Raw genomic sequence first — 57,671 nt, forward strand, 5'->3', positions numbered from 1 at the left:
GCATTCCGCAGCTGCGCCGACTCGCACGCACGCTGCGCGGAACCCCCGAAGCGGCCGCATTCCTGACGCAACTGCCCCACCGCTACTACGACGAAAACAACCTGCACGGCATCCTGCTGGGACACATCCGCCCGACCGGCGAGGCACTCGACGCCCTCGAACGCTTCCTGCCCCACATCGACAACTGGGCGACCTGCGACATCACGGCCTGCGGCATGAAGACGCTCGGCCGCGCCCCTGCGGCGGCCCTGCCCCGCATCTACGAATGGCTCGCGAGCCGGCGCACCTATACCGTCCGGTTCGGGGTCGTCGCCCTGCTGGCACATTACCTCGACGAAAAATTCGACACGCACCACCTCGACCGGCTGACCGCCCTGCCGGGCGGAGAGTATTACGTCGACATGGCCGTGGCATGGGCTTTCAGCGTGGCGCTCGTCAAGCATTTCGAGCAAACGCTGCCCTACTTCACCCAACGGCGGCTCGACCGCCGGGTGCACAACAAGGCGTTGCAGAAGGGCCGCGAAAGTCTCCGCATCGACGACGCCCGCAAAACGATCCTGCAACGTCTCAAATACTGACCTTCCCTGCCCTATGGAAACCAACCGACCCGACTACACGGAGACGCTGACGCGCCACGGCATCCGCCCCACGGCCGTCCGTCTGCTCATCTACAAAACGGCTCTCCGTTTTCACGACACATTCAGTATGAGCGAACTGGAAGACGCATTGGAGAGCGTGGACAAATCCACCGTCTTCCGCACGCTGTCGCTCTTCGCCGCACGGCACCTGCTGCACGAGATCGAAGACGGCAGCGGCTCGACGAAATACTGCATCTGCCGCAACGACCGCCCCTGCGGCATCGACGAACTGCACTGCCATTTCCACTGCGAGGCCTGCCGCAAAACCTTCTGTCTGGACTACACGCATATCCCCGCCGTACGCTATCCCGCCGGCTTCGAGGTACGGCAGATCGACTACCTGCTCAAAGGTCTGTGCCCCGACTGCCGCGCGAAACGGCATGTATGACCCCGTCCGTCGGCAGCCGCCCGCTTTGCAACCCGGTTGCAAGAATTTCCCGCTATATTTGCCTCCGGAAACCGACATCGTCTCCCCGCCCCTTCCGCACCGACGGACTCGACAAAAAGGAGCGGTATTCGGAAAAATCGATGACGGCTGGAAAATTTTTCGTACCTTTGCTGCGTTAAGAGAGAATCGAACGATGAAAATTCGCGAAGAATACAAGGTTCGGGAGATGGCCGGCGAGCACGTCGTCATCATGCAGGGCCGTCTGGGAGTCGACATGACCAAGATCATTTCGCTCAACGAGAGCGCGCTCTACCTGTGGAACGCCCTCGCGGGCAAGGAATTCTCCGTCGACGATGCGGCACGCCTGCTCACCGAACGGTACGAGGTCGACGACGCGACCGCCGCACGCGACGCCGCGGCGTGGGTCGAAAAACTCCGCGACTGCAAACTGATTTAACGTAAAGCGCACGATATGAAACTCCGCCGGATGTTCTTTCTCCTCGTCCTGCTGCTGGGCCAGATCGGCTCGGTGAGTACGGACGCATGGATGATCTGGAATCATCTGCGCGATTTCCACGGTGTGGAACACGTCTGTCGCCACGAATGCGACGTCTGCCTGGCCCACCACAGCGCCTCGGTGCGCTGCAACTGCCTGCGCGACCACAACGAAGCCGACCGGCAGCTCTATGTCTGCTCGAACGGCGACGCCTCGCACCGCCAACACCATGCGCCCGTGGCCGTTCTGCCGCCGTTCCGGTCGCAGAGCGTACCCGACGCGGCTTCGCTGCCGGCGCATCCGGCCTATCGCACACGGCGGAAAATTCCGCTCGACGTGGCCCCGTTCATCCTGCACAAAGGATTGCGGGCACCTCCTGTTATGGCATAAAACCCCTCGCTGCCGACCCTGTACGGACGGTCGGGAGCATGTTTTATGTCTAACAACAGGAATCACAGATGAAAAAATCACTCTTATTTCTCCCCCTGCTGGGCCTCGCGTCGAACGTCGCGGCCCAGGAATTGCGCGGCGTCGTCACCGACGCCGACAACAACCCGCTCGTCGGCGCATCGGTCTACTGGGCCGAGACCACGATCGGCGCCAGCACCTCGGCTACGGGCGCCTACACCGTCCACCGCGTCAAGAACTACGACCGGCTCGTGGCCTCCTATCTGGGCTACGTCAACGACACGATCCGCATCGCCGACGGAGTGGCCGAACAGAACTTCCGGCTCCGCTCCGAAGGCGTCGACATCGAGGGCGTCGTGGTCGAGAGCACGCTGGGCGGCAACTACGTCAAGCGCGACGGCATCCTCAAAGGCGAAACCATTTCGTTCGCAGGCCTCTGCAAAATGGCCTGCTGCAATCTGGCCGAGTCGTTCGAAAACTCGGCCTCGGTAACGGTCGGTTACAGCGACGCCATCTCGGGCGCACGGCAGATCAAGATGCTCGGATTGGCCGGCACCTATACGCAGATTCTCGACGAGAACCGCCCCATCATGCGCGGGCTGTCGGCCCCCTACGGACTGAGCTACACGCCGGGCATGTGGCTCAATTCGATTCAGGTGTCGAAGGGCGTCTCGTCGGTCACGGCGGGCCACGAAGCGATCACCGGCCAGATCAATCTCGAACACCGCAAGCCCACCGACGACGAACGGCTCTTCGTGAACCTCTATTTCGACGACGAGCTCAAACCCGAGCTGAACCTCTCGACGGCACTGCCCGTGACGCGCGACAAGAAGCTCACGACGATCGTGCTGGCACACGGTTCGATGGACACCAAATCCTACGACCACAACCACGACGGCTTCCGCGACCTGCCCGAGGCGCGTGCGATGCACGTGGCCAACCGCTGGCTCTACGCCGCCGACAACGGACTGCAACTGCGCTGGGGCTTCAAGGTCACGGCCGAGAACCGTCTCGGCGGCCGCATGGGCTACGAAAATTCGATGCGCGACCAGATGCGCCAGAGCGCGCTGGACGGCGGCTCGTTCTACGGTTCGCAGATCCGCAACCGAGGTTTCAACGGCTACATCAAACTGGGCATGCCCGTCGGTGCCTCCGTCTACGACAAGGACGAGCAGGACGAGATGCGTTCCAACATCGCCTTCGTGGCCGATTTCGACCACTTCAACGAGAGCTCCTACTTCGGATTGAACGACTACACCGGCAACGAAAACTCGGTGTCGCTCAATGCGATGTACAGCCATTACTTCACCTACCGCTCGTCGCTCATCATGGGCGTCTCGGCCCACCTGCAATCGTTCAACGAACGGCTCGTCAACGATTTCGTCGACAACGGCCGGATCGAAGGGCGCAGCTACGATATGGACCACAGCGAGAACGAAGCGGGCCTCTACGCCGAATACACCTACTCGATCCGCGACAAGTTCTCGCTCGTAGCAGGCGCACGCGGCGACTACAACTCGTTCTACGACAAATACTACTTCACGCCGCGCGGCCACATCAAATGGAACATCACGCGTCTGTTGACGCTGCGCGCCTCGGCGGGTCTGGGCTACCGCTCGACCAATCTGGTGACGGACAACATCGGCGTCCTGGCCACCGGCCGCCGTTTCGCCTTCGACGGCTACGCATGGAACGGCGATTACGATTTCCACACGCTCTACCGCGATTTCAACCGCATGGAGAAGGCGCTGACCGTGGGCGGAAGCCTCACGCAGACGTTCGGACTGGTCAAGCCCGAGGACGCCACGCTGAGTTTCGACTACTTCCGCACGCAGTTCTACAACCAGGTCGTGGCCGATCAGGAGTACAGCGCCACCGAGGTGATGTTCTACAACACCGATGGCCGCTCCTACACCGATACCTATCAGGTCGACTTCAACTGGACGCCCGTCGAGCGGCTCGACATCTTCGCGACCTACCGCTACACCGACTCGTCGATGACGCTCGACCGTCCCGACGGCGGGCGCGTGCAGGTCGAACGGCCGCTGGTGAGCCGTTACAAGGCGCTGCTGAATATCCAGTACGCCACGCGGTTCCGCCGCTGGACGTTCGACGCCACGGCTCAGCTCAACGGCCCCATGCGCCTGCCTTCGCAGACGGGCGACCCGACCGTGACGGAGCTCTCGCCCAAGTACCCGGTCTTCTTCGCGCAGGTGAGCCGCAAGATCAAGAAACTCGACCTCTACCTCGGCTGCGAGAACATCGGCAACTACAAGCAGGAGCACCCGATCCTCGCTGCCGATCATCCCTTCTCCACCGCCTTCAACTCATCGGTGGTGTGGGGCCCGCTGATGGGACGCAAGTTCTATATCGGCCTGCGGTGGAACTTGTATTGAGAGTGTTTTACAGTGCCGATATAGAACCGTGCAGACAATCCCTCCAAACCTCCCTTTGAAAAGGGAGGCTTCAAAAAGGTCTGAAACGACGTTCTATACCGGCCTGCGGTGGAACCTAATTTAATATTAACAGTTAAAACCAACACGAAACGAGTATGAAAAAGATTTTGTTCGTCTGCCTCATGGCAGCATTGGGGCTGGGCACCGGCTCGGCCGCAGCGAAGGATGCGAAAAAGGCATCGACCGTAACGACGGTATTCAAGACCGACATCGATTGCGAACACTGCGCCAAGCGCATCATGGACAACATTCCCTTCGAGAAGGGAGTGAAGGATGTCAAGGTCGACGTTCCCAGCAAGGAGGTGACCGTCGTCTACGACGCATCGAAGAACGACGCCGAAGGTCTCGTCAAGGGCTTCGCCAAAATCCGCGTGAAGGCCGAGGCCTGCGACGCGAAGTGCTGCCAAGGGACCGCCTGCAAGGAAAATTGCTGCCAAAAAGCCGCCTGCAAGGAGAACTGCTGCAAGAAGGGCGACTGCGACAAGAAATGCTGCGCCGCCGCTTGCGACAAAAAAGCCGCTTGCGACAAGAAGTGCGCGGACTGCCCCGCGGCGAAGAAGTAGTCCGGCGACGAATCCGAACGGGAGGAACGTTCGACCGTTCCTCCCGACGGCAAAGAAAAAACCGACAGCAAAATGCTGTCGGTTTTTTTCTTTCTTGCGGCCGAATCATTCGCCCGGAATGGATTCGAGCGGTTCGGCGGCGCTCTTCTCCGCCTTGAAGGCGACGCGCTGCACGGGACCGCGGGCACCGGCGGCGTCGACCGCGACGCTGACAATCACGTAGTCGCCGCCCCACTCTACTCCGTAGGAGAGATTGTAGGATGTCTTGTCCATGTAGTATTTGCTGTTGATGAGCGACGAAGCCAAGAGCTGATCGTCCGTCGAGGCGATGTCCGACGCCTTATAAATGTTCGAGTACCAGTGTACGGCCCCTTCGGCAGGTGCAATGCGTGCGCCCAGAATCGCATATCCTTTGAAGTGCCCATAGCCAAGCGGGTTCAGTTCGGCCCAATCGTCGCCGTCGGTCAACCATAGCGACGGTTTAGCCACGGCAGCCGAAATCACCTGTTTTTCGGTCTTGAAGGGTGATTCGCTGAATGCCGTAACCGAAGCCGGCTCGCCGGTCTGCTCGTCCACCCAGAAAGCATACACGTAATAGGTCGTCTCCGGCGTCAGCGTACCGAAGGTATAACTGTCCGGACCATCGAAACCCGAAGAACATTGCGAGGCGATGAACTCCGGAAGCGGATACCAGTCGGCATAGTCTCCCATCTGGGCCTTGCGCTGTTCGATCATCTTCTGCTCGAAATAGGCTGCGATTTTCGACTCATCGCCCTTCATTTCACCGTACTCCTCCTCAGTCATTACGTTCCAATAATAGAATGCCCTCACGTCACGCGGCGAGACCGTCACCCGAGCGCCGGTCGCAGTCACCTCGCCGAAATCGAAATCGAACCCGTAATCAATCGGAGAGTCCGGCGGCGTGACGATCTTCTGCACCGCCACCTCCGTGTTGATCATGGCAGTCGAGTTGACGCCCACGGCGCAGGCATAATAGGTCGTTTCCGGTTGCAGCGTCTTGCTCTGCACCTCCTGCTGGCCGACCGAACAGGAGAGCATCACGATCGTCGACAACGGAAGACCGTCGTCGGTCAGCTGCGAAACCATATACTCGTAGATGTAACCCGGCCAGTCTTTGCTGATATCCTCGTATCCGGCCTGATCGAGCATCGTATAGAAATACTGCACCGTCGGATCGGACGGATTGAAAACGACCTTGACCGACGTCGAGGTAAGATTCTCGGCAACGATGTCGATCTTGCAATCGACCATGGGCCCCGGCTCGACGGGCAGCGACTTGAACGGTTCCACGATCACGTCGGTCGTGGCCTCTCCTTCGGAATCGATTCCATAGACATAGACCACGTAATCAGTATTCGGCGAAAGGCGCGAAGGATGGAACGTTTGTTCGCCCTTATAGGCATACCCCGCGATGAACTCGGCGAGCGTCTTCTGTTCGGCGGCGGCATGTTCGGCGAAGATCGCCTTGTTCTCCGCTGCGATCTTCTGCGCATCGAACCCTTCGGCGAAATCCACCGCGGCGATATACATCCCCTCCTCTTCGGGATAGACCGTCATCCGCGCATCGCTCATCGTAATATCGGCGACTTGAATCAGGAAGGGAAGATAACCCTCCTGCACGACCGAGACCTTCACGGCTTCGGCGCCGTCATAACGAAGCGTCACCGTGGCCGTGCGGGGATCGGCAAGGAGATTCTTTTCGAGGCGTGCCGTCACGGCTTCGTCGCCGACGGTCAACTCCTTCACCCATGCGTCGTCGCTCTGAGCCGAGAGGCGTTTTCCCTCGACGGGGTTCTTCACTTCGTAATCGATCGAGATCGCGCCGCCTTCCGCCGGTACGGCAGCCGGCGTCGCCGCCTCGATCACCGGAGCGTCAGAGGGGGGGGGAAATTAACGGATCGTCCGTGTTGTCGTCGCCGCAACCCGTCAGGGGCAGCAGTGCAAGGCAGAAGGCCGTCGCAGCCAAGCGTTTCATCAGATTTTTCATAAGAGCATAGAGATTAAGGGTTATTTTAAAGAATCGGAACTCCGATGTTCAAAAATAACATTTATTTATTAAAAATACGATTTTTCGTCTAAATGGACCCGATTATTTTCATCCGAATTATCGGAGAGAATCCTTTTTCCGCTTACATTCCGTCGCCCGACGGTGGCATTTTCCTATCCGACCGTATCCTCCGATCGCTCCGATCCTTCGTGATTGACAGTTATGAAAAATTATCGACAACCCCTCCCTTCCGGACAAGTGCATCCACCCTCTCCCTTCCGACGCCACCCGCCCGCATCGCCGACAACAACGAAAAGAGCGGCAGTGTCGCACTGCCGCCCCTGCGTTCCGACCGCAATCGCATCACTCCATCGGGCGAACCCGCATCTCGGTCAGCCCCGCCACCTCGCGCGCCAGCCGGTCGAGATCGGTGATCTGCTCGACCTCCCCGTAGTGATAGGGATAGAAGATCGCGGGACGTAGCGCCCGCACCGCCTCGGCCGCCTGATCGACGGTCATCGTATAGGGCTGGTTGACGGGCAGGAACGCGATGTCTATCCCTTCGAGCGAACGCATTTCGGGCGTCGGCTCGCTGTCGCCGGCGATGTAGACGCGCGTACCGCCCAGCGTCAGCACGTAGCCGCAATCCTCCCGCTCCCTGGGATGGAATTGCAGGTGCCCTTCGGTGGTATTATAAGCCGCCACCGCCTCGACGCGGATTCCGTCGAGAGGTTCGGCCATAGCGCCCGGCACCATCGTGTAGCAGTCGAAATCGAACGCTTCGGCCGAGGTCTTGTCGCAGACAACCGCCGTCGCGGGCGTCATCAACAGCTCGACGGCCGCACGGTCGAGATGGTCGTAATGCGAATGGGTGACGAGCACTGCATCGGCTTTCGGCAGATGCGCGTAATCGGCATACTCGCCGACCGGATCGACATAGATGCGCCGCCCGTCGAAATCGACGGCCAGCGAAGCATGTTTGAAAAATGTGAAGACGATCGGCCGCCCGTCGCGGGACGTCGCCGTATCGGCCGGATAGACCGGCGCCTCCTTCTTCTTGAACAACGAGATCATAATCTTGCAATTTTAGGCGATTCCGGTCGAAGATACGAAAAGTCGCGCGCAGAAGCAAATTTATTCGCACTTTGCCGAGACGAAATTTCCGAGGTGCGACCGAAGGCGTCTGAATTCCGCGAAACCGACCCGCCGCACCCGCGATTTTCACCGGCAGGCCCTTTGCGACGCAAGGCGCGGAGCCGCAATTCCGCGCCTTGCGCTCCCGCACTTCGCTCAGCATGGGGACGACGGCTACTTCCGGTAACTTACAACCAGCACCTTCGACGAACTCCAAAACCGTTCGGGATCGGTGATGACCAACTTATACACCACCTTGTCGGCATTCGTAATCAGTTCGTACGAATCGGCGGGATGCGGCGTGACGACGGTCGCCTTCTTCTGCTCGACGAGGATCTCCGTCAGCGTGCGGGCGTCGGCCCGGATGAACAGATCGTGGTCGCCGGTATCGCCCACCGTGAGCGTGCGCCCGATGAACCCCTGCTTCGAGACGATCCCCGAATCACGCAGCGCCTTCTCCGCTCCCACGATATAATAGACCGTGTTGAGCCGGTCCTCCAGCTGCGCCTTTTCGCCGGAGAGGTGTTTGACCTCGGTGCTGCGGGCGGCGGCCTCTTCGGCGAGCGTCTCCATCCGGGCTTCCATCTGCGACAGTTCGCCGCGCAAACGACCGATTTCGCCCTCTTTGGCGGTCAGTTGGGCATCGAGATCGCGAATCATCTTTTCGAGTCCCTCGATGCGCAGGTCGGCTTTGCGCAACTGCGCCGAGGAGCGTTGCAGCGCAGCGATCTTCTGCCGGTTCTCCTGCAACAACCGGTCGATCGCGGCGATGTCGGCATCGATCTCCTCGATCGGACGGCGCACCCCTTCGTCATTGCGCGCGAGCGCGACGAGGTTTTCGCGCGTACGGATCCGCGCCAGATTCTCGGTGACGGCATTGATGTCGGCGAAGACGACCTCGATGAGCGAATCCTTCGCACGAACCACCGCTTCGAGCGAATCGCGCTGCACCACGGTTTGTTCGGCCACCCGGCGGCTCACGCACGATACGAATGCACATGCGGCACAGAGTATCGGCAGGCAAATGTGTTTCATCATTTCAGATGGTTTGATTGTCATAACGGCGTCAAAGATAAGCAGAAAAGCGGCAGGCTGTACGAAAAAAACGCACCGGCGGCGGCCTCCGGCATAAAAATCGTGCGCCGCATGGCGGATAGCCGCCGTCCGGCGTGCGGAATCCGGCTAAAATCCGCAATCTTCGGCCGACGCCTCAGATACTCTCGTTCGGCAATGTTCGAATAAATTTGACATTGCACTCACTTATGCGTATCTTTGCGAAAGAGGAATTTCGCCCGACAGGCGGCGTTCCGGCAAATCGGACCGCAACGGTTTCGCCGACGCTCCGTACATCATCCGCCCGACATGCAACCGCTGGACGACATACACGCCGAACTGCTCGGCACGCTCAAACGCTACTGGGGCTACGACAGCTTCCGTCCCGTGCAGGAGGAGATCATCCGCTCCGTCTGCCAGGGGCGCGACACGCTGGCGCTGATGCCCACCGGCGGCGGCAAGTCGCTCACCTATCAGGTGCCGACAATGCTGCGCGAAGGTTTGTGCATCGTCGTAACGCCGCTGATCGCCCTGATGAAGGACCAGGTCGACCGCCTCAGGCGGCTCGGCATCAACGCGGCGGCGATCCATTCGGGACTTTCGATGCGGCAAATCGACATCGTGCTCGACAACTGCGTCTACGGCGATGTCAAATTCCTCTACGTGGCTCCCGAACGGCTCGTGACCGAGGCGTTCCGTCTGCGCGTGGAGCGGATGCGGGTCTCGCTGCTGGCCGTCGACGAGGCGCACTGCATCTCGCAGTGGGGCTACGACTTCCGCCCCTCCTACCTGCGCATCGCCGAACTGCGCGAACGGCTGCCCGAAGTGCCGGTGCTGGCGCTCACGGCATCGGCCACACCCGCTGTCGCCCGCGACATCATGCGGCAGCTGCGCTTCGCCGAACCGCACGTCCTGCGCAGCTCGTTCGCACGGCCCAACCTCTCCTACGCCGTGCGGCACGACGAGGACAAAAACGAGCAACTGCTTCGCGTGGTGCGCAACGTGGCCGGCAGCGGTATCGTCTACGTGCGCACGCGCGACGGCTGCGAACAGCTCACCGAATTCCTGCGCGACGCAGGCGTCGCCGCGACCTGCTACCACGGCGGCCTGGCCAACGCCGAACGCTCGATCCGGCAGGAGGAGTGGCTCGCGGGCCGCACGCGCATCATGGTGGCCACCAACGCCTTCGGCATGGGAATCGACAAGGCCGACGTGCGTTTCGTCGTCCACTACTCCATGCCCGACTCGCTCGAAAGCTACTATCAGGAAGCGGGCCGTGCGGGACGCGACGGAAAGCGCGCCTATGCCGTGCTGCTCGTCGCCCCGGACGACGCCGAGCGCGTGCAGCGCCGCTTCGACCTGCAATTCCCGCCGCTCGACGAGATCCGCGACATCTACGAAAAGGTCTGCTCCTACCTGCAAATCGGCATCGGCGACGGCGAGCAGGCGTCGTTCGTCTTCAACATCCACGACTTCTGCGCGAAGTTCCGCCTCTTCGGCGGCAAGGTCGCCAGCGCGCTGAAACTGTTGCAGCAGAACGGTTATCTGACGCTCACCGACGAAATGCGCAACCCCGCGCGCATTCTCTTCTGCATCAGCCGCGACGACCTCTACAAACTGCGCGTGGTACGCAATGACCTCGACCACTTCATCCGTACCGTGCTGCGGCTCTACGACGGCGTTTTCACCGATTTCCGCCCCATCGACGAGCAGGAGATCGCCGCGGCGAGCGGCTACAAGGTCGAGCATGTCAAGGAGCTGTTCAAGCGGCTGTGGCAGATGCGCGTGATCCGCTACATTCCGGCCAATCAGGCGCCGATGCTCTTCTTCGATTGCGAACGGCTGCCAGCGGCCGACCTCTACATCGCCCCCGAGACCTACCGCCGCCGTCAGGAGCTGGCCGAAGAGCGCTTCTCGCACATGATCGCCTACGCCGCCAACGAAACCGAGTGCCGCAGCACAGTGCTGGAACGCTATTTCGGTGCGGCCGACCCCGCGCCGTGCGGTGTCTGCGACATCTGTCTGGCGGCGCGCAAACGCGCGAAATCGGCCGAAGCTCCGCTCGACGAGGAGATCCTGCGACAGCTCGACGCCGAACCGCTCGCGGTCAAGGAGCTGGCAGCGCGCTTCCGCTGCGACGCCGAACGGGTGTTGGAGGCCGTCGAACGATTGCAGCACGCAGGTAAAATTTCGACGGCGGAGAGCGGAAAACTCGCAATTAATCGATAACTTTGCGTCGCCTGAGAGAATTCGCATGGAAAAACGAACGTTTCAACAGCACATATCGAACGAAGATACCGCAAAGCTGCCTGCCGTGCTCTTCGACGGCCCGATCGTCATCGTCGACGACGAGAAGCAGGTCGAAGCCGCCTGCCGCGACCTGGCGTCGTCGCCCGTGCTGGGCTTCGACACCGAGACGCGCCCCTCGTTCAAGGCGGGCGTCACCTACCGCGTCGCCCTGCTGCAACTCTCCACGCCGCGGCGCTGCTATCTGTTCCGCCTCAATAGGATGCGCTTCGAGAAGCAGCTCGTCAAACTGTTGGAGAACAAGGCGATTCTGAAAATCGGCGCCGACGTGGCGGGCGACATCCGCTCGCTGCTGGCCCTGCGCCGCTTCCGGCCCGGCGGCTTCGTCGACCTGCAACAACTGGCCCCCGACTGGGGCATCGAAGAGAAGAGCCTGCGCAAGCTTTCGGCCATCGTGTTGGGCAAGCGCGTCTCGAAAGCCCAGCGGCTGAGCAACTGGGAAGCGGCGCAGCTTACCGAAAAACAGATGCGCTACGCCGCCACCGACGCATGGATCTGCCCCGAAATCTACCGCACGCTGCAACATACCCTTAAACCGAACGACAAATGACGACCCACCCCCGTATTTTCCTGCGCAGAGGCAAAGAAGAGTCGCTGCTGCGCCGTCACCCATGGATCTTCTCGGGCGCAATCGGCCGCGTGGAGTGTCCCTCCGACACGATCGCCGAGGGGGAGATCGTCGACGTCCATACCGCCGCCGGCGATTTCATCGCACGCGGCCACTACCAGATCGGATCGATCGCCGTGCGGGTGCTCACCTTCGCGCAGGAGCCGATCGACGCCGCATGGTGGCGCGCTCGCATCCGCTCGGCCTGCGAAGTGAGGCGCACGCTCGGTCTGATCGACAATGCCGCGACGACCTGCTACCGGCTCGTTCACGGCGAGGGCGACTCGCTGCCGGGACTGGTGATCGACATCTACGGCACGACGGCCGTCGTACAGTGTCATTCGGTGGGGATGTACCGCTCGCGGATGCAGATCGCCGAGGCGCTCCGCGAGGTCTACGGCGAGCGTCTCGCAGCCGTCTACGACAAGAGTTCGCAGACGGTACCCTACAAGGCGGGGCTGAACGCCGTGGACGGATACCTGATGGGCAAAGTCGCAGCTCCGACACAGGAGGTGTCGGAAAACGGCCATCGTTTTCTGGTCAACTGGGAGGAGGGACAGAAGACAGGCTTCTTCCTCGACCAGCGCTGCAACCGCGAACTGGTGGAACGCTACGCTGCGGGCCGCACCGTGCTCAACACCTTCTGCTACACGGGAGGATTCTCGGTCTACGCCGCCGCGGGCGGAGCGAAGGAGGTCTGCTCGGTCGACGCCTCGGAGCGCGCCGTGCAGCTGGCCGACGAGAACATGCGGCTGAATTTCGGCGACAGTTTTCCCCACACGACGCTCGCCTGCGACGCCGTGGAGTACCTCAAACAGATCGGCGACCGCTACGACCTGATCATCCTCGACCCGCCCGCCTTCGCCAAGCACCACAAGGTGCTGGGCAACGCCATGCAGGGGTACAAGCGCCTCAACGCACGGGCGTTGTCGCAGATCCGGCCGGGCGGCATCCTTTTCACCTTCTCCTGCTCGCAGGCCGTGACGAAGGAGCTGTTCCGCACGACGGTCTTCTCGGCGGCAGCCATCGCCGGCCGCAACGTGCGCATCCTGCACCAGCTCGCGCAGCCGGCCGACCACCCGATCAACATCTATCACCCCGAAGGGGAGTATCTCAAAGGGTTGGTGCTCTATGTGGAATAAACCCTCCGACAGCGAACGGATCGATGCCGTGACGGCGTGGCTCGATGCGGCGGACATCGCCTACGACCTCTATTTCCACCCCGCTTCGCCCACGATCGAACTGGCCAAACGCCACTGGCGCGACGACGGGTCGAAACACTGCAAAAACCTCTTTTTCCGCAATCACAAGGGCAATCGGCACTATCTGGTCTGCTTCGACTGCGACCGCACGCTCTCGATCCACGACCTCGAAGCGCGGCTGCATCAGGGAAAACTGTCGTTCGCCTCGCCCGAGCGCATGATGCGTTATCTGGGGCTGGAACCCGGTTCCGTCTCGCCGTTCGGACTCATCAACGACGCGGAGCATCACGTTCACCTCTTTCTCGACCGCAACCTGCTGTACTGCCCGTCGCTGAGTTTCCACCCCAACGACTGCCGCGCCACGGTAGTCATCGCCCGCACGGAGTTCGAACGGTATCTTGCGCGGGTGGGCAACAGCTACGAGTATCTCGATCTCTACGAGGAGTAGCCGTCCGCTCCGCTGCCCTTCGCCCCTCCCGCAGATAGAGAGAAAACCGCCTCTTTCGAGGCGGTTTTCTGTCAGACCAGTCCATCTATTCGTAAATCAGATACTTTTCGCGCATTTTCGCGAAACGCTCCACGTCGGGCCGCCAGCGTGCACGAATCTCGGCCGCGGAACGGCCGTCGAGAATCATCTCGCGCACCCAGCCCACGCCGATCAGCTTCTCGAACATCGGAGTGAAGAACGCCTCGCCCAACCCTAGCGCACGATAGGCGTCGATCACGTAGTCGAGTGTCAGCCCCTCGGCGAGAATCTCCTCGCAGGGCTTCTCGCTCAGGTCGACACCGCGACATAGGCGTCCTTCCAGAGGAGGATGTTTCGCGCCGGCTGTCGGCCGCGGCGTGAAGACGAAGCAGTAGCGGTCGGCCGGCATGTCGGGATGGCCGTAACACTCGAACGGACGGTCGGTGCCGCGCCCCAGACTCACCACCGTCCCTTCGAAGAGGCAGATCGACGGATAGAGGTAAATCGACCGCTGCGTCGGCAGGTTGGGCGACGGCGCCACGGGCAGCTCGTAGCGCGTGGCATGGGTATAGCGGCGGCACGGTACGACTGTCAGGTCGCACGGCTTCGCCCACCCCTCACCCACGGCCATGCGGGCGATCTCGCCCATCGTCAGTCCGTGTACGACGGGAATCGGCAGCGCGCCGACGCCCGACTTGTATTTCATGTCGAGCACGGGGCCGTCGATGTACGATCCGTTGGGATTGGGACGGTCCAGCACCACTACCGCGCGGCCGAAATCGGCGCAGGCATCCATCATGCGCAGCATCGAAATATAGTAGGTGTAGAAACGCAGACCCACGTCCTGCATGTCGACCAGCAACACGTCGAACGAGCGCATCGCCTCGTCCGACGGTCGGCGCGTGCGGCCGTCGTAGAGCGAACGGATCAGCACCCCCGTGCGCTCGTCGACAGAACTGGCGACGTGCTCGCCCGCATCGGCCGTCCCGCGGAATCCGTGTTCGGGCGAGAAGATCGCCGTCAGGCGCACGCCGCTGCGATGCAGCAGGTCGACCAGATGCTCGTCGCCCACGCGCGAAGTCTGGTTGGCAAGCACGGCCACGCGGCGCCCGCGCAGCAGCGGGAAGTAGGCCGCCGTATCGGCCGCCCCGACCGTCACCCCGTCGCACGCCCCCTCCGGCGCGGCCGCCGCAGCGACCGGCAGCAGCATGCACAGCAGCGAAAAAAGCAAGAGTTTGCGCATCGCCTTCGTTTTATCGTTTCATATCTTCGACCAGCGCATCGACCAGCATGCGGCAGGCAGGTTCGACAGCCGTCGAATACCCCTGCTTCAACTCGACAGGCGCGCCGACGACCGGCCATTTCATCCCCTCGGCGAACTCCGTCATACGACGTACGGCGGCACCGGCCCACGTAAAGGAGCCGAAGCAGGCGAAACGGCGGTACGGAATGCAACGCTCGGCGATCTTACGCAGCAGCGCATCGACCGGCGGGTAGAGCTGGCCGTTGTAGGTCGGCGAACCGACGACGAGCGTATCGTAACGGAAGATGTCGCGCAACACCTGCGACACGTCGGCCGTCGAAAGATTGTAGACGACGATCGGCCGCACGCCTGCGGCGGCCAGGCCGCGGGCGACGGTCTCGGCCATCTGCTCCGTATTGCCGTACATCGAACCATAGGCGATGACCGCCCCCGGCTCGCCCTCGTAACGGCTCACCTTGTCGTAGAGCTCCACCACGCGGGCGATCTCTCGGCGCCAGACGGGGCCGTGCGTCGAGCAGATCATGGCGATGTCGAGCGGGGCGACCTTCGCCAGGGCGCGCTGCACGGGCTGGCCGTATTTGCCCACAATGCAGGCGTAGTAACGGCGCATCTCCTCCCAGAAGGGTTCGACGTCGAGCTGCTCGTCCGTCACGCCGCCGTTCAGTGCGCCGAACGTGCCGAACGCATCGCCCGAGAAGATCGTACGCTCCTCGGCGCACCACGTGGCCATCGTCTCGGGCCAGTGCACCATCGGAATCATGCAGAACGCCAGCGTCAGCCCGCCCAGGTCGAGCACGTCGCCCTCCTTGACCTCGACCGTACCGCACGCGATGCCGTAGTAGCCCTCGATCATCTGCAACGTCTTGGCGTTGCCGACGATCCGCACGGCGGGATAGGCCTGCCGCACGGCGGCGATCGAAGCCGAGTGGTCGGGCTCCATGTGGTTTATCACCAGATAATCCAACGGTCTGTCGCCCAGCCGTTCGCGGACGTTGGCCAGCAGACGGCCCGTGAAGCAGGCGTCGACCGTATCGACGAGCGCCGTCCGCTCGCCGCAGACCAAATAGGCGTTGTACGACACGCCGAGCGGCAGCGGCCACAGTCCCTCGAAAAGATGCTTCGTGCGGTCGTTCACCCCGACGTAGAAAATACGATCCGTGAGTTTTGTCAAGTCTTTCATAACGGATACTGCAATTTATTTATCGAAATACCTTTATTATTTCCACTCACGCCTCGGCGCCGAACTGCATGAGGTAGGCCTTGATGAAGGCGTCGATCTCACCGTCCATCACCGCGTCGACGTCCGACGTCTGGCAACCCGTGCGGTGATCCTTCACGCGACGGTCGTCGAAGACGTAGGAGCGGATCTGCGACCCCCACTCGATGCGTTTCTTGCCCGCTTCGAGCGCCTGCTGCGTGGCCATGCGCTTGTCCAGTTCGCGCTGGTAGAGCTTGCTTCGTAGAATGCGCATCGCATTCTCGCGGTTCATCAGCTGCGAGCGCGTCTCCATGTTCTCGATCAGGAACTCGACCGGTTCGCCCGTATCGGGATCCTTGCCGTGATAGCGCAGCCGCACGGCCGTCTCGACCTTGTTGACGTTCTGACCGCCGGCGCCCGACGAGCGGAACGTGTCCCACTCGATGTCCGAGGGGTTGATGACCACCTCGATCGAATCGTCCACAGCGGGCGACACGAAGACCGACGCGAAGGTCGTCTGGCGCTTGTTGTTGGCGTTGAAAGGCGACAGACGCACCATGCGGTGCACGCCGTTTTCGCTTTTGAGATAGCCGTAGGCGTAGTCGCCCTCGATTTCGAGCGTGCAGGACTTGACGCCCACCTCGTCGCCCGCCTGGTAGTCGAGCGTCTTGACCTTGTAGCCGTGGGCCTCGCACCAGCGGGTGTACATGCGCAGCAGCATCGACGCCCAGTCGAGCGCCTCGGTACCGCCGGCTCCGGCGTTGATGTCCAGAATAGCGCCCATCTTGTCCTCGTCGCGGCGCAACATGTTGCGCAGTTCGAGCGCTTCGATGTGGGCGATTGTCTGCGCATAGTGCGCATCCATCTCCTCCTCGGAGATCACCCCCTCTTTCAGGAAATCGGGCATCAGTTCCAGATCCTCGACCTCCTTGCGGATCGTGTCGTAATCGGTGATCCAGCTCTTGATCGACGCCACCCGGCGCAACTGCTCCTGCGCACGCGCCGCATCGTCCCAGAAGTCGGGTTCCTGCGTCTTCTCCTCCTCGTTCTGCAAATCCATGCGCTTGCGTTCGATGTCGAGACACTTCTCCAACGTATCCCGACGGCTCGCCGCCTCCTTGATCTGTTCTGCCAATACCATAAAATTTCCGGCTTGAAATCGATAGGGGACAAAGATACGAATAAGTGAGAGCAATGTCAAATTTATTTGAACATTGCCGAACGCGAGTATCTTCGGCGAAGCCAAAGATACGAATAAGTCGAGCGCAGAAGCAAGCGTCAGCTTGATTATGCCGAGACGGAGTATCTAAGACGAAGTCAAAGATACGAATAAGCCGAGCGCAATGCAAATATATTGGCTTTTGCCGAGACAAAAACGAGTTGCGGACAAGTCGCAATCCGGCAGCCCGGCAGGAGGGCCGACAAACCATGGTACGAGACCGGAAAAAACCGATGAAAATTTCGGGAATCAGCCGGACGGGCCGCCCCTTCGCATCCTCCGGAAAGCTCCGCGACACCCGAATGAAACGGGGTGACGAGATCGGCCGGAAGGCCATTTCTTTCACCTCTCCCGACGATTTTTCGGAAAAAAGCGTATCTTTGGGTTTCGAACGGACAACGAGCAACGATGATTTTTCAGTCCAAATACGATCTCGACGACAACCGCGCAGTCATCCGCCGGCTCCACCGCGGCGACATGGCCTGCTTCGAAGCCTGCTATAAATTCTATTACCGCGGCCTGTGCAGTTTCGCGTCGCGTTGGGTGCCGGTCTCGACGGCCGAGGACATCGTGCAGGACGCGATGCTCTACATCTGGGAAAACCGCGACAAACTGCTCGAAGAGCTGTCGCTCAAAGGGTTGCTCTTTATGATCGTCCGCAACAAGGCGTTCGACCGCATCGCCCACCGGCAGGTCCGGCAGCGCGTCCACCAGCAGTTGAGCGAGCGCTTCGCCGAACGTTTCGAATCCCCCGACTTCTATCTCGGTTCCGAGTTGTCGCGTCTGTACGACGAAGCGCTCGCCCGTCTGCCCGAACAGACGCGCCGCATCTTCGAGATGAGCCGCCGGATGGGGATGACGCACCAGCAGATCGCCGCCGAACTCGGCGTCTCCCCGCAAACGGTCAACTACCATATCTCGCAGGCGCTGCGCACACTCGGCGTAGCCCTCAAAGATTACCTGCCGCTGCTGCTCTGGCTGCTCTCGCTCTCCGGACGCAACGATCTGGTCTGACCGTACCGCAACCGGTTTTCCGGTTTCGACGAAAGAAAACTGTCTTTTCCCCTTAGTAACTTTTCATGTCGGGACGTATTATTATCAAAACCCCGACATCCATGATCGAAATCGACGATACGCTGTTGATCGAATTTCTGGGAGGAAAACTCGACGCCACGACCTCGGCCGAGGTCGAACGATGGTACGACGCCTCCGACGAGAACCGCCGCAGGCTGGAACGGCTCTACCTCGTTTTCTTCACGGGCGAACGCCTGTCGGCCGCAGCCGCGGTCGATCCCAATCTCTCCTGGCAGACGCTGCGTCGGCGCATCGAGGCGCGCAGGCGCCCCGCACCGACGAAACGGCTGCGCACCGTCGTCCGCTATGCGGCCGTCTTCGCCGTCGGACTCCTCACCGCAGGTTCGCTGCTGTTTCCCTACCGGTCTGCGGACGACCGCACCTGTACGGTCACGACCGAAGAGCGGGCCTGCTCGATCCGTCTCTCCGACGGTTCGAACGTACGACTGATGCCCCACTCGCAGCTGCGCTACGCATCCGATTTCGGCAGCGAGGGCCGCACGGTGCATCTGACGGGGGAAGCTTTCTTCGACATCCGCAAAATGGCCGACGCACCGTTTACCGTTGACGCCGGAAAGGAGACCCGCACCGTCGTGCGGGGTACGAAATTCAACATGAAAGCCTACGACGACTGTTCGGACATCGAGACGACGCTCATCGAAGGCGTCGTCGACTTCCACGCGGGCGACCGCACGGTGACGCTGAGCCCCGGACAAAAGATCTCGTACAATCCGGCCAACCGCAAACTGATGCTGCGCGAAGTCAACGTCGATGCGGAACTCGATGCGCAACTGCGTTCATTCCAGTACGTCCAGCTGTCGAAGGTCGTCGAAAGCATCGGCACCCACTACGGCTGCGACATCGCTTTCGGCCGCGAAGCGCTCGGAGAGATCCTCTTCACCGGCACGCTCGACTACAACATGCCGCTGCGCCATGTCCTCGAAATCGTGACGCTCTCGACCGATACACGCTTCACCCGGAACGGCGACAAAATCACCATCTTATGAATAACTGTCCGAGATAGAAAAGACGCGGCCGCCGGCACACGGCGTGCGTCACGATCTTAACTAACTTAACCTAAACCATTCGTCTATGAAACAGAATTTTCGCGGTTCATGGCATGTCCGGGCATTGCTGCTTCTCTGCCTGACATTCCAAATCCCGTGGGGGGGGGAATTATCCCACGCCGCACAGACGGCGCAACAAAACACGATCCGCATCGGGAACGTGACCAACCTGAAAGAACTGATCCGACAGATCGAAGCGCAGACCTCTTACAAGGTCTCCTACCAAGGTAATCTGGCCGACAACATCACGATCAAGGCCGATCCGTCGAAACACAACGTCGAGGAGCTGCTCGCCGATGCACTCCGCGGCACGGGTATCAGCTACGTGATCCGCTACAACACGATCATCCTTACGCAGGAGCAGCCGCGCGCCGAGGCTGCGCAGCAGGCGTCGCAGACGCGTCACATCGCGGGCCGCGTGATCGATGCCGAGACCAAGGAGCCGATCATCGGCGCGACGGTCTGGGTCAAGGATTCGGCGCTGGGAACGAACACCAACGTCGACGGAGCTTTCGACTACACCTTCACGGGACACTACGGCTACATCGCCGTCTCCTACATCGGCTACCAGACACAGGAGTTCCCCGTCACCAACCTTCCCAAGGTGATCGAGCTCTCGGCCGGCAACGAACTCGACGAAGTGGTCGTCGTGGGATACGGCACGCAGAAGAAAGCCAGCGTCGTGGGGTCGATCGCCTCGGTCTCGGTCAACGACATCCGGATGCCGACGGCCAAAATCTCCAACAACCTGGCCGGCCAGCTGGCCGGCGTGATCTCGGTGCAGCGTTCGGGCGAACCGGGCGCCAGCTCGACCTTCTGGATCCGCGGCATCTCGACCTTCGGCAGCAGCACGACGCCGCTGGTGCTCGTCGACGGCATCGAACGTGATCTGGATCTGGTCGACATCGAGGACATCAAGGACTTCTCGATCCTCAAAGACGCCGCCGCGACGGCCATCTACGGCGTGCGCGGCGCCAACGGCGTGATCCTCATCACCACGCGCGAGGGTATCGTCGGCAAACCCCAGATCAACATCCGCTTCGAAGCCGGCATGGTGCAGCCGACCAAAGTCCCCGACATGCTCGACGCCGTGCAGTTCGCCGAACTGTGGAACGCCGCCGCGGGCAGCGAGGTCTACACGCCCGAAGTCATCCAGAAATACCGCGACGGCTCCGATCCCGACCTCTACCCCAACGTAGACTGGGTGGACTACCTCTACAAGGATCTCTCGTTCAACGAGCGCGTCAACGTCAACGTGACGGGCGGCGGCAGCACGGCCAAATACTACATTTCGGGCGGTTTCTACAACGAAGACGGTCTGTTCGCCCGCGACAACATGAAGGAGTACAACACGTCGGTCTTCTACCGCAAGTTCAACTTCCGCTCCAACGTCGAGGTGCAGCTCCACAAATATACCAAGCTCAACGTCAACCTGGCCACCACCTTCGAGCGCAAGAACGAACCGGGAACGGCGGCGTCGACGATTTGGGACTATGCGGTCAAATCGGCTCCCAATGTCTTTCCGGCCGTCTACTCCAACGGCCTGCTGCCCGGCCCCGGCGCCAACAACGGCGAGAACCCCTACGTGCTGCTGACGCAGACCGGTTACCGCGAGAAGTTCTACAACACGGCGCAGTCGCTCTTCTCGCTCACGCAGGACCTCGGCGACTGGGTAACCAAAGGACTCACCGTCACCGTCAAAGGCTCGTTCGACGCCAAGAACTACAACCATCTGGCACGCACCAAGACACCCCCGCAGTACATGGCCAGCGGCCGAGACGAGTTCGGCGACCTGATCTTGCAGCAGACGGTCGTCGGCACCGACAACCTGACCTACGCCGAATCGCACAGCGGCTACCGTTCGGTCTACCTCGAAGCGTCGGTCAACTGGGCGCGCTCCTTCGGCAAGCACGACCTCTCGGCGCTTTTCCTCTACCAGCAGTCGCAGCGCAACGACGTAGGTATCGACAAGTCGGAGCCCGAACTGGCCCTTCCCTACCGGCACCAGGGTATCGCCGGACGTATCACGTACAGCTACGACAACCGCTATTTCATCGAAGGCAACTTCGGTTACAACGGCTCGGAAAACTTCTCGCCGGGCAAACGGTTCGGATTCTTTCCGTCGGTAGCGGCCGGCTACGTGATCTCCAACGAGAAGTTCTTCGAACCGGTGCGGGGCGTGATCGACCTGCTCAAAATCAAGGCCTCCTACGGTATCGTGGGCAACGACAAGATCGGCACGGGCGACAACGTGCGCCGCTTCATCTACAACGGCACGGTCAACTCCGGCAGCAGCTACTATTTCGGAACCAGACCGCACAGCTCCTCTTCGATCCAAATGGGCGACTGGCCCAACCCCAACGTGGGCTGGGAAGAGGCGCACAAACTCAACGTGGGCGTCGACCTGTCGCTGTTCAGCAAGCTGAAAATCTCGGCCGACTATTTCAAAGAGAAACGCGAGGGCATCTTCCTCCAACGGCAGTCGATCCCCGTCTACGTCGGTCTGAGCACCCAGCCGTGGGTGAACATCGGCAAGATGCGCAACAGCGGCGTCGACGCTTCGCTGGAATACCACCAGACGATCGGCCAAGACCTGCATCTGACCGTGCGCGGTAACTTCACCTACGCCCGCAACATGATCGTCGATCAGGATCAACCCGACTACAAATACCTCTACATGAACCGCACGGGGCAGGCACGCTACCAGACGTTCGGCCTTGTAGCGGCCGGCCTGTTCCGCGACCAGGCCGACATCGACGCATGGCCGAAGCAGTCGTTCGGCGACGTCGAACCGGGCGACATCAAGTACCTCGACCTCAACGGCGACGGCGTGGTCGACTCCTACGACGTCAAGCCCATCGGCTACACCAACGTTCCGGAGATCGTCTACGGATTCGGCTTCTCGCTGCAATGGAAGGCGTTCGACTTCTCGGCCTTCTTCCAGGGCGTCGGCCACGTAAGCTTCTCGACACGTACCGATCAGACGCTCGGCTTCAACGCCCGCAACAGCCGCGAGGCCAACCTCTTCTCCGATGTCTACGATAACTACTGGACGCCCGAACGGCTCGACGCCAAATATCCGCGTCTGTATATCGGTACGAATAACAACAACAATCAGACCTCGACCTTCTGGATGGCCAACGGCCGCTACATGCGCCTGAAAAACCTCGAAATCGGCTATACGCTGCCCAAGCGCATCTCCCAGAAGATGGCCATGCAGAACATGCGCGTCTATCTCTCCGGCGTGAACCTGTTCACGTTCAGTCCCTTCAAACTGTGGGACCCCGACTTGCAGACCGGCGCCACGAACTATCCCAACAACCGCATCATCAACATCGGCCTTACGATCGGCTTCTAAACCAACGACAACGACTATGAAAAACATATTGAAAACATTCGGATTGCTGTTATTGTCCGGCACCGCGTTCGTAGCCTGCGACGACTATCTCGACCGCCAGCCCGACGAACAGTTGACGCCGGACCAGATCTTCCTGAAAGCCTCGACGACGGAACAATACCTGACCAACGTCTACGCTTACCAACCCAATTACAGCGACCCTTCGGGACAGACGCTGCCGTGGGCGCCCTGCGCCGATGAATCGTCGATCGCCTACACCGGCCGTTCGTACACGCAGATTAACTACGACACGTGGGATCCCTCCATCAATCTTCAACGCAGTTACACCTACAACAACATCTACAAGGGTATCCGCGAAGCCAGCTATTTCATGCAGCACGTCTACGAATGCCCCGAAATAGGCGACACCGACAAGGGATACATGTACAACGAAGCCCGCTTCCTGCGCGCCTACTACTATTCGCTGCTGATGTCCACCTTCGGCCCCGTGTTCATTCTGGGCGACGAACCCACGGATTACGAGCAGGAGGACCTGAACGAACGCGAACGCGACTCGTGGGAGAAGTGCGTCGACTACGTGACCACGGAACTCTACGAAGCCTCCAAAGGCCTCCCGCAGGAGTGGGCGTCGGCTAAATACGGCCGCGCCACCAAAGGGGCGGCCCTTGCCATCCGCTCCCGCGTCTATCTCTATTCAGCCCGCAAACTCTTCAACGGCAACGACCTCTACAAGGGCGTGATCGACAAGTACGGCAACCCGCTCTTCCCCACAGTCTACGACGAGAAGAAATGGGAGACTGCCGCACAGGCCGCCAAAGACGTGATCGACATGAACATCTACGGTCTCGTCGGGGCCGACGGCACCGATCCCTACGGCAGTCTGCACGATCTGTACACGACGGTCGGGCCGGTCAACAGCGTGACAGAGATGATCTTCTCCCGCATCGTCAGCGCCTACAACTGGGGTATCGCCGCCACGCCCCGCATGGCCCGGTCGCGCGCCTACGGATCGTTCGGCCCCACGCAGAAGCTGGTCGACGCCTTCGCCATGGCCAACGGCCGCTATCCCATCACGGGATATACGAACGGCGACCAGACGCAGCCGATCATCGATCCCGAATCGGGATACAGCGAGACGGGATTCTCGACCTTCACGCATCCGATCTTCGGCGACCAGCTGGCCAACACCTTCATGATGTACCAGAACCGCGAACCGCGCTTCTACATCAACGTGCTGTGGAGCGGCTGCGTATGGCACAGCGGCAACGTGAACAAGGGCGTCGTCCAACTCTACACCGGCGGTAATTCAGGCTATGCAGCCACCCAGCAGAACTATCCCGCCACAGGCTACCTGGCCGGCAAGTTCATCGATCACACCAAAGACACTTCGACCGCCGGCGACTCGACCAGTACGGACGTGTGGGACTTCATCGACTGGCCGATCATCCGTTACGCCGAGATTCTGCTCAACTACGTCGAAGCGCTCAACGAATACGATCCCGGCAATCCGGACATCCTCACCTATCTCAACATGGTGCGCAAGCGCGCGGGCGTCCCCGACATCGAGAAAGTCTACCCCGAAGCGGTGGGCAACCAGAAGCAGATGCGCGAACTGATCCGCCGCGAACGCATGGTCGAACTCTGCTACGAGAATCACCGCTATTTCGACATCCGCACATGGATGATCGCCGAAACGGAGCACGGCGACGTCTACGGCATGAACATCGACGCGACGAACCACAACGCCAACAGCGCTTTCTGGAAACGCACGCTCAGCACCCGCGACAGCGGATTGAGCGCCAACGGACATCGCAAATTCTCGCCGCGCGGCTACCTCTTCCCCATTTCGCAGGAGGAGATGGACCGTACGAATTGCACGCAGAACTACGGTTGGTAACCCTAATTCAATTCAGACAATCATGAAACTCAAACAGTTCATCATACCTGTCGCCGGAGCGTTGCTGCTCGGCGGCTGCGAAGCGGATCACCGCAACGACAACCTGCCGGACTCGGTCGTCTATCTGCTCGAAAGCGACCTGCAAAAAGCCCTCTTCTACGATATCGAAGAGACCATCGACTACTCCTTCCGCGCTTTCAGCAGCGGATACACCGTCACGCCCTCCGAGCTCGGGATCGAACTTTCGGACGACGTCCTCACGGCCTACAACGAGGCCAACGGCACTGCCTATACGGCGCTCGATCCCGCCTGCTACCGGCTGGTGAACAGTACGGGATCGGTCGATGCCGACCACCCCTCGACGACGTTCACCGTGCAGCTCGACTGCTCGGCGATCAAGCAGCTCGGCGATCTGACGTCCTACGTCATCCCGCTGCGCCTGACCTCCTCCTCTTCGAAGGTGAACGAGGAGCTCGGCAGCATCCTGATCAATCCCGAGATGGCGGAGACCCAGGTGCTGGTTCGAAACGCCGGCGTGGTGGAGTGCGATCTGGGCTCTTCCCAGACGCTCGACTTCACCGCCTACGTCGAATTCGACAACAAGTGGGAGACCACGACCGAATACGCCTACGGCGACGAAGTGCTCGACGCCTACAACGCCGAGCACGGTACGAACTACCTGCCGATCCCGACCGACGCCGTCACCTTCACGCCGGCGCAGCTCGAAGTGGGCAAGCGCGAGGCCGTATCGCATTTCGAGATCGACAAGTCGAAGCTGACGCCCGACCGCTTCTACACGCTGGCCGTGCAGTTGAAAAGCAACTCCGAATTCAAGATCGGAGCAGACAACACCGTGCTCTACCACATCGCGCTCAATCCCCTCTTCACCGACCGCAGCAAATGGATCCTCGTGGCATGCAGCTCGTGGTACACCGGCCGCGGCCCCGAACTGACGATCGACGGCGACATATCGACCAAATTCGAGAACCGTTACAACAACATCGGCCAAGGCGACATCGAAACGCTCCCCGTGACGATCGACTGGGATCTGGGCAAGACCTGCTACTACGCCGGCATGAAACTCACGCGCCGCAACGACAGCTACGTCACCGACCTCAAAGCGGGCTGGATCGAAATGTCCGACGACGGCAAAACCTGGATGCCTCTGCAATCCTTCGACTTCGAGGGCAGCAAGACGGTCGTCGGCGATTTCCGCAGCGAACAATGGTTCGGGTCGGGACGCTACCTGCGGCTGAAAATGACCGAATCCGGCCGTCCGGGCCGGAAACTGGTATCGGTATGCGAATTCGAACCCGTACTGATCGACGCCGGCGAATGATACCTCCCATGAATCACAGCAACTACCGACTACCGATTCTGCCTGCAAACGGCAGAACCGGTAGCCGGTTGAAATCATTCGTCATGACCTGCTCCCTGATCTTCGCCGCAGCAGGCTTCTGCCTCGCCGCTACGAACTGTTCGAACGGAAACAAAACGTCCGACACCCCGCCGGCCCTCTCGTTCGAAAACGCATCGAAAACGCTCGAAGTGGGCGAAACCTACCGCCCGACGCTGCGCATCCGCCACGACGGCGATGCGAACGACACCGCATACGACATGGACGGCAACCCGCTGGGCGTGACATTCCGCTCTTCTTCGCCGCAGACGGTTTCGGTCGATGCACGGGGCATCGTCACGGGCCGCAACGTCGGTACGGCGACCGTAACGGCCGAAACGGCCTCCGGCGACGCCCGATGCGCGATCGGCATCACGGTCCGCTCCTCGAACACGACGTGGATCGATGCGCCGCTGAGCGATGGAATCATTTTCAGCCGGTTCGTCCAATTGCCGGCCAATACGGTCATGCAGGGCTTCGACGTCGACTCCCGCGGCGAAATTTTCTACACGCAGGTGACCGATCGATACAAAATTCTGGTTTCGCGCAGTATGCCCGACCGACAGGCTACGGAGTACATGACCCTCTGTTTCCACGGCCACTCCTCGAACATGGCCGTCGAAGAGGCGGGCGACGAGCGTTTCGTCTGGGTAGGCAATTACGCCAATCGGGTGGACGACGGCAACTACTGGCACGAACAGGTCGTCTCGCGCATCCGCTATAACCCCGGCTCGACCCATTACCCGTGGAACTCCGACGAAAATTATTTCATCGAAGCCGGCTGCCTCAACATGAATCCCGCCGTCGACGCGGCGAACGACCAGCTGGCCATCCTCTACACCCGTGTCGACACTCCGGGCCGTTACTGCTGGGTGGTCTATTCGCTCAGCGAAGCGAAAGCCCTTCCCGAAGAGACCGTCACGCTGCAACCCCTCTCCTACGGCGGCGAAACGGAGAGCTATCCGCTCCGAAAAGACGTCACGCCCGAGGTGCGTGTCCGCAATCTCTCGCGGCTGCAACCTCTCGCGCGATTCAGCATCCCGACGCCCGCCATCGCATGGCAGGGATACGAGATACACGACGGCCGCATGTATCTCATGGAGGGAACGAGCGGAAACAACGACGGTACGACGGGAGAAGCCTACATGACAGTCTACGATTTCGAAGGCCGCATCGTACAGTCCCGCACGAAAGTTCGGGCCGTCTCCGACCTGAAAGCGCTGACCGAAGCGGGCATCACCGAAAGCGGATACATCGAGTCCGAAGGGGTGAAAATCCGGCGCGGGAAACTCTTTCTGGGATTCGCCTCGCAATCGAAAAAGGACGGCAACCGACGCCGCGCCAATATTTTCCAATACGAACTTCCTTAACTCAAACCGCACGAAGTCGGATTTCGCACGATTTTCGGAAAGATTTTCAAAGAAAATGAAAGAATCCGACCGTTACAACTGACTTTTAAGGACTTGTATTCGAATTTTCAAAGAAAAATCCTATATTTGTATGAAGAAATCCTATGTTTTGATCGGTACATTAATATATAGATGTCTAACTTAAATCAAATCGAATCATGCAACGACTACTCGCGTTTTTCTTCGCGGCCGCGCTTCTGTGGACACCCGCATGGAGCCAGTCGGCCCCCGACGCCCTGGTGCCGGATCTCTCGCAGTACATTCTCACCCCGCCCGCGCCGCCTACTCCCCGCATCAACGGGGCGAAGGTCTTCGGGGCCCGTCCTGGCTCGGAGTTTCTCTTCGCCATACCGGCATCCGGAGACAGACCCATGACATTCGCCGCCGAAGGTCTGCCCAAAGGCCTCTCCCTCGATCCCTCGACCGGCTTCATCACGGGCCGCGTCAAGAAGCCGGGCACCTACCTCGTCAAACTCACCGCACGCAACGCACTCGGGGAAGCCACCCGCGAACTTCGCATCGTCATCGGCGAGCGGATCGCCCTCACGCCGCCCATGGGCTGGAACTCGTGGAACTGCTGGGCGCGCGACGTCACGCAGGAGCAAGTCCTCTCCTCGGCTCGTGCGATGGTCGAGTCGGGGCTCGTGAACCACGGCTGGACGTACATCAACATCGACGACGGCTGGCAGGGCCGGCGCGGCGGCCGCTACAACGCCATCCAGACCAACGACAAGTTCCCCGACATGAAGGAGCTCTCGGAGCAGGTACACGCCATGGGACTTAAACTCGGCATCTACTCCTCGCCCTGGATCGGAACCTACGCCGCGCACATCGGATCGTACTCCGACAACCCCGACGGCGAGAACCAGTGGATCAAGGACGGCAACCACAACGAGAATTTCCGCTACGAGAAACCCGGCGGCAACTACTGGCAGGACCGCAAGGAGATGTACCGCCACGGCGCCTACTCCTTCGTCGAGGCCGACGCACGCCAGTGGGCCGACTGGCAGATCGACTACCTCAAATACGATTGGAATCCCAACGATCTCTACCACGTAAAGGAGATGCACGACGCGCTTCGCGCAACGGATCGCGACATCGTATACAGCATCTCCAACTCGGCACCCTATGCCGACGCTCCGCTATGGGTGGAGTATACCGACTGCTGGCGCACCACGGGCGATATTCGCGACACGTGGAAAAGCATCTCATCCATCGGCTTCGAACAGCAGCGCTGGGCGCCCTTCTGCGGCCCCGGACACTGGCCCGACGCCGACATGCTCGTCGTGGGACTCGTCGGATGGGGCCCCAAGCTCCACTATACGAAGCTCACGGCCGACGAACAGTATACGCACATGTCGCTCTGGGCCATGCTCGCTTCGCCGCTGCTCATCGGCTGCGATTTGGCGCGGCTCGATCCTTTCACGAAATCGCTGCTTACCAACGACGAGGTGATCGCCGTCAACCAGGATCCGCTGGGCGTGCACGCCGCGGCGATCTGGGAAAAGGAGGGACGGGTGATTTACGTCAAGCACCTCGAAGACGGTGCGATGGCCGTAGGGTTGTTCAACAAAACCCGCGAACCCGCGAAGATCGGTTTCACGCTCAAACAACTCGGCATCAGGGGTACGCAGGTCGTGCGCGACCTGTGGAGACAGAAAGACCTCACGACCACCGACAAGGGCTTCGAGACACAAGTCCCGCCCCACGGGGTGGTGCTGGTCAAGATCGCACCCGGAAATCCGACACGAAACGACCTGAAAAAATAGAACGCAGCTTTCTGCAAACGAAAAAGGATACGACGCACGTCGTATCCTTTTTCGTTTGCGGTCTCCCGAACGGGAAGCGTTCCGCCTACTTGCGCTTCGTGCCTTTCTTTCCGGAACGGCTCTGCGCCTCCTGCTGGCGCATCAGCTCTTCGTAGCGCAACTGGAACTTCGACTTCTTCTTGTTCTTCGCCTTGTTGGCGTTGGCCTCCATGACGGCGTGAATCTTCCCGTCGTCCACCATGCGGCGGATCAGGAAGGTCTGGGCGATGGTCAGCAGGTTGAACAGCAGGTAGTAGTAGCACAGACCGCTCGAATAGTCGTTGAACCAGCAGAGCATGAAGACCGGCATCATGTAGACCATCATGAACTTCATGCCCGCCATCTGCGGCTGTGCGGAAGCCGTCTGCTGATAGCTCATATAGGAGAACCCGAAGGTCGAGAGCGCCATGAGCAGCGCGAACAGACTCACGTGGTCGCCGTAGAAGGGGATCGAGAAGGGCAGATTCAGGATGCTGTCGTACGACGACAGGTCGTGCGCCCACCAGAGCGACTGTCCCCGCAACTCGATCGACGAGGGGAAGAAACGGAACATGGCGATCAGGATCGGGAGCTGGATCAGCATCGGGATGCACCCTCCCAGCGGATTGATGCCCGCCTTCTTGTAGAGGGCCATCATCTCCTGCTGCTTCTTCATCGCGTCGTCCTGCTTGGGATACTTGGCATTCAGGGCGTCGATCTCGGGTTTGATGATGCGCATCTTGGCCTGCGAGATATAGCTCTTGTAAGTCAGCGGCGAAACGATGATCTTGATGAGGATCGCCAGGATGAGGATGATCCAGCCGAAGCTCGGAATATACTGCCGCAGGAAATCGAAGACGGGGATCACCAGCCAGCGGCTCACCCACCCGATAATGCCCCAGCCCATGGGGATCAGTCGGTCGAGCAGCAGCGATTGGCCCTGCGCGTCGTCGATCTTCTTCAACACGGCATACTTGTTGGGACCGAAGTAGAACGAGAAGTCGTACTGTTCGGTCTGGGCCGTATAGGGTACGGCCATCGTGGCCGAAAAAGCCTTGATAAGCCCCGAATCGGGCGATGCGGTATCGTACGCCACGTCGGCGTAGAGGAAGTCGTCGCGGGCGATGAGCACCGACGAGAAGAACTGCTGCTTGAAGGCGATCCACTCCACCGACGAAGAGATCTTCTCCTCCTTGGCCCCCTCGCTCATCGACAGGTCGTCGATCGACCCTTCGCCCGGAACGCGGTAGGCGACCGTCGTGTACATGTTCTCGTTCTTGAAACCGCGCTCGTTCCGGTAGGAGGTGTTGCTCCACGCGATGCCGATGCTGCTCTGGTTGGCCATGTAGGGGGCCATCCCGACCAGACGCACCGTGTAGTCGACCAGATAGTCGCGCGAGGGCGTCGCCTCGTCGTAGACCACGTAGCGGTATTCCAACGCCGCGCCCTCGGCGACGGGCAGCCGCATACGGACGATCTGCGCCGTGTCGGTACGGACGACCGGATCGGCCGTGAAGGTATATTCCGACGTATTGACCTTCACGTTGTTCAGGCCGTTTTTGATGAAAAACGACAGATCGAACTTCGCGCTTTCGGGGACGAACATCTCGATCGGTTCGTTGCGTTCGCCCTGACGGCCGTAACGGGTATAGTCTTTGAGCGTCACGGAGCGCACGATGCCTCCTCCGGTCGAAAAGCGCACCTTCATCACGTCGTTCTCTACGACGATCTCCTGCGGCGCAGCGTTCTTGGCCGCGGCGAGGAAATCACCCAGCACGGCCACTTCGCGTGCCAGACGAGTCGAATCGGGCGTCGCCGCACCGAGCGACTCCACGACCGACGCTGCGGCCACGGCCGACGAATCGGGGACGACGGGCTGCGTCAATTCGGGATGGGCCGCCTGATAAGCGGCCAGCTCCTCCTGATATTTCTGTTGCTGCCGGGAACTGTAAATCGTGAAACCGAAAAACAGAATCCCGATAAGTACGATGCCTATGATTGATTTTTTATCCATTCGAAATTTCTCGACGCGAGGGGATTAGTTACCACTGTATTTCAACGCCGCAGCCACGAAGGCCACGAACAGGGGATGCGGACGCTGCACCGTACTCTTGTACTCGGGATGATACTGCGTGCCGACGAACCACGGATGACCGGTCAGCTCGACCACCTCGACCAGCCCCGTTTCGGGATTGACGCCTGCGGGGATCATGCCGTGCGACTCGAAATCGCCCAGATAATCGTTGTTGAACTCGTAACGGTGGCGGTGCCGCTCGACGATGTCGGTCGCACCGTAAGCGGCGGCGGCTTTCGAATCGGGCCGCAACTGGCAGGGATAACCGCCCAGACGCATCGTGCCGCCCTTGGCCGTCACACCCTTCTGCTCCTCCATCAGGTCGATGACCGGATGTTTGGTCGAAGGCTCCATTTCGGTCGAATTGGCATCCTTCATCTTCAATACGTTGCGCGCGAACTCGATCACGGCGCACTGCATACCCAGACAGATGCCCATGAACGGCACGCCGTGCTCGCGGGCATACTTCACGGCCGCGATCTTCCCCTCGATGCCGCGGTTGCCGAAGCCCGGCGCCACGAGGATGCCGGCCATCCGGCCCAGTATCTCGTCGACGTTCGCATCGTCGATCTTCTCCGAATTGACGTAACGCAGCTTGACCTTGCAGTCGTTCATCGCGCCGGCATGGATGAAGGCTTCGCTGATCGACTTGTAGGCATCGGGCAGTTCGGTATATTTTCCCACCAGCGCGATCTCGATCTTGTGGTGCGGATTCTTGACCTTCTCCACGAAAGCCTTCCACTGCTCCATATCGGGTTCGCAGTCGGCCGGAAGGTCGAGTTTCGAGAGCACCACCTCGTCCAGATGCTGATCGTGCATACGCAACGGCACCTCGTAGATCGTAGGCACGTCGATCGATTCCATCACGGCGTTGGCGTCGACGTTGCAGAAGAGCGCCACCTTGCGGCGAAGCCCCTGCGACAACGCCCGTTCGGTGCGGAGCACCAGGATGTCGGGTTGCAGACCGTTTTCCATCAATGCCTTGACCGAATGTTGCGTAGGCTTGGTCTTCAACTCGCCCGAAGCGGCCATGTAGGGGATCAGCGTCAGGTGCACGAGCGCCGTATCGCGGTAGCCGAGCGCATAGCGCAGCTGGCGCACCGACTCGATGAAGGGCAGCGACTCGATGTCGCCCACCGTGCCGCCCAGTTCGGTGATGATGATGTCGTAGACCTTCTGCTGCGCCAACAGTTGAATGCGCCGCTTGATCTCGTCGGTGATATGGGGAATGACCTGCACGGTCTTGCCCAGGTAATCGCCGCGGCGCTCCTTTTCGATGACGCTTTTATAGATTTTGCCCGTGGTGACGTTGTTGGCCTTCGAGGTTGTGATCGACGTAAAGCGCTCGTAGTGCCCCAGATCGAGATCGGTCTCCGTACCGTCTTCGGTAACGTAGCACTCGCCGTGCTCGTAGGGGTTGAGCGTCCCGGGATCGATGTTGATGTAAGGGTCGAGCTTCTGGATGGTCACCGTATAGCCGCGCGCCTGCAACAGGCGGGCGATCGATGCCGAGATGATGCCTTTGCCCAGCGAAGAAGCCACGCCGCCGGTAACAAAGATGTACTTCGGTTTTTTGAGTTTCATATCCTCTTTTGAACGTATATGGTCTGAAAAGTTTTTCGTTAATAACCCGTCCGCGGCCGCACCCTCGCAGGCACGGTCGGTCCCGCCGGCCGCAACGGCGGCCTATGCCTCGCGATCCTCCGACTCCCGGGCCGCTTCGCGGTCGATGAGCTTCACCTTCTCGATCGTGTCGGCCATTTCGCGCTTGGCGCGCTCGATCTTCTCGCGCACGTCGGCGATCAGCGCCTCGGCGCCTTTCGAATGGGCGAAGAAACCGATGTTGTTCTCCAACAGGGCGATATCGGACTCCAACTGCTTCACCCGATTGTAAAGACGGTCGCGTTCGGTGCGGATCCGGCGGTCGCCCGACGCCTTGAAGGCCGAGACCTTCTCGCGGAACCGCGACATCGAACGGTCGCGCTCCGAACCGCGCAGCACCGAGAAGAGCGTATCGACGCACTCCTTGTAGCGCTTCTGTATCTCGTCCTTACGCTTGATGGGCACGAAACCGATCTCGCTCCAACGGCGCTGGAACTCCTTGATCATCTCGAAACCGCCCTCCTTGACGTCGGCTGCGGCCATTTCGTCCAGAAGCGCCTGCTTGCGGACGAGGTTCTGCTCGTACTGGCCGTCCACGTCCGAGAAGTGCGCCGCCTTGCGCTCGAAGAACTTGTCGCACGCGGCACGAAAACGCTTCCACACCTGATCGGAGTAACGGCGCGACACGGCGCCGATCTCCTTCCAGCGAGCCTGCAAGGCGATCAGTTCATCGGTCGTCTTCTTCCACTCCTCGCTCATCTGCAACGCTTCGGCCGCTTCGCACAGCTCGTTCTTCAATTGAAGGTTGTGCTCCATTTCGGTCTTCACGTCGGCATAGAAGCGGCGCTTGGCCTCGAAAAACCGGTCGCACGCCGTACGGAACCGCTCGTAGATGCGGGTATTGTCCTTCTTCGGCGCGAAGCCGATCGTCTTCCACACCTTCTGTATCTCCAACAGACGGTCGCTGGCCCGGTTCCACTCCTTGCGCGTGGTGTAGAGCTGCTGGGCAAGCTCTTCGGTCTGCTCGCAGAGCCCCGCTTTCAGTTCGAGATTTTTCGTCTGCTCGGCCTTGATGTTCTCGAAGAAGGCCTGATGCTGCTTGTTTATACGGCTCGAAGCCTCCTTGAAACGCTCCCAAAGCGTCTCCTTGAACTCATTGGCGACGGGGCCCGTCTCACGCCACTCGTCGTGGAGTTTCTGCAATTTGTGAAATGCCTCCACGATCGACGGTTCCAGAACCAGCGCCTCGGCCGCTTCGCACAGCGCGAGCTTCTGCTCGTAGTTCTTTTTCAGATCGAGGTCGCGCAACTCCTTGTTGATCTTGATGAAGTTGTAGAAATTCTCGACATGCAGGTTGTAGGTCTCCCACAGATCCTTGACGTTCTGCTGGGGAACCAGCCCCGTCTCCTTCCAGCGCTGCTGCAATTCGCGGAACTTGGTGAACGTATGGTTGAGCGTCTCGTCCGAGTTGACCAGTTCCTTCAACTCCTCGATGATCTGCAACTTGATTTTCAGGTTGGCTTCCTTCTCGGCGTCGAGCGACGCGATGAACTCGTCGCGGCGGCGGCGGTACTCCTTGAACAGGTCTTTGAGCCGAAGCTCCTGAGCATCGGCAGCAGGCACGAACTCCGCTTCGTCGCCGCCGGCTTCGACAAAAGCCCTGCGCTGCGCCTCGACCTCGGCGCGGTGCGCCTTGTAGAAGGCTATCTTGACGGCTTCCACCACCCGGCGCAACGACTGTACCGGCTCCTCGTCGAGCATCTTGGCGAACAGGGAGACCATCTCCTCCTCGCTCCGGCCGTCGAAAAGCGCATCCGACGCTCCGGCCGCACCTTCGTCCACCGCTTCACCGTCTGCCGGCTCCTCCTCGTCGAGCCCCGCGCTCCGCGCGGCCAATGCAGCCTCCTCGTCCGCGAAATCGACCCCTTCGGCCGGTGCGGCGACCGCTTCCCCGGCAGACGCTACGGCCGGAACAGCCGTCTCCGGCTCTTCCACCGGTGCGGCCCCGACAGGCTCCTCCGCAGGAGCGGCAGCCTCCACGGGCGGCTCGGCGGCAGTCTCCCCGACGGCGGCCGCCACGGGTTCCCCCGCGGGATCTTCGGCCGGTACGGCGACGGTTACAAGCTCCGCTGCGGGAGCCTCGGAAGCGGACGTTTTCTGCACATCTTCAGCATTGCTGACTTGTTCCTCCGGAACAGAGGGGTTGGTGATTTTAGTAGCCATCTTACGCTAAGTTTTGATTAACCATGGTATATACTCGCGCATATACATCTGGCAAAGATACCATTTTCAGAAGATTTTCACAATTTTTTTCGGGATTTTAACTATCTTAGCGGGAAATTAACGGCCGTTTTCGTCGAGCGAAGACAGCGACCGCCTGAGGGCCGAGCCGGACGCGGGAAACGAAGAGGCACATTCACACCAGCTACCGATTATGAGTCACCGCATTCTTTTGGTCGACGACGAAGACGACATCCTCGAATTCGTCCGCTACAACCTCCAACGCGAAGGTTACGAAGTATTCACCGCCCGCGACGGCGCCGAAGGGGTCGCCCGCGCACTCGAAGTGCATCCGCATCTGATCCTGCTCGACCGGATGATGCCCCGCATGGACGGGCTCGAAACCTGCCGCCGCCTGCGCGAGCACGACGAACTGAAAGACACGATGATCGTCTTCCTCACGGCGCTGGGCGAAGACGAGCACCAGCTCACGGGATTCGCCGCCGGAGCCGACGACTACATCAGCAAACCGATCAAGATGCACATCCTGGTCAGCCGTCTGAAAGCGATCCTCAAACGCATCGGCGCCGGCGATGCGGCACCCCGCGATACGGGCGGCGTCACGATCGATCCGGCCCGTTACATCGTCAAACGCAACGGGGAGGAGATCTCCCTGCCGCGCAAGGAGTTCGCGCTGCTGACGCTGCTGATGTCCGATCCGGGACGGCTCTTCTCGCGCGAGGAGATCTACTCCCGCGTATGGGGCGAGGACGTAGTGGTCGGCGACCGCACGATCGACGTCCACATTCGCAAACTGCGGCAGAAGATCGGCGACGAACACATTATCACCGTCAAGGGCGTGGGTTACAAGTACGAGAAATAACGCAGACAATGGCTGCGCAAAGCGCCCATCGCTCCGCCTTGCGAAAAATCGGGAAAGGAGAACGGGCGGCGGATGCACCGTCGAAAACGCGGGATTCTTCCCGAAGAATCGATCGGGAAGTTCTCCCCTTTCTCAGTTTTTCTTGTGCTTTTGGCTTGATCCAAAAGCACCAAAAGATCAAGCACCGCGAAAAGTAGCGGAAGCAGTGCGATCGGGCGGGCCGAGGGCCTGCCATGTACGGACGCAACCGAATAATCATCGTTGCGCGAAGCGCACAACATCCTCCGCATTGCACCGGAGGCGGGAACAGATCGAACGGCGGTTCGAGCGCCCGGAGCGGGTGTGCGCAAACGGCGTAGATCTTGCGTGCCCGCTCAGGGAGAACCGCCGTCCGATCCCGACGGAGGTGCCCTGCGGACACTTTTGGCGCCGCCTTTTAGTGACAAAAGGTGGTAAAGATTTTCTTGCAGGAAATTCCCGAAGAGAAGGTCGGGATATTTCCGACGCTTTCACAGCCATATTTTGTTAAAAAATATGCGTTTTCGGCCGTGGCCGAAGAGCGGCAGCCCGCAGCCGCCCGATGCGGAGGGCTGCATCGGCCCGTCTGCGGCCTCCGGCACATCCTCCGCCGGCCGCGGACTGACAAACGGCGGGAGGAGCATATATTCCCGATAATCTGTACACGATCCTCGCACCGCCCTCCAAGGCGTCCTTCCCAAGACGACAGAAAGTGTCATTCCGGGCAAGGGGAACGACGCGCGGAAATCATCGACCGGAACGCCGCAGTACCCGCGCCGTGCAACCCCGTTCCCCAGCGTCCTGCCTGCAACGACTTTCCGTTTCGGACGAATTGCTGTCCGAAGCATCGCTTTTTGACGAAAAATCATTCGCTTCTCGGAAACTTTCACTATTTTTGACAAAAATCCGACAATCAGTAATTAAACGAACAATAGACATGGTTATCTTAGTACTCAACTGCGGCAGTTCCTCTATCAAATACCAGGTGATCGACATGGAGCAGACCGGCAGCACGCTGCTGGCCAAAGGCTTGGTCGAACGCATCGGACTCAGCGACGGCGTCCTCACCCACAAACCCGTCGGACGAGAGAATTTCGAGCTGCACCGCGCCATTCCCGACCACACGACCGGCATCCGCCTGGTACTCGACGCGCTGACAGATCCGGCGCACGGCGTCGTCGGGTCGCTCGACGAGATCAAAGCCGTCGGTCACCGCGTGGCGCACGGCGGCGAATTCTTCCCCCAAAGCTGCATCGTCGACGAAGATGTGAAGCGGAAGATCCGCTCGCTGTTCGAGATCGCGCCGCTGCACAACCCCGCCAATTTGGAAGGCGTTCTCTCGATCGAGAAGGTGCTGCCCGGTACGCCGCAGGTGACGGTCTTCGACACCTCGTTCCATCAGACCATTCCCGCCATGAACTACCTCTACGCCCTGCCTCACGCCTACTACGAAAAATATCGCGTGCGCAAATACGGTTTCCACGGCACGAGCCACCACTACGTGGCGCGCAAAGGCGCCGAACTGGCGGGGCTCGACTATGAAAAATCGAAAATCGTCACCTGCCACATCGGCAACGGCGCCTCCGTGACGGCCGTGCTCGACGGCAAATCCTACGATACGTCGATGGGCTTCTCGCCGCTCGACGGGCTGGTGATGGGCACGCGCTGCGGAGCGATCGACGCATCGGCGATCACTTTCATCGGCGCGAAGGAGGGAATGAGCTATGCCGAACTGGACGAGATGATGAACAAGCGTTCGGGCGTGCAGGGCATGACCGATCTGTCGAGCGACATGCGCGACATCGACAAAGCCTACAACGAAGGGAATCCCCGTGCCATCGTGGCCCGTGATATGTACTACAACCGTGTGAAGAAGTTCGTGGGGGCCTATGCGGCCGAGATGGGAGGGGTCGACCTCATCGTCTTCACGGGCGGCGTGGGCGAGAATTCGCGCGAACTGCGCCGGTCGGTCTGCGCAGGCCTCGAATTCATGGGCGTGGAGTTCGATCCCGCGGCCAACGAAGTGCGGGGCGAGGACAAAATCCTCTCGACGCCCGCGTCGCGGGTCAAAGTCGCCGTCATCGCTACCGACGAGGAGCTGATGATCGCCACCGACACCTACAATCTGGTCAAATGATCCCGATGATCCCGCATCGGTGAAAAACCCTTCGATTCGACGGGCAACGAAGCGGATTCGCACTCCCCGACCGAACCGGCAGAGCCTTCTGGCGGCGGTTCCGGACACGGGAAGCGGAAAACAATGTCCGAAACGTTTAATACGAACTTTCATACAGCAATGATTACAAAACTCTCGCAAATCGTCGAGGAGGCCCAGAAAAAGGGCCACAAACGGCTGGCCGTCGCCTACGGTCAGGATTCCCACACGCTCAGCGCCGTCTACGACGCATATAAGGAGGGATTGGTCGAACCGACCCTCTACGGCGACAAACAGGTCATCGAAGAGGTCTGCGGGGCCGAGGGGATCGATTGTTCGATCTTCAAGATCGTGGATGAAAAGAGCGACGTCAACTGCGTGCGGCTGGCCGTCGCGGCCGTCGTGGCGGGCGACGCCGACGTCCTGATGAAGGGACTCGTCTCGACCGACAAATACATGCGCGGCATCCTGAACAAGGATGCGGGTCTCTTCCCGCCCAAGGGCGTGCTGAGCCACGTGGCCATTCTCGAAATGCCGTCGCTTCCCAAACTGCTCTGCATCTCGGACGTCGCGGTGATCCCCGCACCCGACTTCAAGCAGAAACAGAAGCTGATCGGATACCTCATCCAGACTGCCAGGCTGCTGGGCATCGACACGCCGAAAATCGCCTGCATCGCACCCTCGGAACAAGTGCTGCCGAGCGTTCCGTCGTCGACCGAAGGGGCCATCCTGGCCAAAATGGGCGACCGCGGACAATTGGGCAATGCGATCGTCGACGGGCCGCTGTCGCTGGACGTAGCGCTCTACAAGGAGGTCGCCGAGCACAAAAAAGTCAAGGGTTCGGCCGTCGCGGGCGATCCCGACTGCCTGCTCTTCCCCAACATCGAATCGGCCAACGTCTTCTTCAAGGCAGCCACGCATTTCGGCGGCGCCGAGCTGGCGGCCATGGTCATGGGAACGAAGGTTCCCTGCGTGCTCACCTCGCGCGGCGACTCGCGCCTGACCAAGATGTACTCCATCGCACTGGCCTGCCTGGCCGCCCGTTGACACCTTGGAAGCCCCGACCGAACCGACAATACGCACCCCGACCATGAGCTACATCATTCTGGCTATTAACCCGGGCTCTACCTCCACGAAGATCGCCGTCTACGAAGATACGCAGCCCGTCCTTTCGCTGGCGATCGACCACTCCGCCGCCGAGATCGCCGCGTTCGCGACGATCGGCGACCAGTTCGAATGGCGGAAAGACCTCGTGCTCGAATCGCTGCGCAAACGCGGATTCGACATCGGCACCCTCTCTGCCGTCATCGGCCGCGGCGGGCTGGTGCATCCCGTCGAGGGCGGGGTCTACGAGGTGAACGACGCATTGCACGACGACCTGCTCCACGCCCGGCGGCAGCACGCCTCGAATCTGGGCGGACTGATCGCACAGGAGATCGCAGCCGAGGTCGGTGTCAAGGCCTATATCGCCGATCCGGTCGTGGTGGACGAGATGATTCCCTACGCACGCATTTCGGGACTGCCCCAGCTGCCGCGCGAATCGGTCTTCCACGCCCTCAACCAGAAGGCCATCGCACGCCGGTACGCCCGCGAAACGGGTCGGAAATACGAAGAGCTGAACCTGATCGTCTCGCACATGGGAGGCGGCATCACCGTCAGCGCGCACCGCCAGGGGCGCGTGATCGACACCTCCAACGCCCTCAACGGCGCAGGGCCGTTTTCGCCGGAGCGCGCCGGCACGCTGCCTCCGGGACCGCTGATCGATCTTTGCTTTTCGGGAGAATACACCCGCGAAGAGTTGCAGAAACTCATCAACGGCCGCGGCGGCCTGCTCGCACACCTCGGCACGACGTCGGTCCCCGAAATCCTGCGGCGGATCGACAACAACGATTTGCAGGCGATGCTGGTGTTGCGCGCCATGTGCTACAACGTAGCCAAGGAGATCGGGGCGATGGCCATCGCCCTCAAAGGCAAGGCGGACGCGATCCTGCTCACCGGCGGCATCGCCCACAACAAGCGGCTCACGGATTTCATCGCCGCGCATGTCGACTTCATCGCCCCGGTCTTCGTCTACCCCGGCGAGAACGAGTTGGAGGCGTTGGCACGCAACGCACTGGCCGTGCTGCGCGGCGACTGCGAGGCGAAGACCTACTACAAAGCGGACGTCACGGCATAAGGCCGCCCCGCTTGTCACGTCAGCTCCCGGAACTTCTTGCGAAGTTCCGGGAGCCGGTTTTATGCCCACATCGTCGGAAGACTACATCAACAGGTTTTGTGCCATAACTTCCGTACGATCGCCAGCGTCTCGCGCAGGGATTCCAGCCGGAAAAGGGCCGCGGCACCGGCGAAGACCGCGACGCCGGCGATCAGCTGCACCATAAGCCGCAAGCCGAGGTGCAGGTCGGCGATACGGGGTTGCACGCCCCACACCACCGTGCCGTACATCAGCGCCGTAACGGCCGCGATGGGCAGCAGCGTCCGCACGAACCGCCAGAGAGACAGCGTGCAGAGCCGCGTCGTCGCAACGAGATTGAGCACCAGTTCGATGGCCGCCATGGCCACCATGCCCCACACGATCGCCATGACGCTGTGCGGAATAGTCACCGCCAGCACGCCCGTCATCAAGACACGCTTGACGACCTCCAACCGCACCACCACGCGGCCGTCGCTCAGGGTTTTGAGCACGTTGTAGGCGATCATCGCCAGCGGCGTGAAAAGCCCCACGAGGCACATCGCCTCGAAATAAGGCACCGTCGGCATCCACTTTTCGCCCAGCAGCAGGGCGAAGAGATCGGGTGCGACGGCCGAGAGGCCCGTCATCGCGGGAAACATCAGAAAGGCGACGATCATCACCACCTGCCGGTAGCTTTCGGCGAATTTGCGAGGCGAGGCCGCCAGTTTGGAAAAAGCGGGAAAGGTGACGTTCTGCACCGACTGCACGGTCGACGTGACGGGCAGCTCTTCGAGTTTCTGCGCCTGATAGAAATAGCCGAGCAGATCGGTCGAGTAGATCTTGCCGATGAAGAGCTGCGCCACACGGGTATAGATCGCCGAGATGAGGTCGGTGGCCATGAGCCGCAGGCTGTAAGGAGCCATTTCACGCAGCGGGCGCGTCGAAGCCCGTTCCGTGCGGCGCGGCCGCCAATCGCTGAAAAACCACAGCAGCGCCGCCCGCACCGCGATCGACGAGAGGCGCTGCCCGACCAGGCTCCACACGCCGCATCCGGCCAGCGCCATCGTCACGGCCAGCACACCGCTCGCAAGCGACGCGACGAAAGTGATCTTCGACAGCAGCGCGAAGCGGAACTGCCGCATGAAGATCGTATTCTGGATCGTACCCAGCGCATTGACCGGCACCAGAAGAAAGAGCACCGGCGCGATACGCGCCAGAATCGGCCGCCCGTAAAAAGCCGCTACGACAGGAAAGACAGCCACCAGCACGCCGTAGACGATCCACGAAACGACGACGTTGAAGAGGAAGACCGACTTGTAATCGCCCTGCGCAGGATCGCCCTTGCGGATGAGCATCTGCGAAAAGCCGCTGTCGACGACCACCAGCGCCAGCGACGAGAAGAAGGTCATCAGCGCCATTAGCCCCACGTCGTCGGGCATCAGCAGCCGCGCCACGACGATCGAGACGACCATCTGCAACAGGATGGTTCCGAGCTTCTCGCCCAGACTCCACGCCACGCCGCTGGCGACCTTATCGCGCAACTCCCCGCCCATACCGCGCTATTTCAACTGCGCCCGACGCTCCTCGTTGCGGCGCTTGATATCGCCGATCGTGGCGATCTCGATGTAGGAGGCGCCGCGCACGGCACCGAAACTGCCGCCGATGGCCACGACCATATCCTCGTCCTTCAACTCCTGGTAACGCTGGTTGATGAACTCCATGGCGTCGCCCAGAAAATGATAGGAATCCTCCTTGCTCTTGCTGCGCAGGATCGGCATGACACCGTAGGAGAGACCCAGCAAGCGCTGCGCCTGCAACGTGTAGCAGACCGCGATGACGATCGTCGTCGGGCGGAACGCAGCGATGTAACGCCCCGTGCGGCCCGTCAGCGTATCGAGCAGAATCGCCCGAATCGGCAAGTTGGTCGAAGCGCGCACCGCCGAACGGGCGATCTGCGCCGTAATCTCGTGGTTGACCGACACCATGTGGATGTCGATGAAGGGCGTCGAATAGGCTTCGTCGCGCTCGATGGCCTTGGCGATGCGCGCCATCGTCTCGACCGACTCCACGGGATAGGCCCCCGAAGCGGTCTCGTCGCTCAGCATGACGGCGTCGACCCGCTCGTAGATGGCGCTGGCGACATCGCTCACCTCGGCGCGCGTCGGACGCGGCGAACCGACCATCGAGTAGAGCATCTGCGTGGCGATGATGACCGGACGTTTGGCGGCGATGCACTTGTCGACGATCATCCGCTGCGTGATGGGGATGATCTCGGCAGGCAGCTCGACGCCCAGGTCGCCGCGCGCCACCATGATGCCGTAGGAGGCTTCGATGATCTCGTCGATGTTGTCGATTCCCTCCTGGTTCTCGATCTTCGAGATGATCTTGATGCCGCTGTTCCGGCTGTCGAGAATCGCCTGCACGGCTTCGACGTCGCGCGCGCTGCGCACGAACGAGTGGGCGATGAAATCGACGCCGTTCTCCGTGGCCCACTCGATGTACATGCGGTCTTTCTCGGTCACCGAAGGCAGGTCGATCGACACGTTGGGGACGTTGACGCTCTTGCGCGAACGCAACGTGCAGTCGCGCATGACGCGGCAGACCAGTTCTTCGGCCGATTTCTGTTCGACATGCAGTTCCATTTCGCCGTCGGCGATGAGCATCGTGGCCCCCGCCGGCACGTCGCGCACGATGTGCTCGACATTCATGTAGATCACCTCGCGCGTCGAGGGAATATCGGTTTTGACGCTCGTCCCGCGCACCTTCACCCTGTCGCCCGCCGCAAAGCGGATGCCGTCGGGATAGGCGTCGTCCATGCGCGTCACGCGAATCTCGGGGCCCTTCGTGTCGAGCATGACGGGGATCGAATTCGAAACGCTGCGCACCATGCGGATGATCTCGGCGGCATTTTCCAGCGAGGCGTGCGCCGAATTGATCCGCACGATGTTCATTCCCGCCTTGAACAGGCTTCGCACCAACTCTTCCGTGCAACGCTGCACCGAGAGCGTCGCCACTATTTTCGTTCGTTTAATCATAATCGTAGACTGATTTCAATTATTTCTGCAAAAGAAGTGCCTCTACCCCCAGACGGTAGGAGTCGAGACCGAAACCCATGATCGACCCCCGCACGACGGGCGCCAGCAGCGACACGTGGCGGAACTCCTCGCGCGCCAGGATCGACGAGATGTGGACTTCCACCACCGGCGTCGCGATGGCGGCCACCGCATCGCGCAGCGCCACCGACGTGTGGGTATATCCTCCGGCATTGAACACCACGCCGTCGTAACGGCCTTCGCTGCGATGCAACGCATCGATCAACTCGCCTTCGACGTTCGACTGGAAACAGTCCAGTCCGACGTCGGGGAAAACCGCTCGCAGCCGCGTGAGATACTCCTCGAAAGCGGTCGACCCGTAGACCGCCACATCGCGCCGCCCCTGCAAATTGAGGTTGGGGCCGTTCAGAATCAAAATCTTCATGGTCATCCTTATATATTTCGAGGACAAAGATACGCAAAGTCGAGTGCAGAAGCAAACGTCAGCTCCGCAATTAAGATTAAAACAGCATCCTGTCGAGCCGTTACGATCTCCTGTCGCAACATTGCGGCACTGAGCGCCGCGCAGGCCGAAGCCTCCGCCCGCGGAGGCCCGCCACAGGGGCGTGCTCCGCAGACTTCGACCCGCAGCTACGGCAGCAACCGATCCTCACGCATCCTCGGGATGACGGAACGGAATTCCTAATTTTAATTCTTAAATTGCCAATCGCAGGTTGCTTTTGCACTCGGCTTGCACACTTTGCGGAGGACAAGCCTCCGCTTAGATAGGCGGCGCTTCGGCAGAATCCCAAATAAATTCGGTTCTGCACCCGGCTTGCACACTTTGCGGAGGACAAGCCTCCGCTTAGATAGGCGGCGCCTCGGCAGAACCAAATAAATTTGGTTCTGCGCTCGGCTTGCACTATCTTTGTCCCATGACCGAATTCGAACTGATCGCCCGCATCGGGCAACTCTTCGCCGGAGTGCCCCGCAACGACTTCGAGGAGCCGGGAGACGACTGCACGGTACTCGGCATCGGCGGCAGCGAGTCGCTGCTCTTCACCGCCGATCTGCTCACCGAGGGCATTCATTTCCTGCGCAACACCACGCCCCCTTACGAATTGGGCCGCAAGGCGCTCGCGGTCAATCTGAGCGATGTGGCCGCCATGGGCGGACGGAGCGTCGCCACGCTGCTGTCGGTGGCGCTGCCGCCCGACGTGTCGGACGAATGGACCGAAGCGTTCCTGCGGGGATACCGCGATCTCTCGGCCGAGGAGGGGGTGATGCTCGCCGGCGGCGACACGACCTCGTCGCGGCACGACATCACGGTCAACGTCACGGTCGTCGGCCGTGCCGCCGACCACTGCATCAAACGCCGCAGCGACGCCCGTGCGGGCGACGCGATCGTCGTGGCAGGGCCGCTCGGCGCTTCGGGTGCCGGACTGTGCGACTTGCTGGCCGGCAACCTCGACACTCCCAATGCCCGTATACACAACGCACCCGCCGCACAGACGGCCGAAGGTCTCTGGCTCGGCGAACGCACGGAGGTGCACGCCATGACCGATCTTTCGGACGGACTGGCCTCCGATCTGCGGCATATTGCGGAGCAGTCGCATGTCGGAGCGACGGTCGATCTCGAACGCATCCCGATCGCACCCGGCTCCGATCTGGTGACGGCCCTGACGGGCGGCGAAGATTACAAGCTGCTCTTCACGGCCGCACCCGAAGCCCTGCCGGCGCTCTGCCGGGCTTTCGAATCCCGCTTCGGCCGCCCGCTCTACCCGATCGGCACCGTCACCGAAGCCGAGGACGACACAATCGTCTGGCTCGACCGCGGCCGACGGGTCGAGACCGACTGGCGCGGGTACGAACACAACGCCTGAGCCCGTACCCGCAGGCCGAAGAACTGCTTCCGTCCGGAAAATATTCCGAAAAGGCCGAAAATCCTTTGAAACGGCCGATTTATTCGCTATCTTGGGAGCATAATCCTCTCTCGTACCATGGACGTTTCCAAGCGATACCTCCTCGTCATGCTGTCGGCTCTATGCGGATGTACGCCGACCGCCCGTCTGACGAACCTGACGCCGCAGGCCCCGATACCGGAAGATTCGGTGCGCATCGTGCAGGCGGTCGAGTCGCCCGACTCGGCCCGCAAGATCGCCGATTTCCGGATCCGTCCTATCCGGATGCGCGGTACGGCACGCCGCGCCGAACGCGACATCACCCGCCCGTTACGCCGGGCGGCCGCACGCAACGGGGCCGAACTGGCCGTCGTGCGGACCTGTTCGACGAGGCGCTTCCTCTGGGGACGCAGCCATACGGCGGCGGGGACACTGCTGACGCTGCGCGACTGCGACGCCCCGTACTACGCAGCCGACTCGATCCTGCCCCGCTATTACAGCGAAGGGGAGCGGAAACGGGACATACGCTATCAGCACACAATGGAAGCACAGCGCAAACGCGATGAAAATCTCCGTGCCGATCGCCGCGCACCGGCCCACGCCTTCACCCTGGCGGCCGGCTATCTCTCCGGCTGGACATCACTTGATGTCACCGGCATTCCATGGCATCGCAACAACCACCGCAGCTGGAGTCTCGAAACGGCATACACCTATACAAATGCCATCTATCGCATCAGTTTTGGAGTGCGTTATATCTACGGGTACGACGACTACGCTCATACCGCCAAAATCTACGATCAATATGCAACGTATTGGCAATGCCGGATCTTCTCCACCGGAGGATGCAACCACATGCACTACATCGCCCCCGAAATAGGCGCCGCCCAGCGGTTCGCCCGTAAGAAATTGTTGCTGCGCGAACGGATCGGTATGGGCATAGGATTCCTCCGCAGCGGAGAGTATCACGACGCCGGATTCGGCCTGCACGCCAACGCCGAACTCGAATACCGTATCACGAAACGCATCGGATTACGATTGGGAGTGACGGCCATCGCCGTTCGAAAAGGAGAGGATTTCCTTGAATCATTTGACGACAACCAAATCTATCTCACACAGATGCTCTCTGCGGACGGAGGTTTCAAACAACTACGGTTCGGCGGTAGAAACTACACCCTCGGCCTGAATATCGACCTCTGACCGTGCGGCCGCCGCACACCCGCTTCCCCGACGAAAGTTTCGCGCGCGAGGTTTGGAATTATTCCGCAAAAAGCACTACCTTTGGAAGGTATTTTCATCGAAACGGAAACGGAAACCGAACCAAAAACCGCAAAAACGATATGAAGAAAACCGTAACGCTGAACGATAAAACCTTCGAGGTGATGATCCCCGCCCACGAGATCGACCGCGCCGTCGCAGCCGTCGCCGAGCGTCTCAACGCCGATTACGGCGACAAGGAGCGTCCGATCTTCGTCGGGGTGCTCAACGGTGCGTTCATGTTCCTGAGCGATCTGATCAAGAAGATCGACTTCACCTGCGAGATTTCGTTCGTCAAGCTCGCCTCCTACGAAGGGACCTGTTCGACAGGGAACGTGGAGTGCCTGCTGGGACTCAACAACGACATCGCAGGACGCCACGTCATCATCGTCGAGGACATCGTCGACACGGGACGCAGCATCGCCCACATGTACGCCGACCTCATGCGCCGCAATCCCGCCAGCGTCGAAGTCTGCACGCTCTTCTTCAAGCCGAATTCCTACCGCGAGCCGCTGCCGATCCGCTACCGCGCCCTCGAAATCGGCAACGAATTCATCGTGGGATACGGACTCGACTACGACCAGCTGGGCCGCAATCTCAAAGATATTTACGTCGTAACGAATGATTGACACCGATCCCGCACTGTTCGACGGCGGCCGCAGACTGCCGCTCGTGGAGGACTTCTACACCATTCAAGGCGAAGGCTTCCACGCGGGCAAACCCGCCTATTTCATCCGTTTGGGCGGATGCGACGTGGGCTGTCGCTGGTGCGACGCCAAATATACGTGGAATCCCCGCCGCTACCCGCCCGTCGACGTGCAGGTGGTCATCGACCGTGCGCTGACCTGCCCTGCCCGTGCGATCGTCATCACGGGCGGCGAACCGCTGCTCTATCCGCTCGACATACTTACGCGGACCCTGCACGACAGAGGATTGCAAATTTTTCTCGAAACGTCGGGCACGCATCCGTTCAGCGGCCGTTTCGACTGGGTGTGCCTCTCGCCCAAACGGCAGCAACCGCCGCTGGACGAAGCCTTCCGGCGGGCGCACGAGTTGAAGGTGATCGTCGAGCGGGAGGACGACCTGCAATGGGCCGAACAGAACGCCGCCCGCGTAGGCGACGACTGCCTGCTCTACCTCCAACCCGAATGGAGCGTCTACGAACGGATGATGCCGCTGCTGGTCGAATATGCGAAGGCCCATCCGCAATGGAACATCTCGATCCAGACGCACAAATTCATGCACATTCCCTGACGCGATGAAACGCGGTCTGGTGCGCAAATTCTGGATCGGAGCGACGCTTCTGATCATCGTGCTGACGGCGTTCGCCGCCGGCCGCAACCTGATCCACGCATTCAAGATCCGCAGCCAGATTCGGGTGCTGGAGCGCGAAAAAGCGCTCTACGAGGAGAAGATCGCACGCGACAGCGCGCTTATCGAACAACTCAAACAGGACGATTTCCTCGAACAATACGCCCGCGAACACTTCCACATGCAACGCAAGGGCGAGAAGGTCTATATCATCAAATAATCGGTCTCGATAAAAACGAAGGGGCTGCGACATGTCGCAGCCCCTTCGTTTTCGTCCCGGCAAAGGTCTACACCAGCCCCGAAAAGCCCATGAAGGCCATGGCCAGAATGCCGGCCGTCACCAGCGCGATCGGCGTTCCGCGGAACGATTCGGGTACGTCCTCCAACTCCAACCGCTCGCGGATACCGGCGAAAAGCACCAGCGCCAGCGCGAAGCCCAGGGCCGTGGAGACCGAATAGACGACGCTCTGCAACAGCGTGAACTCCTTCTGGATCATCAGGATCGCCACGCCCAGCACGGCGCAGTTGGTCGTGATGAGCGGCAGGAAGATACCGAGCGCCTGGTAGAGCGACGGCGAGAGCTTTTTCAACATGATCTCGACCATCTGCACCAACGCCGCGATCACCAGGATGAAGACGATCGTCTGCATGTATTGGATCTGCAACGGATCAAGGATATAAGTCTGGATCGACCACGCCACGAGCGCCGTGAGCGCCATGACGAAGGTTACGGCCGCTCCCATGCCCATCGAAGTCTCGACCTTGGAGGATACGCCCAGGAAGGGGCAGATGCCGAGGAACTGAGCCAACACGACGTTGTTGACGAAGATGGCTCCGATGACGATTGCAAAGTATGTTATCTGCTCCATGACTATTTCTTGGCTAATTTGTTAAATACGACCATCAGATACCCCAGCACGAGGAATCCGCCGGGCGCCAGCACGAATACGAGCGGCATGTAGTCGGCCGTACCGAGCGAATAGCCGAACACGGCGCCGCTGCCCAGCAGTTCGCGGATCGTGCCGATGACCGTGAGCGACAGCGTGAAGCCCAGGCCGATGCCCAGACCGTCCAGCGCCGAATCGAAGGCATTGTTCTTCGAGGCGAAGGCCTCTGCACGGCCCAGAATGATGCAGTTCACGACAATGAGCGGGATGAAGACGCCCAACGTGGCGTACAACGCCGGCACGAAGGCCTGCATGAGCATCTGCACGATGGTCACGAACGACGCGATCACCACGATGAAGGCCGGAATGCGCACCTTGTCGGGAATGAAGTTCTTGATGAGCGAAATGACGATGTTCGACAAGATCAGCACCGCCATCGTGGCCACGCCCATGCCGAATCCGTTGGCGGCACTGGTCGTCGTACCCAGCGTGGGGCACATGCCGAGCACCAGCACGAAGGTGGGATTCTCCTTGACGATCCCTTTGAGGATCAGTTGCAGTTTATTCATTATCTCCTCCTTTCTGAGCGTTATCGCCCGTTTGTGCGGTCGCACCCGCAGCCGAATCGGCCGCGGCCGCAGCATCGCCGCCCGTCGCCGTAGCCCCCGAAGCCGTATCGGAAGCGGCCGGAGCAACCCCTTCCGCAATCTGCTTGTAGGCGGCATAGGCGCGCGCCATGGCGTCGACGTAGGCTCGCGACGAAATCGTGGCGGCCGTCAGCGCATCCACGTCGCCGCCGTCCTTCTTCACGGCGAGCTTCATCTCGCCCGGATTGCGGCCCTCGAAACTGGCGAAGAGCGGGTTGCCCTCGTCGGCCATCTTCGTTCCCAGGCCCGGCGTCTCGTTCTGTTCCAACACGTTGACATTGAGCACACGTCCCGTGGCGTCGAACCCTACCACCATGCGGATCATGCCGCTGAAACCGTTCTTGCTCGCCGTCTCCACGGCATAGCCCACGACCGCCTCGCCCGAACGTGCCGTATGCACCGCAACGGGCAGTTCGTCGAGCGTCAGCTCCGTCGTCTCGGTCCGGTCGAAAGACGGCAGCACGGCGCGCAGCGCGGATTGGGTCGCAGCAGCCTTGGCCTCGGCGATCGGCCCGACGGTAATCATATTGACATAGCCTACCCCCGCCGACGCGACGAGCGTGATCGTGAAGAGCACGGCTACCATGTTCACAAGTGTACTTTTCATCGTCGTCCTCCTACTTTTTGGCGCCGAAACGCTTGGGTTTGACAGATCGATTGATAAGGGGCACGGTGGCGTTCATCACCAGAATCGCAAACGACATGCCCTCGGGATAGGCGCCCCACAGGCGGATGCACATCGTGATGACGCCGATCCCCACGGCGTAGATCACACCGCCGCGCACGGTCATCGGCGAGGTGGAGTAATCGGTGGCCATGAAGACCGCACCCAGAATGGCGCCGCCCGCCAGCACGTGGAAAGCGGGAAACTCGTAGAGCAGGCTGCCCGTCCAACCGCGGCCGAGAGCCACGAAAAAGGCGAACAGGGCCATGGTGGCCAGAATCGTCACCGGAACATGCCACGTGATGACCCGACGCCACAGCAGATAGACGAAACCCGCCAGCAGCGCCAGCGCAGCCACTTCGCCCAGCGAGCCGGGAATCGACCCGAAGAGCATGTCCTGATAGTCGATCGCCGAGGCCGACACCGCCCCGAACTTGACCGCCGCCAGCGGCGTAGCACCCGAAAAGGCATCGGCCACGGCACCGGCCGGCTGCGGGAACGACGTCATCTGGGCAGGATAGGCGATCAGCAGGAAGACACGCCCGACCAGCGCGGGGTTGAACGGGTTCTTGCCCAGACCGCCGAAGGTCATCTTGCCGATGGCGATGGCCACGAAAGCGCCGATCACGACGATCCACCACGGAATCGACGCCGGAAGGTTGAAGGCCAGCAGCACGCCGGTCACCACCGCCGAGAGGTTTCCCACAGTCGGAGCGCCGCGCAGCATGAACCGCTGGATCAGATACTCGAACACGACGCAGCACACCACCGACAGCGCCGTAACGCCCAGCACGCTCCAACCGAAGAGCAGCGCCGAGACGACCAGCGCGGGCAGCAGCGCGATCACCACGTCGCGCATGATCTTCGTCGTGGACTCCGCACTGTGGACATGCGGCGACGGCGCGACAAAAAATTGATTTGCCATAGATTATCCGTTTTTGTTTTCTTCGTTCTATTTTTTCGGAGCGTTGGCCGCCGCACGGGCGCGAATCAGCCCCATGACCCGCTGCTTGCCCAACCGGATGTAGTCCAGCAGCGGCAGGTCGGCCGGACAGGTGAACTGGCAGCATCCGCATTCGATGCACGAGGTGACCTCCTCGCCTTCGAGACGCTCCCACAACTGTTTGCGCGAGAGTTTCGAGAGCAGATAGGGTTCCAGCCCCATCGGGCAGGCCTGCACGCATTTGGCGCATTTGATGCAGGCGCTCTCCGCGCCGCGCTGCGCCTCGGCGCCGCCGAGCACCGTAATGCCCGAACAGCCCTTCGTGACGGGCGACGACAGGTCGACCATCGCGCGTCCCATCATCGGGCCGCCGTTGAGCACCTTCACGTCGCCTTCGGGCAGACCGCCCGCCGCCTCGACGAGCGACGCGATCGGCGTACCCATGCGCACCAGATAGTTCGACGGCGTCTTCATGCCCTTGCCCGTCACCGTCACGATCCGCTCGACGAGCGGCTTGCGCTTCTGCACGGCCTCGTAGACGGCCACCGTCGTCGAAGCGTTGCATACCACGGCGCCCACGTCGATCGGAAGACCCGGCGGAGGCGGCACCTGACGCCCCGTCACGGCGGCGATCAGTTGCTTCTCGCCGCCCTGCGGATAGCGTACTTTCAGCGGCGTGACCCGCACGCCCTCGTAATGCTTCGACAACTCGCGCAGGAACGCGATGGCGTCGGGTTTGTTGTTCTCGATACCGATCTGCGCCTGCTTCACGCCCAGCGCACGCATCAGGATCGTCGTACCGACCATCAGCTCCTCGCCCTTTTCGAGCATCGTGCGATGATCGGAGGTAAGGTAAGGTTCGCACTCCACTCCGTTGATAATCAGGAATTCGGCTTTCTTACCGGGAGGTACCGACAGCTTCACGTGCGTGGGGAAGGTCGCACCGCCCATGCCGACGATGCCGGCCGCCTTGATCCGGTCGAGAATCTCTTTGGGTTCGAGCGTGCATTCGCGCACCAGATCGGGCGTAAGATCGACTTCCGGCACCCACTCGTCGCCTTCGCGCTTGATCGTAATCATCATCTGACGCACCCCCTGCCCGTTGGGTTGCAGGTCGACGGCCGTCACCGTGCCCGAAACCGGAGCGTGGATGTTGGCCGACATGAAACTCGCGGCTTCGGCGATCAACTGCCCCGCGAGCACCTTGTCGCCTTTGGCGACCTTCGCCACGGCCGGCGCGCCGATATGCTGTGCCAGCGGAATCCGCACTTCGTCGGGCAGCGCGAAGCGCTCGACGGCCACGGCCCGCGACAATTTGTTATCCGACGGATGAACACCGCCGATGGGAAATGTCTTCATATAACTCTTTCCTGTTTGATTATTCACTCTTCGGGGACTCGCCGTCCGCAGATTTCGCCGGCGCGGGTTTCACGGCGGCGGCCGGAGCGGCCTTCGGTTCGCGCGGCAGCGGCTCCATGCCCACCAGACGGATCGCGCCCGTAGGGCATTCGTTGACGCACTTACGGCACAGTTTGCACTTCAACGGATCGATGTAAGCCAGGTTGTTCTCCACCTTGATCGCGTCGAACGCACAGACCTTTACGCACTTGCCGCAGCCGATACAGCCCGCCTTGCAGGCCTTCATCACCACGGCCCCCTTGTCCTTCGAGACGCACGACACATAGACGGCGCGGTGCTTGGGCCACCGCTTGCGCAGTTCGATGATCCCCTTCGGACAGGCCTTGACGCAGGCGCCGCAGGCGGTGCACTTGTCGGCGTCGACCACCGGAAGTCCCGTTTCGGGGTCCATCGAGAGCGCACCGAAAGCGCACGCGCTCACGCAGTCGCCGAAACCCAGACAGCCGTAGGCACAGCCCGTCTCCCCCACGTAGAGCGACGCAGCCACGGCGCATGACCGTGCACCGTCGAACCGGTTCGTGCGGGGACGCTTGGCGCACGTTCCGCCGCAACGTACGGTCGCGGTCTGCGCCTCCTTTTCGGGAGCCGTCTTGCCCAGATACGCTGCGCACTGCTTCATCACCTCGGCGCCGCCCACCGGACAGAACAGCTCGGAAATATCCTCGCGTTTGACCAGCGCGTCGGCCATTCCCCGACAGCCGGCGAAGCCGCAGCCGCCGCAGTTCGCACCGGGCAGCATCTTCTCCACCACATCGATGCGGGGATCTTCCTCGACGCGGAACTTCCGGGCGACGAAATAGAGCACGATCGCCGCCAATACTCCCAGCACGCAAAGTGTCAGGATCGTATAAAGCAATACTTCCATTATTGTTTATGAATTTTGAAATGAATTTTCTTCTCCAACCGCTCCCGCAGCAGGTAGAGCGCCCCGTAATAGAGAGCGATGCCGCCCACAGCCGACAGCGCGGCCGCACCGTCGCCCCAGCCGGCCAGCGATGCGGCCACAAGCGCCCCCAACAACACGACGAAGGGCACGACGTAGGCCCAAAGGACCGCAGTCATGCCCATATTCCGCTCCACCGAGACCGTTACGCGCTCCCCCGCCGTGAAGGCCGAGGCCTCGGGCGTCGCGATCTCGATCCGTTTTCGGGTCGATTCGCCCATACCGCACGCCATACGTGCGTGGCAGGAGGCACAGGCGCTCTGCGCCGTGAGCTCCACCTCCACGACTCCATCGCCCGCGCGTACAACCGTGGCGATATGTTCGATCGGCCGCGTCATCGCCGCCTAATCGCCGTACTTGTTGGTCAGCGGCAGGATGCGTTCGTGACCGAACGCGCAGGCCGAAAGCCGCAATACGGGAGGGAACTGGTAACGCTTCTTCTCGTTGCGCATCAGCATCTGGTGAATCTTCTCCACCACCTCGGCGTCGAAACCCGCATTGACGATCTCCTCGCGGTGCTGCCCCTCCTCGATCATGCGGAACAGAATGGCGTCCACCACCTCGTAGGGCGGCAGGATGTCGCTGTCCTTCTGACCGGGATGCAGCTCCGACGACGGCTCCTTCGTAAGGATACTGTCGGGAATCACGTCGTCGTGCAGTTTATTGATGTAACGGGCCAGATAGTAGATTTCGCCCTTATAGAGGTCGCCCGTCACGCTGAACGCACCGGCCGTATCGCCGTAAAGCGTACAGAAACCGAGTGCATTTTCGCTCTTGTTCGAGGAGTTGAGCAGGATATACCCGCATTTGTTTTGCAGGGCCATCAGCATCACCGTGCGCAGACGCGCCTGGATGTTCTCCTCCGTCGCGTCGAACGCCGTACCGCCGATAACGGGTTTCATCGTATCGACGACGGCCTTGTAAGCCTCCGTAATCGGAACCACGTCGTAAGCGATTCCCAGATTGTCGGCCAGCTCGCGCGCGTCGACCACCGAGTGGTCGGACGAAAACTGCGACGGCATCAACAGCGCCTTGACGTTTTCGCGCCCCAGCGCATCGACGGCCAGACAGGCGACCACCGCCGAGTCGATGCCGCCCGAAAGGCCGATGGCGGCCTTCGCATAGCCGTTCTTCCCGAAATAGTCGTGCAGACCGCAGACCGCGGCCGAATAGACCATGCGGGTACGATCCTTGTAGGTGGTATAGGGCACTGCGATCGGTTCGTGCTCGGCCCGCGTGTCGAAGATCGCGAAATCCTCCTCGAAACTCTTCATCAGCAGTTCGATCTGCCCGTCGGCACCCACGACGGCCGACGTGCCGTCGTAGACGATTTCGGTCGAACCGCCCACCTGGTTGATGAGCATGATGCGCTTCGACTCCACGTATGCCAGATCGTGCATCGTGTTGTAGCGATAGGTCATCATTCCCTTGCCGAAACGGCGGGCGTTGATGCTGAGGATCAGATCGACCGACTTGTCGAAATTGGAGGTGCGGCTCAGGTCGTCCCCCACGATGACGGCCACCCGCTCGCCGCAGATCGTGATCGTCTCGCAGCCGCTTCCCTGAACGAGAAATCCCATTTCGCGGCGTGCGGTGATGAAACGCTTGCTTATGCAACGCTCGACCTCGCCATGCTGGATGACGGCGGCGGCGCTCACCGTACCGCATTCGGTCAGCACGGGAACACCCACGACGGCCGCGATACGGCCGCAATGCGAAGCGATCTCGTCCAACGCCTCCTCGCAAAGTTCGATAAACGTCGTTTTGCACAACAGATCCAGGGCGGGCGTTCCGCTGAGGGCCTGCTCGGCGAAGACGACGAGATCGGCGCCCTCGGACTTGGCCCGCTCGACGGCGCCGATGATTTTCGACTTGTTCCCTTCAATGTCGCCGATCGTATAATTCAACTGAGCAAGAGCGATTTTCATCTATCAGGAATTTTAATTTTCCAATATATATTGTGCAAAGGTAACGATTATTTGGAGAAGTTGGCACGTTTTCTCCTAAAATATGCCGCGCGGCGTCTCGCTCTGAGACGAAACTCCGGCAGCCACGGCACGAGGTGCCGACAGCACGCCGACACCGCCCCGTACAAACCTCCGCGCAATCCCGCCGTTCGGCCGAGCGCAACCGCTGCCTCCCGCCCCGCAATCGGCGGAAAGAAGACATGTTCCCGACCGGCGGCGACCGCGCCGGAGGCACGGCCCGCAGAACACCGCAAAAAGAGGGAGGTTCCGCCTCGAAAGAAACGAAACCTCCGCTATGTCCCGTTACCGGACTACTCTTCCGCGCCGTCGGGGTCGGCGACCAGAATACGACCGCAGTATTCGCAGATGATGATCTTCTTGCCCTGACGGATATCGGCCTGGCGCTGAGGCGGAATCCGATTGAAGCAGCCGCCGCACGCATCGCGCTTGACGGTCACTACGGCCAACCCGTTGTGCACGTTGCTGCGAATCCGGTTGTAGGCTGCCAGCAGGCGCTCGTCGATCTTGGCCTTGGCGACATCCGCCTGCTCGCCGAATTCGGCGACCTGCGAAGCCGTCTCCTCCTCGATACTCTTCAACTCGCCCTGTTTTACCTCCAAATCGGCTTTCCGGTCGGCGACGATCCCTTCGGTCTCTTCCAGCAGCGCCTTCTTGGCCTTGACAGCGGCCGCGTACTCTTTGAGACGCTTTTCGGCCAGTTCGATTTCGAGCTCCTGATACTCGATCTCCTTGGTAATGGCGTCGAACTCGCGGTTGTTGCGCACGTTGTTCTGCTGCTCCTTATAGTTGCCGATGAGGATTTTGGCCTGGTCCACCTCGCGCTTACGCTGTTTCGTCAGGGCGTTCAACTCCTCGATCTCGCCGTTGATATGCTCGATACGGGTGTTCAGACCGGCCAACTCATCTTCCAGATCCTGTACCTCCAACGGAAGCTCGCCTTTGATTTTGTTGATTTCGTCGATCTTCGAATCGATTTTCTGCAACTCGTAGAGTGCCAGAATTTTCTCCTGCATGGAGTAATCGACTTCGGCTGTTTTCTTCTGTGCTGCCATATGTCGTATTTAATGATTGAACTTCTTTTCTGCGTCCTCTCCGCCCGACCGCAGCCTGCAAGCAGACCGGCCCTCGCGCCACCGAAAACGTCATAAACAAAGGTAATTCACCGGATTGCAAGAGCAGCGGCTCTTGCGAACGGCAAAGGTACGCAAATTTTTCGAAAAAATCTCAAATAAAATCTCAATTGCGCAATATTCGCTTTCGAAATGGCCGATATCCGCCACCGTGAGCCGTCCCGAAGGGGCCATGAAGTCGTTATATTTCAGATCGGCCGTCAGATAGAGCTCGGCGCCCGCACGCAGGGCTTCGCCGAGGAGCGACCCGCCGGCACCGGTACAAACCGCCACGCGGCGCACCCGTTCGTGCACGATCCGGCTGTGGCGCAACGCCCCGACGCGGAGCCGCCGCCCCGCCTCGCGCAGATAGTCGAGCGTCGGCACGGCTTCGGGCAGCTCGCCCACCACGCCGAAACCCACCCCCTCGCCCTTGTCGGGCGACGGCGCCAGCACATGCAGCGAACCGATTCCCAACTCGGAAGCCAGCCGCCAGCTCATGCCGTTCGGGGCGCTGTCCAGATTGGTGTGGCAGGCGTAGAGCGCGATGTCCCGGCGCACGGCCCGCGCCACGCACCGCTGCACATAATCGGCTTCGTTGAGTCGTTTGAGCGGATGGAAGACGATCGGATGATGCGTCACGACGAGGTCGCAGCCCTCCCGCTCGGCTTCGGCGAGCACCTCCTCGGTCACGTCCACGGCCAGCAGGGCACGGCCGACCTCCCGTTCGGGATCGCCCACCACCAGACCGGCATTGTCGTATCCCTCCTGCAACGCAAGCGGCGCGAAACGCTCGATCGCGTCGGTTATCTCCTTGATCTTCATGGTCAGAAAAGCGACTGTTCGTAAAACGCGAATAACTCCTTATGTTCGGGCTCCTCCTTCTTGCGGCGTCCGCGCCGCCGGGCCTGCGACTGTACCGCGGGAACCTCTGCCGCCGGCGCAACCGGCGCCGGTGCCGCTTCGGGCACGTCGGAATCGACTACGATCGCCCGTTCGGCACTCTCCTTCAACTCGTTGCGCACCTCAACGAGCTGCGCGCGGATCGACTGC

Annotated in this window: 49 protein-coding genes (2 of these 49 running past the window's edge); 26 read left to right on the top strand and 23 right to left on the bottom strand. The window is 60.7% G+C overall.

Translation table 11 applies throughout. The features are described from left to right. The 6 genes from FMF02_RS00990 to FMF02_RS01015 form a co-directional block, all read left to right on the top strand. Positions 1 to 578, top strand: partial view of a DNA alkylation repair protein gene (locus FMF02_RS00990; RefSeq protein WP_141411901.1) — the 3' portion only. Its footprint begins 106 nt before the window's first position; 578 of the gene's 684 nt are visible here — the last part of the coding sequence; the start codon falls outside the window, past its left edge; it ends in the stop codon at positions 576 to 578. 13 nt (positions 579 to 591) lie between these two features. Next, positions 592 to 1,026, top strand: a complete 435-nt coding sequence (locus FMF02_RS00995) for a Fur family transcriptional regulator (protein WP_019131048.1) — start codon at positions 592 to 594, stop codon at positions 1,024 to 1,026. Positions 1,027 to 1,219: 193 nt separating this feature from the next. Then, complete coding sequence (locus tag FMF02_RS01000) at positions 1,220 to 1,483, top strand: PqqD family protein (protein WP_019131049.1); 264 nt, start codon at positions 1,220 to 1,222, stop codon at positions 1,481 to 1,483. 30 nt (positions 1,484 to 1,513) lie between these two features. Beyond that, complete coding sequence (locus tag FMF02_RS01005) at positions 1,514 to 1,912, top strand: hypothetical protein (protein WP_141411902.1); 399 nt, start codon at positions 1,514 to 1,516, stop codon at positions 1,910 to 1,912. A 68-nt stretch (positions 1,913 to 1,980) separates the two neighbouring features. Then, positions 1,981 to 4,326 (top strand): TonB-dependent receptor, encoded by a 2,346-nt coding sequence (locus FMF02_RS01010; RefSeq protein WP_141411903.1) that lies wholly within the window; start codon positions 1,981 to 1,983, stop codon positions 4,324 to 4,326. A 155-nt stretch (positions 4,327 to 4,481) separates the two neighbouring features. Continuing rightward, the gene (locus FMF02_RS01015; protein ID WP_019131052.1) at positions 4,482 to 4,949 is read left to right on the top strand and encodes a heavy-metal-associated domain-containing protein; all 468 of its coding nucleotides are present in this window, start codon (positions 4,482 to 4,484) and stop codon (positions 4,947 to 4,949) included. A 105-nt stretch (positions 4,950 to 5,054) separates the two neighbouring features. Here FMF02_RS01015 and FMF02_RS01020 read toward each other — a convergent pair whose 3' ends face one another. From FMF02_RS01020 to FMF02_RS01030, 3 genes are all read right to left on the bottom strand, one after another. Continuing rightward, positions 5,055 to 6,836: a BACON domain-containing protein gene (locus FMF02_RS01020; RefSeq protein WP_141411904.1), complete on the bottom strand. Its 1,782-nt coding sequence runs from the start codon at positions 6,834 to 6,836 to the stop codon at positions 5,055 to 5,057. Positions 6,837 to 7,320: 484 nt separating this feature from the next. After that, positions 7,321 to 8,031, bottom strand: coding sequence for an MBL fold metallo-hydrolase (locus FMF02_RS01025; protein WP_141411905.1), 711 nt, complete (start codon positions 8,029 to 8,031; stop codon positions 7,321 to 7,323). A 234-nt stretch (positions 8,032 to 8,265) separates the two neighbouring features. Then, positions 8,266 to 9,126: a Cbp1 family collagen-binding glycoprotein adhesin gene (locus FMF02_RS01030; protein ID WP_141413526.1), complete on the bottom strand. Its 861-nt coding sequence runs from the start codon at positions 9,124 to 9,126 to the stop codon at positions 8,266 to 8,268. Positions 9,127 to 9,453: 327 nt separating this feature from the next. Here FMF02_RS01030 and FMF02_RS01035 point away from each other — a divergent pair, with 327 nt between their 5' ends. Genes FMF02_RS01035 through FMF02_RS01050 form a run of 4 tightly spaced genes read left to right on the top strand, consistent with a single transcriptional unit; the run spans position 9,454 to position 13,708 of the window. After that, positions 9,454 to 11,373 carry a RecQ family ATP-dependent DNA helicase gene (locus tag FMF02_RS01035; RefSeq protein WP_141411906.1) on the top strand — a complete coding sequence of 640 codons (1,920 nt, stop codon included), beginning with the start codon at positions 9,454 to 9,456 and terminating at the stop codon, positions 11,371 to 11,373. 25 nt (positions 11,374 to 11,398) lie between these two features. Continuing rightward, positions 11,399 to 12,001, top strand: a complete 603-nt coding sequence (locus FMF02_RS01040; RefSeq protein WP_141411907.1) for a 3'-5' exonuclease — start codon at positions 11,399 to 11,401, stop codon at positions 11,999 to 12,001. Next, entirely contained in the window at positions 11,998 to 13,200 is a 1,203-nt protein-coding gene (locus FMF02_RS01045) for a class I SAM-dependent rRNA methyltransferase (RefSeq protein ID WP_141411908.1), read from the top strand. The genes FMF02_RS01040 and FMF02_RS01045 overlap by 4 nt, the downstream gene beginning before the upstream one ends. Then, a complete protein-coding gene (locus FMF02_RS01050) occupies positions 13,190 to 13,708 on the top strand; it encodes a prolyl-tRNA synthetase associated domain-containing protein (RefSeq protein ID WP_141411909.1) in 519 nt (172 codons plus the stop codon). Before FMF02_RS01045 ends, FMF02_RS01050 begins: the two co-directional genes overlap by 11 nt. Positions 13,709 to 13,793: 85 nt before the next feature. Here the strand turns inward: FMF02_RS01050 and FMF02_RS01055 are convergent, their stop codons facing one another. The 3 genes from FMF02_RS01055 to prfB are packed head-to-tail and all read right to left on the bottom strand — an operon-like array spanning position 13,794 to position 17,329. After that, a complete protein-coding gene (locus tag FMF02_RS01055; RefSeq protein WP_141411910.1) occupies positions 13,794 to 14,969 on the bottom strand; it encodes an exo-beta-N-acetylmuramidase NamZ family protein in 1,176 nt (391 codons plus the stop codon). A gap of 10 nt (positions 14,970 to 14,979) precedes the next feature. Continuing rightward, positions 14,980 to 16,170 carry an FprA family A-type flavoprotein gene (locus tag FMF02_RS01060; RefSeq protein WP_141411911.1) on the bottom strand — a complete coding sequence of 397 codons (1,191 nt, stop codon included), beginning with the start codon at positions 16,168 to 16,170 and terminating at the stop codon, positions 14,980 to 14,982. Positions 16,171 to 16,216: 46 nt separating this feature from the next. Then, positions 16,217 to 17,329: a peptide chain release factor 2 gene (prfB, locus tag FMF02_RS01065; RefSeq protein WP_019131062.1), complete on the bottom strand. Its 1,113-nt coding sequence runs from the start codon at positions 17,327 to 17,329 to the stop codon at positions 16,217 to 16,219. 486 nt (positions 17,330 to 17,815) lie between these two features. On the opposite strand from prfB, the gene FMF02_RS01070 reads away from it, so the two are divergent. The 7 genes from FMF02_RS01070 to FMF02_RS01100 all read left to right on the top strand — a co-directional run bounded on the left by FMF02_RS01070 (position 17,816) and on the right by FMF02_RS01100 (position 29,377). Continuing rightward, positions 17,816 to 18,421, top strand: coding sequence for an RNA polymerase sigma-70 factor (locus tag FMF02_RS01070; protein ID WP_019131063.1), 606 nt, complete (start codon positions 17,816 to 17,818; stop codon positions 18,419 to 18,421). Between the two features lie 101 nt (positions 18,422 to 18,522). Beyond that, complete coding sequence (locus tag FMF02_RS01075) at positions 18,523 to 19,488, top strand: FecR family protein (RefSeq protein WP_141411912.1); 966 nt, start codon at positions 18,523 to 18,525, stop codon at positions 19,486 to 19,488. Positions 19,489 to 19,573: 85 nt separating this feature from the next. Then, a complete protein-coding gene (locus tag FMF02_RS01080) occupies positions 19,574 to 22,906 on the top strand; it encodes a SusC/RagA family TonB-linked outer membrane protein (protein WP_229090238.1) in 3,333 nt (1,110 codons plus the stop codon). A 16-nt stretch (positions 22,907 to 22,922) separates the two neighbouring features. Continuing rightward, complete coding sequence (locus FMF02_RS01085; RefSeq protein WP_141411913.1) at positions 22,923 to 24,803, top strand: RagB/SusD family nutrient uptake outer membrane protein; 1,881 nt, start codon at positions 22,923 to 22,925, stop codon at positions 24,801 to 24,803. 22 nt (positions 24,804 to 24,825) lie between these two features. Then, positions 24,826 to 26,142 carry a BT_3987 domain-containing protein gene (locus FMF02_RS01090; RefSeq protein WP_141411914.1) on the top strand — a complete coding sequence of 439 codons (1,317 nt, stop codon included), beginning with the start codon at positions 24,826 to 24,828 and terminating at the stop codon, positions 26,140 to 26,142. Between the two features lie 68 nt (positions 26,143 to 26,210). Beyond that, positions 26,211 to 27,569 (top strand): Ig-like domain-containing protein, encoded by a 1,359-nt coding sequence (locus FMF02_RS01095; protein WP_141411915.1) that lies wholly within the window; start codon positions 26,211 to 26,213, stop codon positions 27,567 to 27,569. A 197-nt stretch (positions 27,570 to 27,766) separates the two neighbouring features. Further along, positions 27,767 to 29,377, top strand: a complete 1,611-nt coding sequence (locus tag FMF02_RS01100) for a putative Ig domain-containing protein (protein WP_141411916.1) — start codon at positions 27,767 to 27,769, stop codon at positions 29,375 to 29,377. Positions 29,378 to 29,462: 85 nt separating this feature from the next. Here FMF02_RS01100 and yidC read toward each other — a convergent pair whose 3' ends face one another. The 3 genes from yidC to FMF02_RS01115 form a co-directional block, all read right to left on the bottom strand. Next, positions 29,463 to 31,409: a membrane protein insertase YidC gene (gene yidC / locus FMF02_RS01105; RefSeq protein ID WP_141411917.1), complete on the bottom strand. Its 1,947-nt coding sequence runs from the start codon at positions 31,407 to 31,409 to the stop codon at positions 29,463 to 29,465. Positions 31,410 to 31,433: 24 nt separating this feature from the next. Further along, the gene (gene pyrG, locus FMF02_RS01110; RefSeq protein WP_019131071.1) at positions 31,434 to 33,053 is read right to left on the bottom strand and encodes a CTP synthase; all 1,620 of its coding nucleotides are present in this window, start codon (positions 33,051 to 33,053) and stop codon (positions 31,434 to 31,436) included. Positions 33,054 to 33,155: 102 nt separating this feature from the next. Next, positions 33,156 to 35,294 carry a DUF349 domain-containing protein gene (locus tag FMF02_RS01115; protein ID WP_141411918.1) on the bottom strand — a complete coding sequence of 713 codons (2,139 nt, stop codon included), beginning with the start codon at positions 35,292 to 35,294 and terminating at the stop codon, positions 33,156 to 33,158. 211 nt (positions 35,295 to 35,505) lie between these two features. Between FMF02_RS01115 and FMF02_RS01120 the strand changes: the two genes are divergently transcribed. The 4 genes from FMF02_RS01120 (at position 35,506) to buk (ending at position 40,523) form a co-directional block, all read left to right on the top strand. Next, positions 35,506 to 36,174: a response regulator transcription factor gene (locus FMF02_RS01120; protein ID WP_141411919.1), complete on the top strand. Its 669-nt coding sequence runs from the start codon at positions 35,506 to 35,508 to the stop codon at positions 36,172 to 36,174. A 955-nt stretch (positions 36,175 to 37,129) separates the two neighbouring features. Then, positions 37,130 to 38,329, top strand: coding sequence for an acetate/propionate family kinase (locus FMF02_RS01125; protein ID WP_141411920.1), 1,200 nt, complete (start codon positions 37,130 to 37,132; stop codon positions 38,327 to 38,329). Positions 38,330 to 38,488: 159 nt separating this feature from the next. Continuing rightward, positions 38,489 to 39,394 carry a phosphate acyltransferase gene (locus FMF02_RS01130; protein ID WP_141411921.1) on the top strand — a complete coding sequence of 302 codons (906 nt, stop codon included), beginning with the start codon at positions 38,489 to 38,491 and terminating at the stop codon, positions 39,392 to 39,394. A gap of 43 nt (positions 39,395 to 39,437) precedes the next feature. After that, on the top strand, positions 39,438 to 40,523 hold the full coding sequence (buk, locus tag FMF02_RS01135; protein ID WP_019131077.1) for a butyrate kinase: 1,086 nt from the start codon (positions 39,438 to 39,440) through the stop codon (positions 40,521 to 40,523). Between the two features lie 86 nt (positions 40,524 to 40,609). On the opposite strand, the gene FMF02_RS01140 is transcribed toward buk, so the two are convergent. The 3 genes from FMF02_RS01140 to aroQ are packed head-to-tail and all read right to left on the bottom strand — an operon-like array spanning position 40,610 to position 43,997. Further along, entirely contained in the window at positions 40,610 to 42,073 is a 1,464-nt protein-coding gene (locus FMF02_RS01140) for a lipopolysaccharide biosynthesis protein (protein WP_141411922.1), read from the bottom strand. A 6-nt stretch (positions 42,074 to 42,079) separates the two neighbouring features. Continuing rightward, positions 42,080 to 43,555: a pyruvate kinase gene (gene pyk / locus FMF02_RS01145; protein ID WP_141411923.1), complete on the bottom strand. Its 1,476-nt coding sequence runs from the start codon at positions 43,553 to 43,555 to the stop codon at positions 42,080 to 42,082. A gap of 19 nt (positions 43,556 to 43,574) precedes the next feature. After that, positions 43,575 to 43,997 (bottom strand): type II 3-dehydroquinate dehydratase, encoded by a 423-nt coding sequence (aroQ, locus tag FMF02_RS01150; RefSeq protein WP_141411924.1) that lies wholly within the window; start codon positions 43,995 to 43,997, stop codon positions 43,575 to 43,577. A 490-nt stretch (positions 43,998 to 44,487) separates the two neighbouring features. Between aroQ and thiL the strand changes: the two genes are divergently transcribed. The 5 genes from thiL (at position 44,488) to FMF02_RS01175 (ending at position 48,238) form a co-directional block, all read left to right on the top strand. Next, on the top strand, positions 44,488 to 45,435 hold the full coding sequence (gene thiL / locus FMF02_RS01155) for a thiamine-phosphate kinase (protein WP_141411925.1): 948 nt from the start codon (positions 44,488 to 44,490) through the stop codon (positions 45,433 to 45,435). A gap of 117 nt (positions 45,436 to 45,552) precedes the next feature. Continuing rightward, on the top strand, positions 45,553 to 46,650 hold the full coding sequence (locus FMF02_RS01160) for a hypothetical protein (protein WP_141411926.1): 1,098 nt from the start codon (positions 45,553 to 45,555) through the stop codon (positions 46,648 to 46,650). A 140-nt stretch (positions 46,651 to 46,790) separates the two neighbouring features. Continuing rightward, positions 46,791 to 47,336 (top strand): hypoxanthine phosphoribosyltransferase, encoded by a 546-nt coding sequence (gene hpt, locus FMF02_RS01165; protein ID WP_019131083.1) that lies wholly within the window; start codon positions 46,791 to 46,793, stop codon positions 47,334 to 47,336. Further along, the gene (locus FMF02_RS01170) at positions 47,329 to 47,961 is read left to right on the top strand and encodes a 7-carboxy-7-deazaguanine synthase QueE (RefSeq protein ID WP_141411927.1); all 633 of its coding nucleotides are present in this window, start codon (positions 47,329 to 47,331) and stop codon (positions 47,959 to 47,961) included. Before hpt ends, FMF02_RS01170 begins: the two co-directional genes overlap by 8 nt. Before the next feature lie 4 nt (positions 47,962 to 47,965). After that, the gene (locus FMF02_RS01175; protein ID WP_019131085.1) at positions 47,966 to 48,238 is read left to right on the top strand and encodes an FtsB family cell division protein; all 273 of its coding nucleotides are present in this window, start codon (positions 47,966 to 47,968) and stop codon (positions 48,236 to 48,238) included. 67 nt (positions 48,239 to 48,305) lie between these two features. Here the strand turns inward: FMF02_RS01175 and rsxA are convergent, their stop codons facing one another. The 11 genes from rsxA to FMF02_RS01230 form a co-directional block, all read right to left on the bottom strand. Next, on the bottom strand, positions 48,306 to 48,887 hold the full coding sequence (gene rsxA, locus FMF02_RS01180; protein ID WP_019131086.1) for an electron transport complex subunit RsxA: 582 nt from the start codon (positions 48,885 to 48,887) through the stop codon (positions 48,306 to 48,308). A 2-nt stretch (positions 48,888 to 48,889) separates the two neighbouring features. Continuing rightward, the gene (locus FMF02_RS01185; protein WP_019131087.1) at positions 48,890 to 49,474 is read right to left on the bottom strand and encodes an RnfABCDGE type electron transport complex subunit E; all 585 of its coding nucleotides are present in this window, start codon (positions 49,472 to 49,474) and stop codon (positions 48,890 to 48,892) included. Then, positions 49,467 to 50,159 (bottom strand): RnfABCDGE type electron transport complex subunit G, encoded by a 693-nt coding sequence (locus FMF02_RS01190; protein WP_244611598.1) that lies wholly within the window; start codon positions 50,157 to 50,159, stop codon positions 49,467 to 49,469. Before FMF02_RS01190 ends, FMF02_RS01185 begins: the two co-directional genes overlap by 8 nt. Positions 50,160 to 50,169: 10 nt before the next feature. Further along, positions 50,170 to 51,141 (bottom strand): RnfABCDGE type electron transport complex subunit D, encoded by a 972-nt coding sequence (locus FMF02_RS01195; protein ID WP_019131089.1) that lies wholly within the window; start codon positions 51,139 to 51,141, stop codon positions 50,170 to 50,172. Positions 51,142 to 51,168: 27 nt separating this feature from the next. Next, positions 51,169 to 52,518, bottom strand: coding sequence for an electron transport complex subunit RsxC (gene rsxC, locus FMF02_RS01200; protein WP_019131090.1), 1,350 nt, complete (start codon positions 52,516 to 52,518; stop codon positions 51,169 to 51,171). 19 nt (positions 52,519 to 52,537) lie between these two features. Beyond that, on the bottom strand, positions 52,538 to 53,443 hold the full coding sequence (locus FMF02_RS01205; protein WP_019131091.1) for an RnfABCDGE type electron transport complex subunit B: 906 nt from the start codon (positions 53,441 to 53,443) through the stop codon (positions 52,538 to 52,540). Continuing rightward, positions 53,443 to 53,859 (bottom strand): SoxR reducing system RseC family protein, encoded by a 417-nt coding sequence (locus FMF02_RS01210; protein ID WP_141411928.1) that lies wholly within the window; start codon positions 53,857 to 53,859, stop codon positions 53,443 to 53,445. Before FMF02_RS01210 ends, FMF02_RS01205 begins: the two co-directional genes overlap by 1 nt. A 6-nt stretch (positions 53,860 to 53,865) precedes the next feature. Continuing rightward, the gene (locus FMF02_RS01215) at positions 53,866 to 55,449 is read right to left on the bottom strand and encodes an NAD+ synthase (protein WP_141411929.1); all 1,584 of its coding nucleotides are present in this window, start codon (positions 55,447 to 55,449) and stop codon (positions 53,866 to 53,868) included. 350 nt (positions 55,450 to 55,799) lie between these two features. Beyond that, the gene (locus tag FMF02_RS01220) at positions 55,800 to 56,561 is read right to left on the bottom strand and encodes a zinc ribbon domain-containing protein (RefSeq protein ID WP_019131094.1); all 762 of its coding nucleotides are present in this window, start codon (positions 56,559 to 56,561) and stop codon (positions 55,800 to 55,802) included. Positions 56,562 to 56,651: 90 nt separating this feature from the next. Next, complete coding sequence (locus tag FMF02_RS01225) at positions 56,652 to 57,443, bottom strand: Nif3-like dinuclear metal center hexameric protein (protein ID WP_019131095.1); 792 nt, start codon at positions 57,441 to 57,443, stop codon at positions 56,652 to 56,654. Positions 57,444 to 57,445: 2 nt separating this feature from the next. Beyond that, positions 57,446 to 57,671, bottom strand: partial view of a MerR family transcriptional regulator gene (locus FMF02_RS01230; protein WP_141411930.1) — the final stretch only. It continues 275 nt past the right edge of the window; the window shows 226 of its 501 coding nt (coding positions 276-501); its start codon lies beyond the right edge, outside the window; its stop codon occupies positions 57,446 to 57,448.

The organism is Alistipes communis, from assembly GCF_006542665.1.
GTDB classification, from domain to species: domain Bacteria; phylum Bacteroidota; class Bacteroidia; order Bacteroidales; family Rikenellaceae; genus Alistipes; species Alistipes communis.

Coding starts and splice junctions, on each gene's coding strand:
- FMF02_RS01120 (WP_141411919.1), top strand. CDS start 35,506: ATGAGTCACCGCATTCTTTTGGTCGACGACGAAGACGACATCCTCGAA.
- FMF02_RS01130 (WP_141411921.1), top strand. CDS start 38,489: ATGATTACAAAACTCTCGCAAATCGTCGAGGAGGCCCAGAAAAAGGGC.
- FMF02_RS01055 (WP_141411910.1), bottom strand. CDS start 14,969: ATGCGCAAACTCTTGCTTTTTTCGCTGCTGTGCATGCTGCTGCCGGTC.
- FMF02_RS01040 (WP_141411907.1), top strand. CDS start 11,399: ATGGAAAAACGAACGTTTCAACAGCACATATCGAACGAAGATACCGCA.
- FMF02_RS01210 (WP_141411928.1), bottom strand. CDS start 53,859: ATGACGCGGCCGATCGAACATATCGCCACGGTTGTACGCGCGGGCGAT.
- FMF02_RS01085 (WP_141411913.1), top strand. CDS start 22,923: ATGAAAAACATATTGAAAACATTCGGATTGCTGTTATTGTCCGGCACC.
- FMF02_RS01100 (WP_141411916.1), top strand. CDS start 27,767: ATGCAACGACTACTCGCGTTTTTCTTCGCGGCCGCGCTTCTGTGGACA.
- FMF02_RS01015 (WP_019131052.1), top strand. CDS start 4,482: ATGAAAAAGATTTTGTTCGTCTGCCTCATGGCAGCATTGGGGCTGGGC.
- FMF02_RS01205 (WP_019131091.1), bottom strand. CDS start 53,443: ATGGAAGTATTGCTTTATACGATCCTGACACTTTGCGTGCTGGGAGTA.
- FMF02_RS01070 (WP_019131063.1), top strand. CDS start 17,816: ATGATTTTTCAGTCCAAATACGATCTCGACGACAACCGCGCAGTCATC.
- hpt (WP_019131083.1), top strand. CDS start 46,791: ATGAAGAAAACCGTAACGCTGAACGATAAAACCTTCGAGGTGATGATC.
- pyk (WP_141411923.1), bottom strand. CDS start 43,555: ATGATTAAACGAACGAAAATAGTGGCGACGCTCTCGGTGCAGCGTTGC.
- FMF02_RS01195 (WP_019131089.1), bottom strand. CDS start 51,141: ATGGCAAATCAATTTTTTGTCGCGCCGTCGCCGCATGTCCACAGTGCG.
- FMF02_RS01060 (WP_141411911.1), bottom strand. CDS start 16,170: ATGAAAGACTTGACAAAACTCACGGATCGTATTTTCTACGTCGGGGTG.
- FMF02_RS01190 (WP_244611598.1), bottom strand. CDS start 50,159: ATGAAAAGTACACTTGTGAACATGGTAGCCGTGCTCTTCACGATCACG.
- FMF02_RS01035 (WP_141411906.1), top strand. CDS start 9,454: ATGCAACCGCTGGACGACATACACGCCGAACTGCTCGGCACGCTCAAA.
- FMF02_RS01090 (WP_141411914.1), top strand. CDS start 24,826: ATGAAACTCAAACAGTTCATCATACCTGTCGCCGGAGCGTTGCTGCTC.
- rsxA (WP_019131086.1), bottom strand. CDS start 48,887: ATGGAGCAGATAACATACTTTGCAATCGTCATCGGAGCCATCTTCGTC.
- FMF02_RS01220 (WP_019131094.1), bottom strand. CDS start 56,561: ATGGCAGCACAGAAGAAAACAGCCGAAGTCGATTACTCCATGCAGGAG.
- yidC (WP_141411917.1), bottom strand. CDS start 31,409: ATGGATAAAAAATCAATCATAGGCATCGTACTTATCGGGATTCTGTTT.
- FMF02_RS01045 (WP_141411908.1), top strand. CDS start 11,998: ATGACGACCCACCCCCGTATTTTCCTGCGCAGAGGCAAAGAAGAGTCG.
- FMF02_RS00995 (WP_019131048.1), top strand. CDS start 592: ATGGAAACCAACCGACCCGACTACACGGAGACGCTGACGCGCCACGGC.
- FMF02_RS01025 (WP_141411905.1), bottom strand. CDS start 8,031: ATGATCTCGTTGTTCAAGAAGAAGGAGGCGCCGGTCTATCCGGCCGAT.
- rsxC (WP_019131090.1), bottom strand. CDS start 52,518: ATGAAGACATTTCCCATCGGCGGTGTTCATCCGTCGGATAACAAATTG.
- FMF02_RS01000 (WP_019131049.1), top strand. CDS start 1,220: ATGAAAATTCGCGAAGAATACAAGGTTCGGGAGATGGCCGGCGAGCAC.
- FMF02_RS01140 (WP_141411922.1), bottom strand. CDS start 42,073: ATGGGCGGGGAGTTGCGCGATAAGGTCGCCAGCGGCGTGGCGTGGAGT.
- FMF02_RS01080 (WP_229090238.1), top strand. CDS start 19,574: ATGAAACAGAATTTTCGCGGTTCATGGCATGTCCGGGCATTGCTGCTT.
- FMF02_RS01125 (WP_141411920.1), top strand. CDS start 37,130: ATGGTTATCTTAGTACTCAACTGCGGCAGTTCCTCTATCAAATACCAG.
- FMF02_RS01215 (WP_141411929.1), bottom strand. CDS start 55,449: ATGAAAATCGCTCTTGCTCAGTTGAATTATACGATCGGCGACATTGAA.
- thiL (WP_141411925.1), top strand. CDS start 44,488: ATGACCGAATTCGAACTGATCGCCCGCATCGGGCAACTCTTCGCCGGA.
- aroQ (WP_141411924.1), bottom strand. CDS start 43,997: ATGAAGATTTTGATTCTGAACGGCCCCAACCTCAATTTGCAGGGGCGG.
- prfB (WP_019131062.1), bottom strand. CDS start 17,329: ATGGTATTGGCAGAACAGATCAAGGAGGCGGCGAGCCGTCGGGATACG.
- FMF02_RS01115 (WP_141411918.1), bottom strand. CDS start 35,294: ATGGCTACTAAAATCACCAACCCCTCTGTTCCGGAGGAACAAGTCAGC.
- FMF02_RS01175 (WP_019131085.1), top strand. CDS start 47,966: ATGAAACGCGGTCTGGTGCGCAAATTCTGGATCGGAGCGACGCTTCTG.
- FMF02_RS01030 (WP_141413526.1), bottom strand. CDS start 9,126: ATGAAACACATTTGCCTGCCGATACTCTGTGCCGCATGTGCATTCGTA.
- pyrG (WP_019131071.1), bottom strand. CDS start 33,053: ATGAAACTCAAAAAACCGAAGTACATCTTTGTTACCGGCGGCGTGGCT.
- FMF02_RS01050 (WP_141411909.1), top strand. CDS start 13,190: ATGTGGAATAAACCCTCCGACAGCGAACGGATCGATGCCGTGACGGCG.
- FMF02_RS01185 (WP_019131087.1), bottom strand. CDS start 49,474: ATGAATAAACTGCAACTGATCCTCAAAGGGATCGTCAAGGAGAATCCC.
- FMF02_RS01170 (WP_141411927.1), top strand. CDS start 47,329: ATGATTGACACCGATCCCGCACTGTTCGACGGCGGCCGCAGACTGCCG.
- FMF02_RS01005 (WP_141411902.1), top strand. CDS start 1,514: ATGTTCTTTCTCCTCGTCCTGCTGCTGGGCCAGATCGGCTCGGTGAGT.
- buk (WP_019131077.1), top strand. CDS start 39,438: ATGAGCTACATCATTCTGGCTATTAACCCGGGCTCTACCTCCACGAAG.
- FMF02_RS01010 (WP_141411903.1), top strand. CDS start 1,981: ATGAAAAAATCACTCTTATTTCTCCCCCTGCTGGGCCTCGCGTCGAAC.
- FMF02_RS01225 (WP_019131095.1), bottom strand. CDS start 57,443: ATGAAGATCAAGGAGATAACCGACGCGATCGAGCGTTTCGCGCCGCTT.
- FMF02_RS01160 (WP_141411926.1), top strand. CDS start 45,553: ATGGACGTTTCCAAGCGATACCTCCTCGTCATGCTGTCGGCTCTATGC.
- FMF02_RS01075 (WP_141411912.1), top strand. CDS start 18,523: ATGATCGAAATCGACGATACGCTGTTGATCGAATTTCTGGGAGGAAAA.